This is a genomic window from Micromonospora sp. NPDC048170 (assembly GCF_040652795.1).
Classification (GTDB): Bacteria; Actinomycetota; Actinomycetes; order Mycobacteriales; family Micromonosporaceae; genus Micromonospora.
On the sequence record NZ_JBEZMR010000012.1, the window covers coordinates 1 to 57,671 of the forward strand.

General features: G+C 72.8%; 45 protein-coding genes and 1 pseudogene (1 of these 46 running past the window's edge). 19 read left to right on the forward strand and 27 right to left on the reverse strand.

Translation table 11 applies throughout. The annotated features are described in order from the left end of the window. Nucleotides 1-158 precede the first annotated feature (158 nt). From AB0D32_RS17360 to AB0D32_RS17370, 3 genes and pseudogenes are all read right to left on the reverse strand, one after another. Nucleotides 159-1,070, reverse strand: a pseudogene (locus AB0D32_RS17360) (hypothetical protein); the annotation flags it as partial. 6 nt (nt 1,071-1,076) lie between these two features. Then, nucleotides 1,077-1,409, reverse strand: coding sequence for a hypothetical protein (locus tag AB0D32_RS17365; protein ID WP_357090751.1), 333 nt, complete (start codon nt 1,407-1,409; stop codon nt 1,077-1,079). Between the two features lie 331 nt (nt 1,410-1,740). Next, the gene (locus AB0D32_RS17370; RefSeq protein ID WP_357090753.1) at nt 1,741-2,700 is read right to left on the reverse strand and encodes a heme o synthase; all 960 of its coding nucleotides are present in this window, start codon (nt 2,698-2,700) and stop codon (nt 1,741-1,743) included. A 264-nt stretch (nt 2,701-2,964) separates the two neighbouring features. Here AB0D32_RS17370 and tkt point away from each other — a divergent pair, with 264 nt between their 5' ends. From tkt to pgl, 6 genes are all read left to right on the forward strand, one after another. Beyond that, nucleotides 2,965-5,103, forward strand: coding sequence for a transketolase (tkt, locus tag AB0D32_RS17375; protein ID WP_357090756.1), 2,139 nt, complete (start codon nt 2,965-2,967; stop codon nt 5,101-5,103). 16 nt (nt 5,104-5,119) lie between these two features. After that, a complete protein-coding gene (gene tal / locus AB0D32_RS17380; protein ID WP_357090757.1) occupies nt 5,120-6,259 on the forward strand; it encodes a transaldolase in 1,140 nt (379 codons plus the stop codon). Continuing rightward, entirely contained in the window at nt 6,256-7,905 is a 1,650-nt protein-coding gene (locus tag AB0D32_RS17385) for a glucose-6-phosphate isomerase (protein WP_357090759.1), read from the forward strand. The genes tal and AB0D32_RS17385 overlap by 4 nt, the downstream gene beginning before the upstream one ends. A gap of 37 nt (nt 7,906-7,942) precedes the next feature. Further along, nucleotides 7,943-9,457, forward strand: a complete 1,515-nt coding sequence (zwf, locus tag AB0D32_RS17390) for a glucose-6-phosphate dehydrogenase (protein WP_357090761.1) — start codon at nt 7,943-7,945, stop codon at nt 9,455-9,457. A gap of 31 nt (nt 9,458-9,488) precedes the next feature. Further along, nucleotides 9,489-10,505, forward strand: coding sequence for a glucose-6-phosphate dehydrogenase assembly protein OpcA (locus AB0D32_RS17395; protein WP_357090763.1), 1,017 nt, complete (start codon nt 9,489-9,491; stop codon nt 10,503-10,505). A gap of 69 nt (nt 10,506-10,574) precedes the next feature. Next, the gene (gene pgl, locus AB0D32_RS17400) at nt 10,575-11,345 is read left to right on the forward strand and encodes a 6-phosphogluconolactonase (RefSeq protein WP_357090765.1); all 771 of its coding nucleotides are present in this window, start codon (nt 10,575-10,577) and stop codon (nt 11,343-11,345) included. 95 nt (nt 11,346-11,440) lie between these two features. On the opposite strand, the gene secG is transcribed toward pgl, so the two are convergent. From secG to AB0D32_RS17440, 8 genes are all read right to left on the reverse strand, one after another. Further along, nucleotides 11,441-11,704, reverse strand: coding sequence for a preprotein translocase subunit SecG (gene secG, locus AB0D32_RS17405; protein ID WP_357090767.1), 264 nt, complete (start codon nt 11,702-11,704; stop codon nt 11,441-11,443). Between the two features lie 95 nt (nt 11,705-11,799). Beyond that, nucleotides 11,800-12,591, reverse strand: a complete 792-nt coding sequence (tpiA, locus tag AB0D32_RS17410; RefSeq protein WP_357090769.1) for a triose-phosphate isomerase — start codon at nt 12,589-12,591, stop codon at nt 11,800-11,802. After that, nucleotides 12,591-13,790, reverse strand: coding sequence for a phosphoglycerate kinase (locus AB0D32_RS17415; RefSeq protein ID WP_357090771.1), 1,200 nt, complete (start codon nt 13,788-13,790; stop codon nt 12,591-12,593). Before AB0D32_RS17415 ends, tpiA begins: the two co-directional genes overlap by 1 nt. Further along, the gene (gap, locus tag AB0D32_RS17420; protein WP_357090773.1) at nt 13,787-14,791 is read right to left on the reverse strand and encodes a type I glyceraldehyde-3-phosphate dehydrogenase; all 1,005 of its coding nucleotides are present in this window, start codon (nt 14,789-14,791) and stop codon (nt 13,787-13,789) included. The genes AB0D32_RS17415 and gap overlap by 4 nt, the downstream gene beginning before the upstream one ends. 263 nt (nt 14,792-15,054) lie before the next feature. Then, on the reverse strand, nt 15,055-16,035 hold the full coding sequence (gene whiA, locus AB0D32_RS17425) for a DNA-binding protein WhiA (protein ID WP_357090775.1): 981 nt from the start codon (nt 16,033-16,035) through the stop codon (nt 15,055-15,057). A 54-nt stretch (nt 16,036-16,089) separates the two neighbouring features. Further along, nucleotides 16,090-17,211, reverse strand: a complete 1,122-nt coding sequence (locus AB0D32_RS17430) for a 2-phospho-L-lactate transferase CofD family protein (protein WP_357090777.1) — start codon at nt 17,209-17,211, stop codon at nt 16,090-16,092. Beyond that, entirely contained in the window at nt 17,208-18,125 is a 918-nt protein-coding gene (gene rapZ, locus AB0D32_RS17435) for an RNase adapter RapZ (RefSeq protein ID WP_357090779.1), read from the reverse strand. Before rapZ ends, AB0D32_RS17430 begins: the two co-directional genes overlap by 4 nt. Before the next feature lie 168 nt (nt 18,126-18,293). Further along, nucleotides 18,294-19,193, reverse strand: a complete 900-nt coding sequence (locus AB0D32_RS17440) for a hypothetical protein (RefSeq protein WP_357090782.1) — start codon at nt 19,191-19,193, stop codon at nt 18,294-18,296. Nucleotides 19,194-19,319: 126 nt separating this feature from the next. On the opposite strand from AB0D32_RS17440, the gene recQ reads away from it, so the two are divergent. Further along, entirely contained in the window at nt 19,320-21,173 is a 1,854-nt protein-coding gene (recQ, locus tag AB0D32_RS17445; RefSeq protein ID WP_357090784.1) for a DNA helicase RecQ, read from the forward strand. Between the two features lie 121 nt (nt 21,174-21,294). Here the strand turns inward: recQ and AB0D32_RS17450 are convergent, their stop codons facing one another. Both AB0D32_RS17450 and uvrC read right to left on the reverse strand, forming a co-directional pair. Next, entirely contained in the window at nt 21,295-23,532 is a 2,238-nt protein-coding gene (locus AB0D32_RS17450) for a hypothetical protein (RefSeq protein WP_357090786.1), read from the reverse strand. 520 nt (nt 23,533-24,052) lie between these two features. Then, complete coding sequence (gene uvrC, locus AB0D32_RS17455; RefSeq protein WP_357090788.1) at nt 24,053-26,110, reverse strand: excinuclease ABC subunit UvrC; 2,058 nt, start codon at nt 26,108-26,110, stop codon at nt 24,053-24,055. Nucleotides 26,111-26,260: 150 nt separating this feature from the next. On the opposite strand from uvrC, the gene AB0D32_RS17460 reads away from it, so the two are divergent. After that, nucleotides 26,261-27,538, forward strand: a complete 1,278-nt coding sequence (locus tag AB0D32_RS17460; RefSeq protein ID WP_357090791.1) for an MFS transporter — start codon at nt 26,261-26,263, stop codon at nt 27,536-27,538. 45 nt (nt 27,539-27,583) lie between these two features. Here AB0D32_RS17460 and AB0D32_RS17465 read toward each other — a convergent pair whose 3' ends face one another. From AB0D32_RS17465 to rsgA, 3 genes are all read right to left on the reverse strand, one after another. Beyond that, the gene (locus tag AB0D32_RS17465) at nt 27,584-28,066 is read right to left on the reverse strand and encodes a Rieske (2Fe-2S) protein (protein WP_357090793.1); all 483 of its coding nucleotides are present in this window, start codon (nt 28,064-28,066) and stop codon (nt 27,584-27,586) included. Between the two features lie 209 nt (nt 28,067-28,275). Continuing rightward, entirely contained in the window at nt 28,276-31,215 is a 2,940-nt protein-coding gene (gene uvrA / locus AB0D32_RS17470) for an excinuclease ABC subunit UvrA (RefSeq protein WP_357090795.1), read from the reverse strand. A gap of 247 nt (nt 31,216-31,462) precedes the next feature. Continuing rightward, on the reverse strand, nt 31,463-32,515 hold the full coding sequence (rsgA, locus tag AB0D32_RS17475; RefSeq protein WP_357090797.1) for a ribosome small subunit-dependent GTPase A: 1,053 nt from the start codon (nt 32,513-32,515) through the stop codon (nt 31,463-31,465). A 170-nt stretch (nt 32,516-32,685) separates the two neighbouring features. Here rsgA and AB0D32_RS17480 point away from each other — a divergent pair, with 170 nt between their 5' ends. Further along, nucleotides 32,686-33,402, forward strand: a complete 717-nt coding sequence (locus AB0D32_RS17480) for a maleylpyruvate isomerase family mycothiol-dependent enzyme (RefSeq protein WP_357090799.1) — start codon at nt 32,686-32,688, stop codon at nt 33,400-33,402. An 8-nt stretch (nt 33,403-33,410) separates the two neighbouring features. Next, nucleotides 33,411-34,064: an MBL fold metallo-hydrolase gene (locus AB0D32_RS17485; RefSeq protein ID WP_357090802.1), complete on the forward strand. Its 654-nt coding sequence runs from the start codon at nt 33,411-33,413 to the stop codon at nt 34,062-34,064. 108 nt (nt 34,065-34,172) lie between these two features. Here AB0D32_RS17485 and AB0D32_RS17490 read toward each other — a convergent pair whose 3' ends face one another. After that, a complete protein-coding gene (locus AB0D32_RS17490; protein ID WP_357090804.1) occupies nt 34,173-34,784 on the reverse strand; it encodes a VTT domain-containing protein in 612 nt (203 codons plus the stop codon). A gap of 98 nt (nt 34,785-34,882) precedes the next feature. Next, nucleotides 34,883-35,566 carry a 50S ribosomal protein L11 methyltransferase gene (locus AB0D32_RS17495; RefSeq protein ID WP_357090806.1) on the reverse strand — a complete coding sequence of 228 codons (684 nt, stop codon included), beginning with the start codon at nt 35,564-35,566 and terminating at the stop codon, nt 34,883-34,885. 184 nt (nt 35,567-35,750) lie between these two features. On the opposite strand from AB0D32_RS17495, the gene AB0D32_RS17500 reads away from it, so the two are divergent. Next, nucleotides 35,751-35,954: a cold-shock protein gene (locus tag AB0D32_RS17500; protein WP_088999344.1), complete on the forward strand. Its 204-nt coding sequence runs from the start codon at nt 35,751-35,753 to the stop codon at nt 35,952-35,954. Between the two features lie 118 nt (nt 35,955-36,072). On the opposite strand, the gene AB0D32_RS17505 is transcribed toward AB0D32_RS17500, so the two are convergent. From AB0D32_RS17505 to AB0D32_RS17515, 3 genes are all read right to left on the reverse strand, one after another. After that, on the reverse strand, nt 36,073-36,897 hold the full coding sequence (locus AB0D32_RS17505; protein WP_357090808.1) for a hypothetical protein: 825 nt from the start codon (nt 36,895-36,897) through the stop codon (nt 36,073-36,075). Nucleotides 36,898-37,045: 148 nt separating this feature from the next. Further along, entirely contained in the window at nt 37,046-38,740 is a 1,695-nt protein-coding gene (locus tag AB0D32_RS17510; protein WP_357090810.1) for a CocE/NonD family hydrolase, read from the reverse strand. 4 nt (nt 38,741-38,744) lie between these two features. Then, entirely contained in the window at nt 38,745-39,260 is a 516-nt protein-coding gene (locus tag AB0D32_RS17515) for a MarR family transcriptional regulator (RefSeq protein WP_357091066.1), read from the reverse strand. A gap of 171 nt (nt 39,261-39,431) precedes the next feature. On the opposite strand from AB0D32_RS17515, the gene AB0D32_RS17520 reads away from it, so the two are divergent. After that, nucleotides 39,432-41,567 (forward strand): efflux RND transporter permease subunit, encoded by a 2,136-nt coding sequence (locus tag AB0D32_RS17520; protein ID WP_357090812.1) that lies wholly within the window; start codon nt 39,432-39,434, stop codon nt 41,565-41,567. Between the two features lie 130 nt (nt 41,568-41,697). Here the strand turns inward: AB0D32_RS17520 and AB0D32_RS17525 are convergent, their stop codons facing one another. Then, the gene (locus AB0D32_RS17525; RefSeq protein ID WP_357090814.1) at nt 41,698-43,095 is read right to left on the reverse strand and encodes a DedA family protein; all 1,398 of its coding nucleotides are present in this window, start codon (nt 43,093-43,095) and stop codon (nt 41,698-41,700) included. A gap of 136 nt (nt 43,096-43,231) precedes the next feature. Between AB0D32_RS17525 and typA the strand changes: the two genes are divergently transcribed. Next, nucleotides 43,232-45,100 (forward strand): translational GTPase TypA, encoded by a 1,869-nt coding sequence (gene typA, locus AB0D32_RS17530; RefSeq protein WP_357090816.1) that lies wholly within the window; start codon nt 43,232-43,234, stop codon nt 45,098-45,100. Between the two features lie 110 nt (nt 45,101-45,210). Beyond that, nucleotides 45,211-46,068: a serine hydrolase gene (locus AB0D32_RS17535; protein WP_357090818.1), complete on the forward strand. Its 858-nt coding sequence runs from the start codon at nt 45,211-45,213 to the stop codon at nt 46,066-46,068. A 141-nt stretch (nt 46,069-46,209) separates the two neighbouring features. On the opposite strand, the gene AB0D32_RS17540 is transcribed toward AB0D32_RS17535, so the two are convergent. Continuing rightward, nucleotides 46,210-47,007, reverse strand: coding sequence for a tyrosine-protein phosphatase (locus AB0D32_RS17540; protein WP_357091068.1), 798 nt, complete (start codon nt 47,005-47,007; stop codon nt 46,210-46,212). A 262-nt stretch (nt 47,008-47,269) separates the two neighbouring features. On the opposite strand from AB0D32_RS17540, the gene AB0D32_RS17545 reads away from it, so the two are divergent. Together AB0D32_RS17545 and AB0D32_RS17550 are read left to right on the forward strand one after the other, a co-directional pair. Continuing rightward, complete coding sequence (locus AB0D32_RS17545) at nt 47,270-48,367, forward strand: dipeptide epimerase (RefSeq protein WP_357090820.1); 1,098 nt, start codon at nt 47,270-47,272, stop codon at nt 48,365-48,367. Beyond that, nucleotides 48,367-49,341 (forward strand): NlpC/P60 family protein, encoded by a 975-nt coding sequence (locus AB0D32_RS17550; protein WP_357090822.1) that lies wholly within the window; start codon nt 48,367-48,369, stop codon nt 49,339-49,341. Before AB0D32_RS17545 ends, AB0D32_RS17550 begins: the two co-directional genes overlap by 1 nt. 64 nt (nt 49,342-49,405) lie before the next feature. Here the strand turns inward: AB0D32_RS17550 and AB0D32_RS17555 are convergent, their stop codons facing one another. Beyond that, nucleotides 49,406-50,407, reverse strand: a complete 1,002-nt coding sequence (locus AB0D32_RS17555) for a TerC family protein (protein WP_357090824.1) — start codon at nt 50,405-50,407, stop codon at nt 49,406-49,408. A 387-nt stretch (nt 50,408-50,794) separates the two neighbouring features. Between AB0D32_RS17555 and AB0D32_RS17560 the strand changes: the two genes are divergently transcribed. Continuing rightward, nucleotides 50,795-51,088 (forward strand): antibiotic biosynthesis monooxygenase, encoded by a 294-nt coding sequence (locus AB0D32_RS17560; protein WP_357090826.1) that lies wholly within the window; start codon nt 50,795-50,797, stop codon nt 51,086-51,088. 184 nt (nt 51,089-51,272) lie between these two features. On the opposite strand, the gene AB0D32_RS17565 is transcribed toward AB0D32_RS17560, so the two are convergent. Both AB0D32_RS17565 and uvrB read right to left on the reverse strand, forming a co-directional pair. Then, nucleotides 51,273-52,136, reverse strand: coding sequence for a helix-turn-helix transcriptional regulator (locus AB0D32_RS17565; protein ID WP_357090828.1), 864 nt, complete (start codon nt 52,134-52,136; stop codon nt 51,273-51,275). Between the two features lie 208 nt (nt 52,137-52,344). Beyond that, the gene (gene uvrB, locus AB0D32_RS17570; protein ID WP_357090830.1) at nt 52,345-54,453 is read right to left on the reverse strand and encodes an excinuclease ABC subunit UvrB; all 2,109 of its coding nucleotides are present in this window, start codon (nt 54,451-54,453) and stop codon (nt 52,345-52,347) included. Nucleotides 54,454-54,752: 299 nt separating this feature from the next. Between uvrB and AB0D32_RS17575 the strand changes: the two genes are divergently transcribed. Then, the gene (locus tag AB0D32_RS17575) at nt 54,753-56,222 is read left to right on the forward strand and encodes a hypothetical protein (protein WP_357090832.1); all 1,470 of its coding nucleotides are present in this window, start codon (nt 54,753-54,755) and stop codon (nt 56,220-56,222) included. Between the two features lie 4 nt (nt 56,223-56,226). Here AB0D32_RS17575 and coaE read toward each other — a convergent pair whose 3' ends face one another. Next, entirely contained in the window at nt 56,227-57,408 is a 1,182-nt protein-coding gene (coaE, locus tag AB0D32_RS17580; protein WP_357090834.1) for a dephospho-CoA kinase, read from the reverse strand. A 129-nt stretch (nt 57,409-57,537) separates the two neighbouring features. Here coaE and AB0D32_RS17585 point away from each other — a divergent pair, with 129 nt between their 5' ends. Next, nucleotides 57,538-57,671 carry the 5' end (the start) of a PadR family transcriptional regulator gene (locus AB0D32_RS17585; protein ID WP_357090836.1) on the forward strand. Its footprint extends 400 nt past the window's final position, so the window shows 134 of its 534 coding nt (coding positions 1-134); its start codon is at nt 57,538-57,540; its stop codon lies beyond the right edge, outside the window.

Here is a 57,671-nt window from a genome sequence, read left to right on the forward strand (position 1 = left end):
TCCTGGGGTGGTGGTCTGGCCGGGGGGGCCGCCGTTGCCGTCGGGCCACGGGGGCGCCGCTCGCACCCGCGCGCCCACCGGGGGGGGGGGGCCGCGGCCCCGCCGCCGGCCCCCCCGGCCGCCGCGCGGGGCCCCCCCGCCGCCCGCCCCCGGGCGGCGCGGCCCAGGTGGGTGAGGATCGCGTCGGCCAGGCGGTCGGCCGCGCCGTCGGCGTGGCCGAGGAACAGCGACGGCTCGGTGAGCTCCAGCTCCACCAGGACCGGCGTGCCGTCCGGGCCCGGGATCAGGTCCACCCGGGCGTAGAGCAGCCGCCCGAGCCCGCCGGGCACCGCCGCGAGGGCCACGTCCGCCACGGCCAACTGCTCGCCGGTGGCGGTGCGGACGGTGATCTCCTCCGGCCGGTGCAGCCCCTCGACGCCGAGGTCCGGGCCGGTCAGCATCGGGCCCTTGCGGATGGCGTGGCTGAACGTCGGGCCGTCCGGCCCGGCCAGGAAGAGCAGCGCCGTCTCACCGGCCGTGTCGACCGCGTCGAGGTACGGCTGCACCATGGCCAGCCGGCCCGCGTCCGACAGCCGCCGCACGTGCGCCACGGCCAGTTCCCGGTGTTCCGGGTCGGCCAGGTCGTAGCGGCCGGTGTCCTGGCTGCCCGCGCTGACGGCCGGCTTGACGACGTACTCGCCGTGCGCGGCGGGCGGTCGCCAACTCTCCCCCGGCGCGACCCAGGACGTCGGCACGGTGGGCACCCCGGCGGCGGACAGCTCGCCCAGGTACCGCTTGTCGGTGTTCCAGCGCACCACGTCGGCCGGGTTGGCCAGGGCGGGAACCTTCGACGCCCAGGCGACGAACTCGTCGCGCCGCAGCGCGTAGTCCCACGGCGAGCGGAGCACTGCCAGGTCGTACGCCGGCCAGTCGGCGGTCGGGTCGGCCCAGTCCACCACCTCGACGGCGACGCCGCGGCGGGCCAGTGGGTCGAGCAGCAGCCGGTCGTCGGGGTCGAGGTCGGGCAGTTCGGCACAGGTGACGAGAGCGACCCGGGGTTCCCCCCGGGTCGACTGGTGGTGGTCGGTCAATTTATGTCAACGGGCCATCGTGCGCCGGGCCATCGACCGCCAGAGGTCGTTGCTCGGACGCATCTGGTCCATCAGTTCACGCTCCCAGGCGTTCTCGACGGTGACTCCCGCCTTCGCGCAGGCCTGCCGCGCCACACCGGTGTCGTCGGCGAACTGGTCGCCCCACACCCCGTCCTCGCCCACGAGGACGATGCGCGCGCCACGCTTGCCGACGTACTCGATGACCGCCTTCGCCCCGCCGTGCCCGGCGGCGAACGACTTGATGCCCGCGACCAGGCCCTGCGGGGCCTGCCCGCCGGTCTGCTCGGCCGTCAGCGTCGTATCGGAACCATCTGCCATGACGCGAAGCGTAAGCAGAGTTCCACCCGGGCGGGCGAGAACCATGAACCTTTTGTGATGCCAATTACCCGCAGGTTTAAGGAAGAGCACAGGCAATATGCCCGGTTTTATCCGGACTTTCACGTTCAAAGCCCCGTCCCGAACGGGTCCTGCTCGGTACATCCGAGCGGTTCCGGACCCATGCCGACGTGTCACCGATGTAACAAGAAACCCGGACAAGCCATACACGATGCTGATTTGCCGGCACGGCAGCCGGCCGGACGGGCACGCGGGGACGTGCCGAGCCGGGATCAGCTCGCCGGGCCGAGCCGACCATGGCGCCGAGCCGGGATCAGATCAGGGCGTCGAGGGCGACGGCGGCGAAGAGGATGGTCAGGTAGGTCGTCGACCAGTGGAACAGCCGCATCGGCTTGACGGCCTGCCCCCGCGCCACCCGCCGGGCGAGCTTGTGCGCCTCCAGCACGAAGATGGCGCCGACCACCACGGCGGGCACGCCGTAGATCAGGCTCATCCCCAGCGGCCACACGGCCAGCGAGGACGCCAGGGTCAGCCAGGCGAAGATGATGATCTCGGCGTTCACCCGCCGGGTGGAGGCCACCACCGGCAGCATCGGGATGCCGGCCCGGGCGTAGTCGTCCTTGTACTTCATCGCCAGCGGGTAGAAGTGCGGCATCTGCCAGAAGAAGACCACCGCGAACAGCGCCCACGCGGCCGGGGCGAGCGACCCGGTCACCGCCGCCCAGCCGATCAGCACCGGCGCCGCCCCGCAGGCCCCGCCCCAGAACGTGTTCGCCGTCGTGGTGCGCTTGAGCCAGAGGGTGTAGACCACGTCGTAGTAGACGATCGCGGCCAGCGTGAGCCCGGCGGCCAGCAGGTTGGTGAACACCGCCATCATCGCGACCGACACCGCCGCCAGCACCAGCCCGAAGATCAACGCGTTGCGCGGCGTCACGGTGTGCGTCGGCAGCGGGCGGCGCTTGGTGCGCCGCATCAGCTCGTCGATGTCCCGGTCGATGTAGCAGTTGATGACGCTGGCCGCGCCGGCGGCGAGCGAACCGCCGACCAGCACCACGGCCACCAGCCAGAGCGACGGCATGCCACCGTCGGCGAGCATCATCGCCGGCACCGTGGTGACGAGGAGCAGCTCCACGATCCGCGGCTTGGTCAGCGTCACGTACGCCGCGATCACCGCGCGGATGTCCCGGCGGGCCACCGCCGACGCCTCCGCCGCAGTCCGCACCGGCGGCTCTCCGGCAGAGTCGCTCACGGGGCGCTCGGTGATCATGCTCACGGATTGCCACCTTCCGGCGTCGGCAGGGGAGGTCTGATCGGTCGGGCCCGACTCGGGCCACACACCGCACCACAGACTACGCGTCGTCGTTTTGGCTGCCCGGCCGACCCGACAACGGTGCGGGCCGTCACACCGTCGGGTCGGACCGTCGACCAGCGCGGACTGGCACAGACCAGCATGCAGAGATCCCTGGGCGGACGTTTAGGACCGCTCGATAGGGTCACCAGTGAGGGTTCCGCCCATCTGCCGAGGAGCACAACCATCGTGGCTGCCAACCGACCCGAGCACCCTGCACTCAACTGGTCCGACCTCGACCGCCGGGCCGTCGACACCGTCCGCGTGCTGGCCATGGACGCCGTGGAGAAATCCGGCAACGGCCACCCGGGCACCGCGATGAGCCTCGCGCCCGCGGCCTACCTGCTCTTCAACCGGGTGGTGCGGCACAACCCGGCCGACCCGAACTGGCCCGGCCGCGACCGCTTCGTGCTCTCCGCGGGCCACTCCAGCCTCACGCTCTACATCCAGCTCTTCCTCTCCGGCTACCCGCTCGGTCTGGAGGACCTGAAGTCGCTGCGGCAGTGGGGCTCGCTGACCCCGGGGCACCCCGAGCACGGGCACACCCCCGGCGTCGAAACCACCACCGGCCCGCTCGGGCAGGGCCTCGGCAACGCGGTCGGCATGGCGATGGCCGCCCGCCGCGAGCGCGGCCTCTTCGACCCGGAGGCGGAGCCGGGCCGGTCGGTCTTCGACCACGACATCTGGTGCATCGCCTCGGACGGCGACATCGAGGAGGGCATCAGCCACGAGGTCAGCGCGCTCGCCGGGCACCAGCAGCTCGGCAACCTCACGGTGATCTACGACGACAACGAGATCTCCATCGAGGACGACACCCGGATCGCCATGAGCGAGGACGTGGCGGCCCGCTACGCGGCGTACGGCTGGCACGTGCAGACGGTCGACTGGCGCTCCGGCGACGCCGACCAGGGTGACTACCACGAGGACGTCGAGGCCCTCCACCGGGCGCTGCTGGCGGCGAAGGCCGAGACCGGCCGCCCCTCCTTCATCGCGCTGCGCACCATCATCGGCTGGCCCGCGCCCAACAAGAAGAACACCGGCAAGATCCACGGCTCGGCGCTGGGCGGCGACGAGGTGGCCGCCACCAAGCGGCTCCTCGGCTTCGACCCGGCCCGCTCCTTCGAGGTCGACGAGGAGGTGCTCGGGCACGCCCGCCAGGTGATGGGGCGCGGCGCCCATGCCCAGCAGGAGTGGACGAAGGCGTTCGAGGCCTGGGCGAAGGCCAACCCGGAGCGCGCGGCGCTGTACGACCGGATGGCCGGGCGGGTCCTGCCGGCCGGCTGGACGGAGTCGCTGCCGCAGTTCCCGGCCGACGCCAAGGGCGTCGCCACCCGCGCCGCCTCCGGCAAGGTCCTGGAGGCGCTCGCCCCGGTCCTGCCGGAGCTGTGGGGCGGCTCCGCCGACCTGGCGGAGAGCAACAACACCACCATGAAGGGCGAGCCGTCCTTCGTCCCGGCCGTCCACGCCACCAAGGACTTCCCGGGCCACGAGTACGGCCGCACGCTGCACTTCGGCATCCGCGAGCACGCCATGGGCGCGATCCTCAACGGCATCGCCCTGCACGGCGGCACCCGCCCGTACGGCGGCACCTTCCTGGTGTTCAGCGACTACATGCGCCCGTCGGTGCGGCTCGCCGCCCTGATGAAGCTGCCGGTGGTCTACGTCTGGACGCACGACTCGATCGGCCTCGGCGAGGACGGCCCGACGCACCAGCCGGTGGAGCACCTGACCGCCCTGCGCGCCATCCCCGGTCTGGACGTGGTCCGCCCGGCCGACGCCAACGAGACGGCCTGGGCCTGGCGGCAGGCCCTGGAGCACACCGACCGGCCGACCGCGCTGGCGCTGAGCCGGCAGCCGCTGCCGACGCTGGACCGTTCGACCCTGGCCGGCGCCGAGGGCACCGCGAAGGGCGGCTACGTGCTGGCCGAGGCCTCCACCAGCAAGCCGCAGGTGATCCTCGTCGGCACCGGCTCCGAGGTGCAGCTCTGCCTGACCGCGCGCGAGCGGCTGGAGGCCGACGGCACCCCGACCCGGGTCGTCTCGATGCCCTGCCAGGAGTGGTTCTTCGAGCAGGACGAGGCCTACCGGGAGTCGGTGCTGCCGCGTGGGGTAAAGGCACGGGTGAGCGTGGAAGCGGGCATCGCCATGTCCTGGCGCGGCATCGTCGGCGACTGCGGCGAGAGCGTCAGTCTGGAGCACTACGGCGCGAGCGCCCCGCACTCCGTGCTCTTCGAGCAGTTCGGATTCACCCCCGACCGGATCGTGGCCGCCGCACACGCGGCCCTGACCCGGATGGGCGACATCACCGGTTTCACGACCGGCAACTGAGGGGAGCGTGGACGGCATGACGGACAGGCTGAGTGAGCTCACCGCCGCAGGCGTGGCTATCTGGCTCGACGACCTTTCCCGGGTACGGCTGTCCTCCGGCGGGCTGGACCAGCTCCGCCGGGAGAAGCACGTGGCCGGGGTGACCACCAACCCGACGATCTTCGCCAAGGCCCTGAGCGCCGCCGACGAGTACGACTGGCAGCTTCGCGACCTCGCCACCCGTGGGGTGGAGGTCGAGGAGGCCGTACGCATGCTCACCACGTACGACGTGCGGTGGGCGTGCGACGTGATGCACCCGTCGTACGAGCGCAGTGCCGGGATCGACGGCCGGGTCTCCATCGAGGTGGACCCGCGACTGGCCCACGAGACCGACAAGACCGTCGCCGAGGCGAAGGCCCTGTGGTGGCTGGTCGACCGGCCGAACCTCTTCATCAAGATCCCCGCCACCGAGGCGGGCCTGCCGGCGATCACCGCCACCCTGGCGGAGGGGATCAGCGTCAACGTCACGCTGATCTTCGGACTGGACCGCTACTCCCAGGTGATGGAGGCGTTCCTGGCCGGCCTGGAGCAGGCGAAGGCGAACGGGCACGACCTGTCGAAGATCGGCTCGGTCGCCTCGTTCTTCGTCTCCCGCGTCGACAGCGAGGTCGACAAGCGGCTGGAGAAGATCGGCTCCGCCGAGGCGAAGGCACTGCGCGGCAAGGCCGCCGTCGCCAACGCCAAGCTGGCGTACGAGCGCTACGGCGAGGTGTTCTCCTCCGACCGCTGGCAGGCCCTCGCCGACGCCGGCGCCCACCCGCAGCGGCCCCTGTGGGCCTCCACCTCGACCAAGAACCCGGACTACCGGGACGTCATCTACGTCGAGGAGCTGGTCGCCCCCGGCACGGTCAACACCATGCCGGAGCCCGTCGTGCACGCGTACGCCGACCACGGCGAGACCCGTGGCGACACCATCACCGGCTCGTACGACGAGGCCCGCGAGGTCTTCGCGGGCCTGGAGTCGGTCGGGGTCGACATGGCCGACGTGATCGAGACCCTGGAGCGCGAGGGCGTGGAGAAGTTCGAGGCGAGCTGGCTGGAGCTGCTCGACGGCGTCCGCAAGTCGCTGACGGCCGCGGGCCGGGGCGCCGGCCACCCGGGCGAGGTGGCGGCGTGAGCGATCTGCTCGCCGGGGCGGTCGAGGCCGCCGCCGGGCTCAGCGTGCACGGGGCCGACACGGTCGACAGGTCGGCCCCCGCCTCCACCCGGGAGGCGCTGGTCAACGCCGGCGTGCCGGGCAAGCTGGCCGCCAAGGACCCCACCCTGTGGGGCCCCGACGCCGAGGCGGAGGCGAAGATCCGCCTCGGCTGGGTGGACACCCACCTGCGCGGTCGCGACCTGCTCCCCCAGCTCGCCGAGCTGAAGGCCGAGCTGGCCGACCTGGACCACGTGGTGCTCGCCGGGATGGGCGGCTCGTCGTTGGCCCCCGAGGTCATCGCCCGCACCCTCGGCAAGCAGCTGACCGTGCTCGACACCACCGACCCGGGGCAGGTCCGGGCGGCGCTGGCCGACCGGCTGGAGCGCACCGTGGTCGTGGTGGCCAGCAAGTCCGGCTCGACGGTCGAGACCGACAGCCACCGCAGGGCCTACTGGCAGGCGTTCCTCGACGCGGGCATGACCGAGGCGGAGGCCGGCCGGCACTTCGTCGTCGTCACCGACCCGGGCTCGCCGTTGGAGGCCACCGCCGCCGAGATGGGCGCCTTCACCGTGCTCGCCGACCCGAACGTGGGCGGTCGCTACTCCGCGCTGACCGCGTTCGGGCTGGTCCCGTCGGCGCTGGCCGGAGTCGAGGTGGCCGAACTGCTCGACGAGGCGGAGGCGCTGGCACGGTCGCTGGGCGGGAACCACGACAACCCGGGCCTGGCGCTCGGCGCGGCCCTCGGGGCGGCGGCCACCATGGGCCGGGACAAGATCGCCCTGATCTCCGACGGCACCGGCATCGAGGGCCTCGGCGACTGGGCCGAGCAGCTCATCGCCGAATCCACCGGCAAGGCCGGGGTCGGCATCCTGCCGGTCGTCGTGGAGTCGCCGCAGAGCCCCGGCGCCACCGGCGACGACGTGCTCACCGTCACCTACGGCGGCGCACTGCCCGCCGGCGCCGTCCCCGGTGGCGGCGTCGACGCCGACGTGGCGGTCAACGGCCCGCTCGGCGCGCAGTTCCTGGCCTGGGAGTACGCCACCGCCATCGCCGGCGTGGTGCTCGGCATCGACCCGTTCAACCAGCCCAACGTCACCGAGTCGAAGGAGAACACCAACCGGATCCTCGCCTCGGGTCCGCCGGCGGAGACGCCGTCGTTCACCGAGGGCGCGATCGAGGTGTACGCCCCGCAGGGCGCCCCCGGTGACCTGGCCGGCGTGCTCCGCCAGTTGGTCGACGGGACGGGCGACGACGGCTACCTCGCGGTGATGGCGTACCTCGACCGGTTCGCCGACGCCGACGCGGCCCGGCTGCGGCCGCTGCTGGCCGGTGCCGCCGGGCGGCCGGTCACCTTCGGTTGGGGGCCGCGGTTCCTGCACTCCACCGGCCAGTACCACAAGGGCGGCCCGCAGGTCGGCGGCTATCTCCAGCTCACCGGCGCGGTCGTCGACGACCTGCCGGTGCCGGGGCGGCCGTACACCTTCGGGGAGTTGCAGGCGGCGCAGGCCGCCGGCGACCGGCAGGCCCTGGCCGAACGGGAGCGTCCACTGGTGCGGCTGCACCTGACCGACCGGTCGGCGGGCGTGACCCAGCTGCTCGATGTGGTCGGGGCGTTGCGGGCGTGACGATGAGGACCATGACGAGGCGGAGCGAGGAGGCGGCGTGAACCCGCTGCGCGACCCGCAGGACCGCCGGCTGCCGAGGATCCCGGAGTCGTGCGCTCTGGTGATCTTCGGCGTCACCGGCGACCTGGCCCGCAAGAAGCTCCTGCCGGCCGTGTACGACCTGGCGAACCGGGGGCTGCTGCCCCCGGGCTTCGTCGTCCTCGGCTTCGCCCGCCGGGACTGGGGCGACGGGGACTTCGAGTCACTGGCCCACGACGCCGCCAAGAAGCACGCCCGCACCCCCTGGCGGGAGGAGGTGTGGGCGCGGCTGGCCGGCAACATCAAGTTCGTCGGCGGCTCGTTCGACGACGACGCCGCGTTCGACCACCTCTCCGACATGCTGGACGAGCTGCGCCAGACGCACGGCATCCCGGGTAACGCCGCCTTCTACTTCTCCATCCCCCCGGCGGCGTTCCCCGTGGTCCTCAAGCAGCTGGCCCGCACTCAGATGGCCGACAACGCCAGGTCCGGCGGCTGGCGCCGGGTGGTGGTGGAGAAGCCCTTCGGGCACGACCTGCCCTCGGCGAAGGCGCTCAACGACCTGGTCGACGACGTCTTCACCCGCAAGGACGTCTTCCGCATCGACCACTACCTGGGCAAGGAGACCGTCCAGAACATCCTCGCCCTGCGGTTCGCCAACAACCTGTTCGAGCCGCTGTGGAACTCCAAGTACGTCGACTCGGTGCAGATCACCATGGCCGAGGACGTCGGCATCGGCACCCGCGCCGGCTTCTACGACTCGGCCGGCGCGGCCCGTGACGTGTTCCAGAACCACCTGCTCCAACTGCTGGCGCTGGTGGCGATGGAGGAGCCGACGAGCTTCGACGCCGACGAGATCCGCACCGAGAAGCTCAAGGTGCTCCGGGCGATCACCCTGCCGAAGGACGTCGCCGAGGGCACCGTACGCGGCCAGTACCTGCCCGGCTGGGTGGGCGGCGAGCGGGCCGTCGGGTACCTGGAGGAGGAGGGCGTCCCGGAGGACTCGACCACCGAGACCTACGTGGCCGTCCGGCTCGGCATCCAGAACCGCCGCTGGGCGGAGGTGCCGTTCTACATCCGGGCCGGCAAGCGGCTGCCGCGCCGGGTCACCGAGGTCGCCATCATGTTCAAGAGGGCGCCGCACCTGCCGTTCAACGAAGCCGACATGGAGTCGCTGGGCAACAACCAGCTCGTGATCCGGGTACAGCCGGACGAGGGCGTCGTGCTCAAGTTCGGCTCCAAGGTGCCCGGCACCACGATGGAGGTCCGCGACATCGCGATGGACTTCCAGTACGGCGAGGCGTTCACCGAGTCCAGCCCCGAGGCGTACGAGCGGCTCGTGCTGGACGTGCTCATCGGTGACCGCACCCTCTTCCCGGACGCCGCCGAGGTCGAGCAGAGCTGGCAGGTGGTGGACCCGCTGGAGCACGCGTGGGCGGGCACCAGGCCGGAGCCGTACCGGGCCGGCGAATGGGGCCCCCGGGCCGCCGACGAGATGCTGGCCCGCGAGGGCCGGGCCTGGCGGAGAGCGTGAGCCGCCGCAGCGAGCAAACCAGGAGGCTCCAGTGATCGGCCTGTGGGACACCACCGGCAACGAGGTGGTCAAGGCGCTGGCCGCCGAGCGGCGCAGCGCCGGTGGCGTGGCCAGCGGCATGGCGCTCACCCTGATCGTGGTGGTGGACGAGAAGCGGGTCCGCGAGGCGGAGGCGGCGGCGACGATAGCCGCCGCCGCCCACCCCTGCCGGCTGGTGGTGGTGGTCCGCTCCGACGTCGAGCGCGAGCGCAACCGGCTGGACGCGGAGATCGTCGTCGGCGGCCGGCTCGGCCCGTGCGAGGCGGTGGTCACCCGGATGTACGGGCGGCTGGCCCTGCACGCCGAGTCGGTGGTGATGCCGCTGCTGGTGCCGGACGTGCCGGTGGTGACGTGGTGGCACGGCGACCCGCCGGCCGAGATCGCCACGGACTTCCTCGGCGTGGTGGCCGACCGGCGGATCACCGACTGCGCGCAGGCCCCCGACCCGATCGAGGCGCTGCACCAGCGGGCCCGGGACTACGCGCCCGGCGACACCGACCTGGCGTGGACCCGGATCACCCCGTGGCGCACCCTGGTGGCGGGGGCGTTCGACACCACCCAGGCCAGGGTGACCGAGGCTACCGTGGTGGCCCCACGCACCGACCCCACCGCCGCGCTGATGCAGGGCTGGCTGGCCGCCCGGCTCGGCATCGAACCGGCCTGGGAGCACAGCGACGAGTCCCCCCGGATGCGGGAGGTCCAGCTGCACTGCGCCAACGACGACACGCTGACCCTGACCCGGGACGACAGCGTGGCGACGTTCCGGCGTACCGGCCAGGACGAGCGGCAGCTGCCGCTCGTCCGCCGGCCCCTCGGTGACGAACTGGCCGAGGAGCTGCGCCGCCTCGACGCCGACCAGGTGTACGCGGAGGCGCTGGGCACGGCGGCCGGGCTGACCGACCTGGAGCAGCGCCCGCCGCAGCGGGTGCACGTCTGGAAGGACCCGACCACGGCCCAGCGGGCCGAGGCGGGGGTCACCGCGCACGCGGGAACGACCGCCGAGCAGTGAGCGCCCCGACTGCCGGGGGCACGACGGAGCACCGGCCGCGCGGCGGCCGGAGAAACGAAGGCGCATCAGATGAGTGAGGCGAGTGTCGCCGTCCATGCCGACGCGGACCTGCTGGCCCAGGCGGTGGCCGCCCGGCTGGTGGTCAAGCTGCTCGACGCGCAGGCCGAGCGGGGCCAGGCGTCGGTGGTGCTGACCGGCGGGCGGATAGCCGCGGCGGTGCACCGGGCGGTGGCGGCGCTGCCGGCCCGGGACGCCGTGGACTGGTCCCGGGTGGACGTGTGGTGGGGCGACGAGCGGTTCCTGCCCGCCGGCGATCCCCAGCGCAACGAGACCCAGGCCCGCGAGACGCTGCTGGACGCGGTGCCGCTGGATCCGGCCCGGGTCCACGCGATGCCCGCCTCCGACGGCCCGGCCGGGTCGGACCCGGAGGAGGCGGCGGCCCGGTACGCCGAGGAACTGGCCCGCGCGGCGCGTCCGGGGCACGCCGCCCTCCCTCACTTCGACGTGCTGATGCTGGGCGTCGGCGAGGACGGGCACGTCGCCTCGGTCTTCCCCGAGCACCCGGTGCACCACGACACCCGGCCGGTCAGCGCGGTACGGGGCAGCCCGAAGCCCCCGCCGGTGCGGACCACGCTGACCCTCCCGGCGATCAACACGGCCGAGGAGGTCTGGCTGGTGGCCAGCGGGGCCGACAAGGCACGGGCGGTCGGCATGGCGCTGGCCGGTGCGGGCCCGGTGCAACTGCCGGCGGCCGGCGTACGGGGCACGGGCCGGACGCTCTGGCTGTTGGACCGGGCGGCGGCGGCCGACGTGCCGACCCGCCTACGCAGCCTCCGCTGATCTGTAAGGGTTCTGCGCGTCCTGGCCGGCGGTGAAACGAACTGCGCGCGGCCCGTCATCGACGGGCCGCGCGCAGTTTGTACGACTCGGTGGGCTCAGACTGTGCCGCTGGCCATCTGGAGCCGGAGCCAGAGCCCCAGCCCGACGATGCAGGCGAACCAGACGATGCCCACCAGGACGGTGTAGCGGTCGAGGTTCTTCTCCGCCACCGAGGACCCGGCGAGGCTGGAGCTGACGCCACCGCCGAACATGCTCGACAATCCGCCGCCCTTACCACGGTGCAGCAGGATCAGCAGTGTCAGCAGGATGCTCGTGATGACCAGCAACACGATCAACGTGTATGCGAACCAGATCGGCATGGCTGGGGTCAGTCCTCTCGTTACGATCCTCGCCCGGGCAGATCGGGCACGGTGGCACCGACCGACGGACGGGCGGAGTCAAGGATAGCGAGCGATCAGCGGGTGATGTGCTCCGGGAACCGGCAGATCTTCGCGAACTCCTCGGCGTCCAGGCTCGCGCCGCCCACGAGCGCCCCGTCGACGTCCGGCTTGGCCATGATCGCCGCGACGTTCGAGGACTTCACGGACCCGCCGTAGAGGACCCGGACCTGGTCGGCGGTGTCCTGGCCGAAGGACTCGGCCAGGCGCTGACGGACCGCGCCACACACCTCCTGGGCGTCCTCCGGGGTGGCCGTCTTGCCCGTGCCGATCGCCCAGACCGGCTCGTACGCCACCACGACCTTCGCCACCTGCTCGGCGGTCAGCCCCTTCAGGGCGCCGTCGAGCTGTTCGCTGCAGTGCGCCACGTGGGCGCCCTTGTCCCGGACGTCGAGCCCCTCGCCCACGCAGAGGATCGGGGTGAGCCCGTGGGTCAGCGCCGCCTGCACCTTGGCGTTGACGATCGCGTCGTCCTCGTGGTGGTAGGCCCGCCGCTCCGAGTGCCCGATCACCACGTAGGTGCAGCCCAGCTTCGCCAGCATGGAGCCGGAGATGTCCCCGGTGTAGGCCCCCGACGCGTGCGGCGAGAGGTCCTGCCCGCCGTAGCCGATGAGCAGCTTGTCGCCGTCGACGGCGGTCTGCACCGTACGCAGGTCGGTGAACGGCGGCAGGACCACCGTCTCGACGTCGGTGAGCTGCTTCTCGGTGAGGCTGGCCGCCAGCTTCTGCACCAGCAGGTTGGCCTCGAGGTGGTTGCAGTTCATCTTCCAGTTGCCGGCCATCAGGGGCCGGCGGGTGACGCTCGCCATCAGTTCTCCAGGGCCGCGATGCCGGGGAGGGTCTTGCCCTCCAGGTATTCCAGGGAGGCGCCACCGCCGGTGGAGATGTGCCCGAAGGACGACTCGTCCAGCCCGAGTGCGCGGACCGCCGCCGCCGAGTCACCGCCGCCGACGACGGTGAACGCGTCGGTCTTCGCGATCGTCTCGGCGATCCCGCGGGTGCCGTGGGCGAACGCCGGCATCTCGAACACGCCCATCGGGCCGTTCCAGAAGATCGTCCGCGCGCCCTTGAGGGCGGCGGCGAACCCGGCGACCGTCTCCGGCCCGATGTCGAGCCCGACCCGCTTGCTGGGGATGCCGTCGGCCGGCACGGTGTCGTGCGCGGCGTCCGGGGCGAACGCGTCCGCGGCCACCACGTCGACCGGGAGCATGATCTTGCCCTCGGAGCGCTCCAGCAGGTTGCGGCAGGTCTCGACCATCTCCTCCTCCAGCAGCGAGGAGCCCACCTCGTGGCCCTGTGCCTTGAGGAAGGTGAAGCACATCCCGCCGCCGATGAGCAGCCGGTCGACCGTCGGCAGCAGCGCCTCGATGACCGCGAGCTTGTCGGAGACCTTCGAGCCGCCGAGCACCACGACGTACGGGCGCTCCGGCTCGCCGGCGAGCTTCGAGAGGACCTCCACCTCGCGCAGCACCAGCCGGCCGGCGACGTGCGGCAGCCGGGCCGGCACGTCGTGGACGCTGGCGTGCCTGCGGTGCACCGCGCCGAACGCGTCGTCGACGTAGGCGTCGCCGAACGCGGCGAGCTGGTCGGCGAAGGCGCCCCGCTCGGCGTCGTCCTTGCTGGTCTCGCCCTTGTTGAACCGCAGGTTCTCCAGCAGCGCGACCTCGCCGTCGGCGAGCGCGTCCACGGTGGAGCGGGCGGACTCGCCGACCGTGTCGGTGGCGAAGTGCACCGGCGCGCCGAGCAGCTCGCCGAGGCGCCCGGCGACCGGACGCAGGCTGAACTGCGGATCCGGCGCGCCCTTCGGGCGACCCAGGTGCGAGCAGACGACCACCTTCGCGCCGGCTCCGGTGAGGGCGCTCAGGGTGGGCAGCACGGCCCGGATGCGTCCGTCGTCGGTGATGTCGCCGGACTGCTTGTCGAGTGGGACGTTCAGGTCGGCGCGCACCAGCACGCGCCGACCCGACACCCCCTCGGCGAGCAGGTCGTCGAGGGTACGGATGCTCACAGCGAGCTACCGACCAGCTTGACCAGGTCGACCAGGCGGTTGGAGTAGCCCCACTCGTTGTCGTACCAGCCGACGACCTTGACCTGGTTGCCGACGACCTTGGTCAGCGGCGCGTCGAAGATGCACGACGCCGGGTCGGTGACGATGTCGGCGGAGACGATCGGGTCCTCGTTGTAGACCAGGATGCCCTTGAGCGGGCCCTCGGCGGCGGCCTTCAGCGCGGCGTTGACCTCGTCCACCGTGGTCTCCCGGTTGACGTTGACCGTGAGGTCGGTGGTCGAGCCGGTCGGGATCGGCACCCGCAGCGCGTAGCCGTCCAGCTTGCCCTTCAGCTCCGGCAGCACCAGGCCGATCGCCTTCGCCGCGCCGGTCGAGGTCGGCACGATGTTCAGCGCGGCGGCGCGGGCCCGGCGCAGGTCGGAGTGCGGCGCGTCCTGGAGGTTCTGGTCCTGGGTGTACGCGTGGATCGTCGTCATCAGGCCGTGCTGGATGCCGAACGTGTCGTGCAGCACCTTCGCCATCGGGGCGAGGCAGTTGGTGGTGCAGGACGCGTTCGAGATGATGGTGTGCTTGGCCGGGTCGTACTGGTCCTGGTTGACGCCCATGACGACCGTGACGTCCTCGTTCTTCGCCGGGGCGGAGATGATGACCTTCTTGGCCCCGCCGTCGACGTGCGCCTTCGCCTTGGTGGCGTCGGTGAAGAAGCCGGTGGACTCGATGACCACGTCGACGCCGAGGTCCCCCCAGGGCAGGTTGGCGGGGTCCTTCTCGGCGAACACCTTGAGGGTCTTGCCACCCACGGTGATCTCGTCGGCGGTCGCCTTCACCTCGTACGGGAGCCGGCCGAGGATGCTGTCGTACTTGAGCAAATGCGCGGTGGTCAGGGTGTCGCCAAGGTCGTTCGCGGCCACCACCTCGATGTCGGCGCCCGAGGCGAGCACCGCCCGGAAGAAGTTGCGGCCGATCCGGCCGAAGCCGTTGATGCCAACCCGGATGGTCACAGGTCCCATCTCCTCGCGTTCTGGTCCGCCGGCGTAAGACCCGGGCCGGCGGAGGTGTGTGCGCCGACCGTTGGAGCCGGCCGTTGACAATTCATCTCGGCCACCCCGCCGCGGTCTCAAGGACCTGACCGCCCGAGGCGGTGTGCACGGCGAGGAGTGCCTGTGCCGGCCCCCTTGCCGTACGCAGCGACCCTATCCGAGCGTGCGGCGCGGTGCAGCGCCGGGTGGTGATCCGACCGGCACCGTAGACCCGCTCCGTCCTATCAGACCACGAGCATGTCGGGCGTGACGGCTGCTTCCGTATCCGGGATGCCCAGGTCCCGGGCCCGCTTGTCGGCCAGCGCCAGCAGCCGGCGGATCCGGCCGGCGATAGCGTCCTTGGTCAACGGCGGATCGGCCAACGCGCCCAACTCCTCCAGCGAGGCCTGCCGGTGCTCCAGGCGCAGCCGGCCGGCCGAGGTGAGGTGGTTCGGCGCGTCCTCGGCGAGGATCTCCAGCGCCCGGGTCACCCGGGCGGCGGCGGCGACCGCGGCCCGCGCCGAGCGGCGCAGGTTGGCGTCGTCGAAGTTGGCCAGCCGGTTCGCCGTGGCCCGCACCTCGCGGCGCACCCGGCGCTCCTCCCAGGCCAGCACGCTGGAGTGGGCGCCTATCCGGGTGAGCAGCGCGGCGATCGCGTCACCGTCCTTGACCACCACCCGGTCCACGCCCCGCACCTCGCGGTTCTTCGCGGTGATGCCGATGCGGCGGGCCGCGCCCACCAGGGCCAGCGCGGACTCCGGCCCGGGGCAGGTGATCTCCATCGCGCTGGAGCGGCCGGGCTCGGTCAGGGAGCCGTGCGCCATGAACGCGCCCCGCCAGGCCGACACCGCGCAGCAGACGTTCGCGGCGACGACGTGCGGCGGCAGGCCCCGCACCGGGCGACCCCGGACGTCGAGCAGCCCGGTCTGCCGCGCGAGGGCCTCACCGTCCTTGACCACCCGGACGATGAAGTGGCTGCCCTTGCGCAGGCCACCGGAAGCGAGCACGTGGATCTCGCTCGGATATCCGTAGACCTCGGCGATCTCCCGCCGCAGCCGCCGGGCCACCGCCCCGGTGTCGAGCTCGGCCTCCACCACGACCCGGCCCGAGACGATGTGCAGCCCGCCGGCGAAGCGCAGGAGCGCCGCCATCTCCGCCCGCCGGCAGCAGGGCTTGGGCACGTCGACCCGACTCAGCTCGTCCTTGACCGCAGCCGTCATCGCCATTGTGCGTCCCCTCACCGACCTGTTCCGGCGTGTCGCCGGAGATTACGTACGTGTCTAACGATCGGCGCCCAGGACAGGCACCAGTGCGGCGCCCAGGGCGGCCGGATCATGACGGGGAGTGCCGTCGGTGACCGCGACGGGAGCGAGGAGCAGGCGGGCACCCAGCGATTCTGCCGCACGCCCGACCGGTTCGGGGTCACCCGCCGCTTTGGAATCGGCGACCACATGGTCGACCTTCAGCTCCGGCAGGTACCAGCGCAGCGCGGCCAGGTGGTCGGCCTGGGAGAGCCCGGAGGTCTCCTTCTCGGCGGCGAGGTTCAACGTGACGAGCCGCCGCGCCGGGCTGGCGACGATCGCGGCGGCCAACTCCGGCACCAGCAGGTGCGGCAGCACGCTCGTGTACCAGCTGCCCGGCCCGAAGATCAGCCAGTCGGCCGCACCTATCGCGGCGACAGCCTGCGGGCAGGCCTCCGGCGCGGCCGGGGTGAGCCGCAGCGACTCCACCCGGCCGGTGGTCACCGCGACCTGGTGCTGGCCGGCGATGGTGCGCACCTCGTCCGGCCGGCTCGGGTCGGCGCCGCGTACCCGCGCCTCGATCCCCACCGGCTCGCACGACATCGGCAGCACCCGGCCCACCGCGCCGAGCATCGCGCCGGCGTGTTCCAGGGCGGCCACCGGGTCGCCGAGCAGCTCCATCAGCCCGCAGAGCACCAGGTTGCCCACCGCGTGCCCGGCCAGCCCGTCGCCTCGCCCGGCCGCATCACCAGCCCTGCCCCGTCCGCCGTCCGCGCCGGGGTCGACCCCGGCCGGATACGGATCGGCAGGGGCGCCTCCCGTACCGGAAACGTCAGCAAGACGTCCTTTCGGTCCGCTCCCGGCGCGGGCCGGGTCGTCGACGCCGGGTGCGGGCACCTTGGCGAAGCGGTGCTGGAACAGCCCGGCACTGCGCCGGGTGGCCGGGTGGTCCCCCGCCAGCGCGACCAGGGCCTGCCGCAGGTCGCCCGGGGGCAGGCCGCCCCGTTCGGCCCGCAGCCGGCCGCTGGAGCCGCCGTCGTCGCCGACGGTGACCACCGCCGTGATGTCCAGGTCCAGCTCCGGTGCGCAGCGGCGCAGGGCGCGCAGCGAGGTGGACAGTCCGTGCCCGCCGCCGAAGGCGACCACTCTCGTCGCCGTCACTCGCGCCCCAGGTCACGGTGCTGGGCGTTGGCGGCCAGGCCGGAGTGGCGCAGCCGGGCGGCCAACTCCTCGGCGATGGCCACGCTGCGGTGCTTGCCGCCGGTGCAGCCGACCGCCACGGTCAGGTACCGCTTGCCCTCCCGCTCGAAGCCGACGGTGGTGGCGTTGACCAGGTCGGCGTACGACGTGACGAAGGCGTCCGCGCCCTCCTGCCCCAGCACGTACGAGCTGACCGCCTCCTCCCGGCCGGTGTGCTCCCGCAGCTCGGGCACCCAGTACGGGTTGGGCAGGAACCGGGCGTCGAGCACGAAGTCGGCGTCCGGCGGCAGGCCGTACTTGAAACCGAAGGAGAGCACGGTGACGCGCAGCCGGCGGGCGTCCTCGCCGCCGAAGAGCTCCTCGACGCGGCGGCGCAGCTGGTTGACGTTCAGGTGGCTGGTGTCGATGATCACGTCGGCCTGGTCGCGGGCCTCCTCCAGCAGGCCGCGCTCGACCGCGATGCCGTCGGCGAGCCGCCCGTCCCCCTGCAACGGGTGCGAGCGCCGGACGCTCTCGAACCGCCGGATCAGCACCTCGTCGTCGGCGTCGACGAAGACCACCCGGGGCGAGAAGCCGCGCTCCTTCAGCTCCCGGATCGCCCCGGCCAGGTCGGTGGAGAAGGCGCGCGAACGCACGTCGAGCACCATCGCCGTACGCCGGGCCGCCCCGCCCGCCTTGAACGCCAGCTCGGCCATGTCGAGCATGAGCGCCTGGGGCAGGTTGTCCACCACGTAGAAACCGACGTTCTCCAGCGCCCGGGCCACCGTGCTGCGGCCACCGCCGGAAAGCCCGGTGACCACCACCAGTGTGGTGTCCGACTCCGTCGGTGTCGGGTCCTCGACGACCCGAGCCTCGGGCGTCCGCGCCTCGTTCACTGCCTGCTCCCCACGCATGGCGCGGTCGGGTGACCGCGACTGGTCGATCTGCGACTCTATCCCTCCTGGTGCGGATCGACCGCCGAGGCCACGGCCGGGGCCGGTACGTCACCCGCGTCCGATTCGCCGGCGGAGCCGGTTCCGCCGTGGCCCACGTCGTGCCGGCCGTCAGCGGCGGTGCCGCAACGCCTTGACCCGGTCGCGGCCGAGCACGGCGAGGTAGTCCCACGGCTCGTCGAGGCAGGAGTCCACCTCGGCCGCCCTGATGATCTCCGCCAGCCGGGCGGCCAGCTCGTCAGGGTCCGGCCGCACCTGCTCGCAGAGCTGGACGTGGGCCGCCCGCAGCGCGCCGCCGATCTCGCCCGGCTCCTCCTCGTAGGTCTCCCAGGCGTCGTAGAGGTGACCGGCGAGGCCGTCCCACGCACGGGCGGCCCGCTCGATGAGCAGCAGCGCCTCCGGGGTGGCCGGGCGCTGGGTCAGCACCCGCACCTCCTCGACGAGCGCCCGGCCGGCCTTCTCCACATCGTGCAGGTCCCAACGGTCGCCGCTGGTCGCCCCACGGGCGAGGTCGTCGATGGTCTTGCGTAGATCCGCCAGTTCGGCGTCGGTGGGTGGCGCGAGCATGCCGGCGTACGCCAACAGTTGGTTCTCCAGCACCCGGTCCGTGGCCGCCCACTCGGCGACCAGCGATGCCAGCCGCCGGGCGGACAGGGTGCCCGCGACACCGGCCAGGTCGGCGACTCGGGGATCGGTCCGGGTGGCTGACGGCGGGGTCGCCGCGGCGGACCACACGAACCCGCTCTCCAGGACGGCAACGGTGAGGACGACCGCGTGGGCGCACAACTCCTCCCGGGCCGGGCAGTCGCACTCGGCGGTGAAGCCGTCAGCGGTGATCCCCACCCAGACCTCGTACGGCGGCTGCCCGGCCTCACGGACCACGCCGGAGGCTCCCCCACCTGTCGGAATGACCACCGCCGGCTGCCCGGCCACCCGGAGTCTGTCCGCCGCGTCACAGGTCTCGGCTCCGGCCGCGTCCCGCAGGGCGCCGATGTCGATGCGTACCGCCATCCGGCCATCCAACCGGGTGAGAATGATGCCGCCGACACCAGGGCGGCGGTCAACCACCGGGAGGCCCCGGCGCGTCCCGCCCGCTCGGGTCGCCCGGGTGTCGGGGAGGGTTCGTAGAATCCTCGGATGGCTTCCCCCACCGACCTGCGCTCCTCCGACGCCGTGGAGGTGCTGCGCCGGGTGTTCGGCTACGACGCCTTCCGCGGCTTCCAGCAGGAGGTGATCGACCACGTCGTGGCCGGCGGCGACGCGCTGGTCCTGATGCCCACCGGTGGCGGCAAGTCGTTGTGCTACCAGATCCCGGCGCTGGTCCGTGACGGCGTCGCGGTGGTGATCTCCCCGCTGATCGCGCTGATGCAGGACCAGGTCGACGCGCTGACGGCGGTCGGCGTCCGCGCCGGCTTCCTCAACTCGACCCAGGATCTCGACGCCCGCCGCGCGGTGGAGCGGGCGTTCGTCGGCGGTGAGCTGGACCTGCTCTACCTCGCCCCGGAGGCGCTGGGCACCCGCGGTGCGCAGCAGTTGCTCGACCGGGGCAGGATCGCCCTGTTCGCCATCGACGAGGCGCACTGCGTGTCGCAGTGGGGGCACGACTTCCGCCCCGACTACCTCGCCCTGTCGATGCTGCACGAGCGCTGGCCCGACGTGCCCCGGATCGCACTCACCGCCACGGCGACCAGCGCGACCCGCGACGAGATCGCCACCCGGCTCAAGCTCACCGACGCCCGGCACTTCGTGGCCAGCTTCGACCGGCCCAACATCCAGTACCGGATCGTGCCCAAGCGCGAGCCACGAAAGCAGTTGCTGAGCCTGCTGCGCGACGAGCACCCCGGCGACGCCGGCATCGTCTACTGCCTGTCCCGCGCCTCGGTGGACAAGACGGCCGAGTTCCTCACCGCCAACGGCGTCGCCGCGCTGCCCTACCACGCCGGCCTCGACGCGGCGACCCGCGCCCGCAACCAGCAGCGGTTCCTGCGCGAGGACGGCCTGGTGATGGTGGCGACCATCGCCTTCGGCATGGGCATCGACAAGCCCGACGTCCGCTTCGTCGCCCACCTCGACCTGCCCAAGTCGGTCGAGGGCTACTACCAGGAGACCGGTCGGGCCGGGCGGGACGGCCTGCCGTCGACCGCCTGGCTGGCGTACGGGCTCCAGGACGTGGTGCAGCAGCGCAAGATGATCGAGACCTCCGACGGGGACCTCGCCCACCGGCGCAACCTCGCCGCCCACCTCGACGCGATGCTCGCCCTCTGCGAGACGGTCCGCTGCCGGCGTGGCCAACTGCTCGACTACTTCGGCGAGAAGGCCACCGCCGCCTGCGGCAACTGCGACACCTGCCTCAGCCCGCCGGAATCCTGGGACGGCACCGTCGCGGCGCAGAAGCTGCTCTCCACGATCTTCCGGCTCGATCGGGAACGCAACCAGCGCTTCGGTGCCGGGCACTGCGTCGACATCCTGCTCGGCCGGGCGACCGACAAGGTCACCCAGTACGGCCACGATTCGCTGACCGTCTTCGGCATCGGCGGCGAGCTACGCGAGGCCGAGTGGCGCGGCGTGGTACGGCAACTGCTGGCCGAGGGGCTGCTGGCCGTCGAGGGCGACTACGGCACGCTGGCACTCACCGAGGCCAGCGCGGAGGTGCTGGGCCGCCGGCGCACGGTGATGATGCGCCGCGAGCCGGAGAAGGTCGCCTCGTCCCGGGCGGCCAAGCCGCGCGGGGCGGCCACCGTCGTCGCCGAGTTGTCCCCGACCGCCGCCGGGGTCTTCGAGCGGCTGCGGGCGTGGCGGGCGGCCACCGCCAAGGAGCAGGGCGTCCCGGCGTACGTGATCTTCCACGACGCCACGCTGCGGCAGATCGCCACCGACGCGCCCACCTCGTTGGCAGGGCTGTCCCAGGTCAGCGGCGTCGGCGAGAACAAACTCGCCAAGTACGGCGAGCAGATCCTGACCGTCCTGACCGTGGAGCCGGCGGCCGGTTGAGCCACCGGCTACCTGACCGCAGCCGCCGGCGACGGGGTTCGCCGGGCGCGACGACCGGGTCGGGAAGCAGAACCTCCCGACCCGATCGCGGTTGATCGCCGGAGCGGCCCGGCGGTCCGGATCAGCCGGCGGAGTCCGCCTCAGGGCTGAGGCGGAACACCTCGTCGGAACGGGTGTAGTACAACGTGTGCCCGTCACGGGCGAAGGTGTAGTTGGTGATCCCGTCGGCCAGCCTCCGCCGCTCCAGGGTCGTCGGATCGACCTGGAAGAGGTTGCCCCGGCTCAACGCGTACAGGGTGCCGTCCTCGGCGAACTCGAGGTCCGCGCTGACCCAGACGGCGGCCCCTTGCCACAGGTACGGGGTGAGCTGGGTCTTGCGCAGCACCTGGCCGGTGGCCGGGTCCAGCTCGTACAACCGACCCATGTCGATCGCCCAGAGGTTGCCGTTCGGGGCGACGGTCAGGGCGGTCACGGCCTCGACCTCCGGGCTGAGCGTGATCTCCCACAGCTTGGCGTTACGGGTGGTGTCCCAGGCGAAGATCTTCGCGGTCCGGTCCGTCGGCGTGGAGCCCAGCCCACCGTGGACGGAGGTGCCCCCGAAGAGCACCTGGCCCGCCGCGGCCAGCGACACGATACTGTGGCCCGGAACGACGTCCCGGTGCGTGACAAGTTCCCTGGTCTGCGGGTCGTACAGGCCGAGGACCCCGCCGAGCTTGCCGTAGGAGGGGACAGTGCCGAAGGCCACCCGGTCGCCCACGGACGCCCAGGCGAACGGCCGGTCCTGCTCGAGGTGCTCCAGGGCTCCGACGTGCTCGGGGTTCGTGGTGCCGTCCCACTGCCGGGTCGGATCGTACCGGTACAGGTTGGCCCGGGTGTACGTCCCGAGGTAGAGGTCGCCGTCGTGGGCCAGCATCCCCTCGACCTGCCCGACGTGCCCGCGGGGCAGCTGCTCGGTGGTCCCCGTTGCCGGGTCGTACGCGGAGACACCCTCGTACATGTAACCGCCGGTGTAGATCCGACCGTCGGGTCCCCGGGCGATCGACTGGATCTTGATCGGTGCCGTCTCCACATCGGTCTGGCGGATGGCGTGCTTTCCGGTCACCGGGTTGTAGAGAGCCAGCTCGCCGGTCTGGTACATGAACGCGAGCGTGTTGCCCGGGAAGTCTGCGCCGCCCAGGTGCACCCAGCCGAAGTCCCGCGCCGGTTTGAGGTTCTTCATGCCCGTCCCCCGCACCCGGCCGGATGTGAGGTTGTACGCACGCAGTTCACCGGCCGCGTCGATGTAGTAGACGTCCCGTCGCGGCCCGGGCTCCGACACACTGCCGAACGAGGTCGGCCCGAGATCGGTGGCCCACCTACCTCGCTTCAGGTCGTAGGCGAGCATGTGGTTACCCGGGGTGACCCGGGCGAACATCGTGTCGCCCCGGATGTCGAGGAAGTAGACGAACTCGTTGTCGCGGTGCTCGGCGGGGAGTTCGATGGTGCGCCGGGTTCCGGTGCCGGGATCGAGCACGACGATGCGCGGCTTCGAGCTGCCGAGGCCGGCGTAGACCAGTCCGTCGGCGACGGCGACGCTGCGTACGTACGCCTCGTCCGAGACGCTGCCGTAGCTGGTGAAGTCACCGGTGGCGGGGTTGAAGCTGAACACCTCACCCTTCGGGTAGGTGCCACCCCAGACGATGCCGTTCTCGTCGACCTCCAGGTCCCACAGGTATCGGGCGTTCGGGGTGGGCCGGCCCAGCGACTCCAGCTTGGCGGTCGACGGCGACCAGCGGTAGAGCACCCCGTCGTTGTAGGAACCGATGTAGACCGAACCGTCACCACCAGTGACGAGCGTCCATGATCCCTGTGCGCCGGCGGGCATGGAGACCGCGTGCTTGAGGTCGCCGGACGCTACGTCGATCACCTCGAACCGGGCGGGCGTACCGGTGGTGACGGTGTATATCTCCTCGCGACCGTCGGGCCCCACACCGTACGCGGTGTCGAGGATGTTGGCGGCCACCACAGGATGCCCGATGGAGGTCTCGGTCCGCGGCACTGCGCGCCGGAACGTGACGTCGTCCCAGGTGACGCTGGTGACATCGGCGGTGGACGAGTAGAGCAGGATCCGGGCGGTGGCCGTCCCCGCGGGGGTTGTCGCGGTCACCCCTTCCCAGGCCCAGGCGGTCGGGTCGCTGTAGTAGATGCGGTGCGAGCTGCTGGACAGCTGCCGCCCCGCCGCGTCGTAGTAGTAGACGACGATCGACGGAATGCCGTGCTTGACGAGCGCCCAGGCCCCGAAGTCGTACCTCTGGTCAGCGATCACCGGCACCGGGTCGCTGAGCAGACCAAACTGGCCGGTGTTGCTGGCATCCTCCATGGAAAGCGCCTGCGACCCGCCGTGCGTCGGCGATGCGACAACACTGAAGCCGCCCGCCCCGTACCTTTGGGTCCAGCCCGGAATTGCAGTGGCCGAGGCAGGATCCTCGAATCCACCGTTCCGCACGACCGAGTCCACGGTCAGCGGCTGAACCGGCGCAGCGGCGAGAGCCCCGCTACCCGTTGATGCTATGAGGACACCGGCCGCTATGGCCAGGGACAGTTTTCGCACCGGTGTGAGCAAGTCGACCTCCGTGGAGCGGTGGCGTGAAGGAAGAATTCGCGGCCGTCGACGGCGTCCTGCCGACCATCAATGGGCCACATTACGGCCTTGACCGTATATCGAACGTGTCGGATGTCAAGACCCTGACGCAGTCGGGCACGGCGGCCGGCCGCGGGCCGCGGCGGTGGCTCGGTGGGCGTGGGCCGGTAGCCGTACCGCCGGCAGCTCGGGAGTCCGGAAGACGGCGAGGGCCCGGAAGGGCCGGTACGGCACCTGGCAGAGGCGTCTGGACTGGCAGTCAGGACCGCGCGGGCGGCTTACCGCCGCCCAGGGCGGCGAGGATCGCCTCGGCGGTGCGCCGACCGACGCCGGGCACCTCGATGATCTCCTCCACCGTGGCGGCGGAGAGCCGCTTGAGCGAGCCGAAGTGGCGCAGCAGCGCCTTGCGCCGCACCTCACCCAGGCCGGGCACCTGGTCCAGTGCGGACTCGGTCATCCGCTTGGAGCGCCGCTGGCGGTGGAAGGTGATGGCGAAGCGGTGCGCCTCGTCGCGCACCCGTTGCAGCAGGTAGAGCCCCTCCGAGGTGCGCGGCAGGATGACCGGGAACTCGTCGTCGGGCAGCCAGACCTCCTCCAGCCGCTTGGCCAGGCCACACAGCGCCACGTCGTCGACGCCCAGCTCCGCGAGGGCCTGGGCCGCCGCCGCGACCTGCGGCGCGCCGCCGTCGACCACCACCAGCTGCGGCGGGTACGCGAACCGGCGCGGTCGCCCGGTGGTCGGGTCGATGAGGGCACCGACCCGGGGCTCGTCGGGCCCGGCCGGGACGGCAGACTCGTCGGGCCCGGCCGGAGCGGCGAGGCCGTCGGGCCCGGCCGGGACGGCAGCGCCGTCGGGCCCGGCCTGCCCTGCCGGGGCGACGGGGTCGTCGGCCGGCTCGACGCCCGCCTCGCCGGTCTCGGCGCGGGCGTCGAGGTAGCGGGCGAAGCGACGACGCAGCACCTCCGACATGGCGGAGAGGTCGTCGGTGGCGCCACGGATGATGAAGCGCCGGTATTCGCTCTTGCGGGGCAGCCCGTCCTCGAAGACGACCATGCTCGCCACCACGTCGGTGCCCTGTATCTGGGAGATGTCGAAACACTCGATGCGCAGCGGGGAGGTGCGCATGTCGAGCGCCTCGCTGATCTCGTCGAGCGCCTTGCTCCGGGTGGTCAGGTCGCCGGCCCGGCGCAGCTTGTGCCGGGCGAGGGCGTCCTTCGCGTTGCGCTCGACCATCTCCAGCAGCGACCGCTTGTCGCCGCGCTGCGGCACCCGCAGGGTCACCCGGCTGCCCCGGTGGCCGGAGAGCCACTCGGCCAGCGCGTCGACATCGCCGGGCAGCTCCGGCACGAGCAGCTCGCGGGGCACGTCGGCCTCGCCCTGCTCGCCGCCGTAGACCTGGGTGCAGAAGTGGTGCACCAGGTCGCCCGTGCTCAGTTCCTCCGTCTTCTCCACCACCCAGCCCCGCTGGCCACGGACCCGGCCGTCGCGCACGTGGAAGACCTGGACGGCCGCTTCGAGGGGGTCGTCGGCGAACGCGACCACGTCGGCGTCGGTGCCGTCGCCGAGCACGACGGTCTGCTTCTCCATCGCCCGGCGCAGCGCGGCCACGTCGTCGCGCAGCCGGGCCGCCCGCTCGAACTCCAACTGCTCGCTGGCCTCGGTCATCTCCCGTTCCAGCCTGCGCACCATCGTGTCGGTGCGGCCGGCCATGAAGTCGCAGAAGCCGTCGACGATCTCCCGGTGCCGCTCGGGCGTGACGCTGCCGACGCACGGGGCGGAACACTTGTCGATGTAGCCCAGCAGGCAGGGGCGGCCGACCTGGCCGGCGCGTTTGAAGACGCCGGCCGAGCAGGTGCGCGCCGGGAAGACCCGCAGCAGCAGGTCGAGCGTCTCGCGGATCGCCCAGGCGTGCGAGTAGGGACCGAAGTAGCGCACCCCCTTGCGCTTGGCGCCCCGCATCACCTGCAACCGGGGAAACTCCTCGTCGAGGGTGACCGCGAGGTAGGGGTAGGACTTGTCGTCGCGGTAGCGGACGTTGAAGCGCGGGTCGTACTGCTTGATCCAGGTGTATTCGAGCTGGAGCGCCTCGACCTCGGTGCCGACGGTGACCCAGTCGACCGACTCGGCGGTGGTGACCATCTGCTGGGTGCGCTGGTGCAGGCCCCACAGGTCGGCGAAGTAGGAGTTGAGCCGGCTGCGCAGGCTCTTCGCCTTGCCGACGTAGATCACCCGGCCGGTGCCGTCGCGGAAGCGGTAGACCCCCGGTGACTCCGGGATCGTGCCGGGCGCGGGGCGGTAGGTCGAGGGGTCAGCCACGGCAGCAAGCCTAGTCCGCACCCCCGACAGCCCCGGGAACGCCGGATCCGGGACGAGGGCCCGGCGGCCCGGTCAAATCCGGTGCCCGTGGGGAACGCCCCCGGCTAGCATCCGCCCCGACCCCGGAGGCGACGCGAGGAGGCACCGCGGATGGGTACGAACCGCGCGGGACGCAGCCGAGGGGGTGCCGTCCTCGTGGCGGCCCTCACCGTCGACTCGGTCGGCAACGGGCTGTTCCTGCCCCTGTCGCTGGTGTACTTCCTGCGGCTGACCGACGTGCCGCTGGCGCTGCTCGGGGTGCTGCTCAGCGCGGCGACCGTGCTCACCCTCCCGGTGCCGTTGTGGGCGGGGGCGCTGGCGGACCGGGTGGGCGCGCTGCCGGTGGTCGTCGCCTCCCAACTGCTCCAGGCGGCCGGCTTCCTGGCGTACGCCTGGGTGCGGGGGCCGGTGGGCGTCTTCGTGGCGGCGGCGCTGGTCGCCGTCGGCGTGCGGTTCTTCTGGTCGGCCGTCTTCACGGCGGTCGCCGACTACGCCGACGGCAGTCCCGGCGGCTGGCCCCGCGACACCTGGTACGCGATCAGCAACGGCGCCCGTACCGCCGGGCTGGCGGTGGGGGGACTGACCACCGGGGTGGTGGTGGCCGACGGGCGGGCGGCCACCTACCGTGCGGTGGCCTACGGGGCGGCGGCCTGTTTCGCCCTCGCCGCGGTGCTCATCGCCGCGTGCGTACGGATCCCGGCGGCTGACGTCCGCCCGGCGGACAAGGGGCGGGGCGGGTACGCCGCGCTGGTCCGGGACCGGCCGTTTCTCGCCCTCGTCGGCCTGAACACCATCTTCGCGCTGAGCAGCATGATGCTCGGCCTGGCCCTGCCCACGGTGCTGCTCACGGACCTGCGGGGCCCCGCATGGCTGACCTCCGGCATCCTGGCCGGCAACGCGCTGCTCGTCGCCCTGCTGTCCGCGCTCGTCGGCACCCGCCTGCCGCGCCACCGCCGCACCCGCGCGATCGCGCTGGCAGCGGCCCTGTGGACGGCCTGGGGTCTCGCCATGGCTGCCCTCGGGCCGGGGCCCCTCGGCGTGGTGGCCGCGCTGCTCATCGCGGCGACGCTGCTGTTCACCGTCGCGGAGCTGGTGCACGCGCCGGCCTCCGCCGCGCTGGCCGCGGCTGCCGCACCGGCCGCCGCCCGGGGCCGCTACCTGGCGGCGTTCCAGTATTCGTTCGCCATCGCCTCGATGGTCGCGCCGGCCTTCTTCGGCACCCTGTACGAGGTCGACACCGCCGCGCCCTGGCTGGCGCTGGCGCTGCTCAACGCCGTCGGCGTCGCCGGCATCCTGCGGCTGGAACGAAGCCTGCCGCCGGACTCCGTACGGGAACCGGCGCCGGCGGGCAGCCGGCAGACGGTCGGGGCGGGCGCCGCGGCGGACTGAGCGGGGCCGGCGGCCCGGGTCGGATCGCCGGCCGCACCCGCCCGGTCAGGCCAGCGAGATCTGGTCGCCGGTAACCTTGACGTTCTTCGGCGGGAGGGGCTTGGTGGCCGGGCCGCCCTTGACCGAGCCGTCCTCGATCGAGAACTTGCTGAAGTGGCAGGTGCAGTTGATGGTGCCGCCGTCGACGTTCGTCACCGGGCAGCCCTGGTGGGTGCAGATCGAGTCGAACCCCTTGAACTCGCCCGCGCGGGGCTGGGTGATCACCACGCCCTGGGCGGGGTAGACGGCGCCACCACCCACCGGGATGTCGGCCGTACGGGCCAGCGACTGCGCGCCCTGGCGGTCGCCGCCGCCGGCGTCTCCGGTGTTGGGCACCGCCGGGCCGCCACTGGTCGGGGCCGCCGGGTCGCCGGAGTCGTCGCTGCCGCAGGCGGCCAGGACCACCGCCGCGCCGACGGCGCCCGCGCCCGTGAGGAGGGCGCGTCGCGTCCGCGCCGCCGGCCCGGTCAGCTCCTGATCGTCACTCATGCCTCGCCCTTCTCTCGGCTGCCGCCGCCTGGTCGTGATCCGCGGCCACACTCGGATACACGGAGAACTCTGCCCGACGGTTCACCCGATCAGCGACCCGGGGCCGTCCGGGCGGGCCGTACGACCCGCCCGGGCGGCGCCGGTCAGCGAAGCGCCCCGCGCCCGGTCGTCGGGCGGCGTGCCCGGCCGGCACTGTGCAGGCCGCGCCGTCAGCGTGCTCCGGCCGGCACCTTCCGGGTGCGGGACTTCGTGCCGTTGGCCTTGGCCGCCCGGGAGGTGGCCGCCGCCGCGCCCTTCGCCTCGCCGTCGAGCCTGAGCACCTGCCGCAGGAACTGCCCGGTGTGGCTCTCGGCGACCTCGGCGACCTCCTCGGGGGTGCCGGTGGCGAGCACCGTGCCGCCCCGGTGACCGCCCTCGGGACCCATGTCGACCAGCCAGTCGGCCGACTTGATCACGTCGAGGTTGTGCTCGATGGTGATCACCGTGTTGCCCTTGTCGACCAGCCCCTCCAGCACCATCAGCAGCTTGCGGATGTCCTCGAAGTGCAGGCCGGTGGTCGGCTCGTCGAGGACGTAGACGGTGCGACCGGTGGAGCGCTTCTGCAACTCGGAGGCGAGTTTGACCCGCTGTGCCTCGCCGCCGGACAGCGTCGGCGCGGGCTGGCCGAGCCGTACGTAGCCGAGGCCGACGTCGACCAGCGTCTTGAGGTGCCGGTGGATGGCCGGGATGGCGGAGAAGAACTCGGCCGCCTCCTCGATCGGCATCTCCAGCACGTCGGAGACGGTCTTGCCCTTGTAGTGCACCTCCAGGGTCTCCCGGTTGTAGCGGGCGCCCTTGCAGACCTCGCACGGGACGTACACGTCGGGCAGGAAGTTCATCTCGATCTTGATGGTGCCGTCGCCGGAGCACGCCTCGCAGCGGCCACCCTTGACGTTGAACGAGAACCGGCCGGGGCCGTACCCCCGGACCTTGGCCTCGGTGGTCTCGGCGAAGAGCTTGCGGACGTGGTCCCAGACCCCCGTGTAGGTGGCCGGGTTGGACCGCGGCGTGCGGCCGATCGGCGACTGGTCGACGCCGACAACCTTGTCCACGTGCTCCAGCCCGGAGACCCGGGTGTGCCGGCCGGGCACCAGCCGGGCCCCGTTGATCTGGTTGGCCAGCACCGCGTAGAGGATGTCGTTGACCAGCGTGGACTTGCCGGAGCCGCTGACCCCGGTGACGGCGATGAGCTGGCCGAGCGGGAACGGGACGGTCAGGTTGCGCAGGTTGTGCTCGCGCGCGCCGTGCACCACCAGCTCCCGGTCCGGGGTCTGCGGACGGCGCACCTGGGGAGTCGGGATCGACCGGCGACCCGCCAGGTAGGCCCCGGTCACCGACTCCGGGTTCTCCAACAGCGCCGGCACGGAACCGCTGTGCACGATCTTGCCACCGTGCTCGCCCGCGCCCGGGCCGATGTCGACGATCCAGTCGGCGGTGCGGATGGTGTCCTCGTCGTGCTCCACCACGATCAGCGTGTTGCCCAGCCCGCGCAGCCGCACCAGGGTCTCGATCAGCCGGTGGTTGTCCCGCTGGTGCAGCCCGATCGACGGCTCGTCGAGCACGTAGAGCACGCCGACCAGGCCGGAGCCGATCTGTGTGGCCAGCCGGATGCGCTGCGCCTCGCCGCCGGAGAGGGTGCCGGCCGGACGGTCCAGGGAGAGGTAGTCGAGACCGACGTCGAGCAGGAACCTCAGCCGGGCGTTGATCTCCTTCAGAACCCGCTCGGCGATCATCTTCTGCCGGTCGGTCAGCTCGATGCCGGCGAGCAGGTCGGCGGCCTCGCCCACCGACAGGTTGCAGACCTCGGCGATGCTCTTGCCGGCCAGGGTGACCGCGAGCACCTCGGGCTTGAGCCGGGCACCGCCGCAGGCCGCGCAGGGCACGTCTCGCATGTAGCCCTCGTACTTCTCCCGCGACCACTCCGACTCGGTGTCGGTGTGCCGGCGCTCGATCCACTGCACCACGCCCTCGAAGCCGGTGTAGTAGGAGCGCTCGCGGCCGAACTTGTTGCGGTAGCGCACGTGCACCTGGTCGTCGGAGCCGTGCAGGATCGTCTTCTGCGCCCGTGACGGCAGGGCCCGCCACGGCGTGTCGACGTCGAAGTGCTCGGCCTCCCCGAGGGCCTCCAACAGGCGCAGGAAGTATTCCAGGTTGTGCCCGGTCGACCAGGGCTGGATCGCGCCCTCGCGCAGGGTGCGCTCCGGGTCGGGGACGAGCAGCTCGGGGTCGACCTCCTTCTTGGTGCCGAGGCCGGTGCACTCGGGGCACGCGCCGTAGGGGGCGTTGAAGGAGAAGACCCGGGGCTCCAGATCCTCGATCGCGAGCGGGTGGTCGTTGGGGCAGGCCAGGTGCTCGGAGTAGCGCCGCTCGCGCTCCGGATCGCCCTCGGGCAGGTCGACGAAGTCGAGCAGGACCAGGCCGCTGGACAGGCCGAGGGCGGCCTCGACCGAGTCGGTCAACCGCTGTTTGGCGCTCGGCTTGACGGTGAGCCGGTCGATCACCACCTCGATGGTGTGCTTCTCCTGCTTCTTCAGCTTCGGCGGCTCGGTCAGCGGGTGCACCACGCCGTCGACCCGGGCCCGGGCGTAGCCCTTGGCCTGGAGCTCGGCGAAGAGGTCGACGTACTCCCCCTTGCGGCCACGCACCACCGGCGCGAGCACCATGAACCGGGTGCCCTCGGTCATCGCGAGGACCCGGTCGACGATCTGCTGCGGGGTCTGCCGGGAGATCCGCTCGCCGCAGACCGGGCAGTGCGGCTCGCCGATGCGGGCGAAGAGCAGCCGGAGGTAGTCGTAGACCTCGGTGATGGTGCCCACCGTCGAACGCGGGTTGCGCGAGGTGGACTTCTGGTCGATGGAGACCGCCGGGCTCAGGCCCTCGATGAAGTCGACGTCCGGCTTGTCCATCTGGCCGAGGAACTGCCGCGCGTACGACGACAGCGACTCGACGTAGCGGCGCTGCCCCTCGGCGAAGATCGTGTCGAAGGCCAGGCTCGACTTGCCCGACCCGGAGAGCCCCGTGAACACGATCAGGGCGTCCCGGGGCAGGTCGAGACTGACGTCACGCAGGTTGTGCTCGCGCGCGCCACGGATGATCAGTCGGTCGGCCACTGTCCGTGTACTCCCGGGTGAAGGCGATGAGGAGGAATTGTCCGCTCCAAGGCTGTTCTGAGCGGTTGTCTGAGCAGGTTCGAGCGGTTGTCGAAGAGGTCGTGGGCGCGCAGAAAGGCGCCTCGGCAACTCTAGCCCCGAGGTACGACACTTTTCCTCGCCAGCACGTTCCCCCAGCTCAGCACGGTCCGCCGCGCACGGGAGGCGGGCGGAGCCGGCCGTGACCGACTCCGCCCGCGCGTACCCGTCAGGGGCGGGCGGCCCGCCGCCGGCCGGAGCGCCAGCCACCGCGCCGCTCCGCGGCCAGCCGCGTCTCCCGCCGCCGGCTCTCGTACGCCACCTCCCGCTGCAACCGGCGCCAACTCTCCCAGCGCCGCGCCGGCAGTTCGCCGTTCTCCAACGCCTCGCGCACCGCGCAGGCGGGCTCACCGTCGTGCCCGCAGTCGGCGTACCGGCAGCCGGTGGCCAGCTCGGCGATGTCGGCGAACGCCCGGTCCAGTCCCGCCGAGCCGTCCAGCAGGCCGACCGCCCGTACCCCCGGGGTGTCCAGCACGGCGCCGCCACCGGGCACCGGGAGCAGCGCCCGCCAGGTGGTGGTGTGCCGGCCCTTGCCGTCGACCCGCCGGATCGCCTGGGTGGGCATCAGCGCCGCCCCGGCCAGCGCGTTGACCAGGCTCGACTTGCCGGCACCCGACGGGCCGAGCAGGCCGAGCGTGCGGCCGGGCGCCACCTCGGCGCGCAGCGGGTCGAGCCCGGTGCCGTGCTCGGCGCTGACGGCCAGCACCGGCACCCCCGGGGCCACGCCGGCGAGCTGGCGCGCGACGGCGTCCGGGTCGGCCGCCAGGTCGGCTTTGGTGAGCACGACCAGCGGCCGGGCGCCGGACTCGTGCGCCAGGGAGAGCAGCCGTTCGATCCGGCCGACGTCCGGTTCGGGGTGCACCGGCTCCACCACGGCGGCGGCGTCCAGGTTGGCGGCCAGCACCTGACCGCTGGCGTCCTTGCCGGCGGTCCGCCGCACGAGGGCGGTGCGCCGCGGCAGCACCGCCTCCACGGTGACGTTGCGGTCGGGCCAGGTGCCCAGCAGCACCCAGTCCCCCGCGCAGGGCAGCCGGGTCAAGTCGCGGGCGGCGGCGGCCAGGACCGCCCCGCCCAGGGTGGCGCGGACCGGGCCGTCCGCGCAGAGCACGGTGCAGACCCCGCGGTCCACCCGGGCCACCCGGCCCGGTCGGTGTCCGGCGCGTCGTCGTACGTGTGCCGCCCGGTCGGCGTCCCAGCCGAGGGCGGTCAGGTCGATGGTCATGGCATCCTCATCGGTGTCGGAGCGGTTGACGCACGCGTGCTGTTACCGGCATGGTCACCACCTCCCCGCCGTTCCGGTGACGCGTTCGACGCCGACGGTAGGACGCGCCGCGACGCGCCGAAAGCGATTTCCCCGGCGACGCGGGGCCGACCGGCGGATAGGGTCGGTGGGTGACCATGGATCCGCTTCTGCTGACCGGCGAGGTGGACGCCGCCACAGGCCGCCTGCTGCGGGCCGCGGCCACCTTCGACGACAGCGACCTCGCCGCCGTGTCGCTGCTGCCGGGCTGGAGCCGGGGGCACGTCCTGACTCATCTGGCCCGCAACGCCGACGGCTTCGTCAACCTGCTCACCGCGGCCCGCACCGGCGAGCCGATCCCGATGTACGCCTCCGCGACGGCCCGGGACGCCGACATCGAGGCCGGCGCCACCCGCCCACCCGACGCCCACCTGGACGACCTGCGCCGCTCAGCCGACCGGTTCGCCGAGGCGGTCGCCGCGATGCCGGTCGAGGCGTGGGCGGCCACGGTCCAGACCCGGCGCGGCCCCTGGCCGGCGGCCATGCTGGTCTGGGGACGGCTGCGTGAGATCGAGGTGCACCACGTGGACCTCGCCGCCGGCTACCGGCCGTCCCACTGGCCCGAGGCGTTCGGCCACCGGCTGCTGCACGAGGTGGCCGGTGACCTCGCCGACCGCGATGACGTGCCACCGTTGGTGCTGCGCTTCGACGGCAGCCGGCACGAACTGGTCGTCGGCGACCGGAGCAGCGCGCCCACGGTCACCGGCGCCGCCCCCGAGCTCGCCGCCTGGCTGATCGGCCGCAGCCCTGGCACCGTGCTGACCGTCACGCCCGACGGTCCCCTACCGCAACCACCGGAATGGATATAGACGACCTCATGACCTACAGCGGAGACGTCACGCCCGGCGGTGCGCCGGCCGTACGCGAGCTCGACCAGCTCACCATCACCAAGGTGTCGGTGGGCCCGATGGACAACAACGCCTACCTGCTGCGCTGCCGGGCCACCGGTGAGCAGGTGCTGATCGACGCCGCCAACGAGGCGCCCCGGCTGATCGAGCTGGTGGGCGACGCGGGGCTGGCCACCGTGGTCACCACCCACCAGCACATGGACCACTGGGTGGCGCTGGAGGAGGTGGTCGCCAAGACGGGCGCCCGCCCGCTGGTGCACACCGACGACGCGGCAGGGCTGCCGATCGAGGCCGAGACGCTCGCCGACGGCGACAGCGTGCCGGTGGGCGAATGCGCGCTGGAGGTCATCCACATCAAGGGACACACCCCCGGCTCGATCGCGCTGCTCTACCGTGACCCGGCAGGAACGCCGCACCTGTTCACCGGCGACAGCCTCTTCCCGGGTGGCGTCGGCAACACCGACAAGGATCCGGAGCGGTTCGCGGCGCTCATCGACGACGTCGAGCACAAGCTCTTCGACCGGTTGCCCGACGAGACCTGGTTCTACCCGGGCCACGGCAAGGACAGCACGCTCGGCGCGGAACGCTCCGCGTTGCCCCAGTGGCGCGCCCGCGGCTGGTGACGTCAGCGGGGCCGGGCGCGATCCGCGCCCGGCCCCGCTCCCCCGTCGACCCCCGTTCCCCCGTTCACCCCCGCTTTCTCGTCGGGCCCGTTCCCCGTCTGGCGCGGGTCAGGCCCCGGTGACCGCCCGCAGTCGGCGCCGCGTGCCCATCAGCACCACACCCGCCAGCAGCAGGCCGACCGCCATGGTGACCAGCATCGGGCTGGACTCCCCCGGCAACAGCCCCGCCAGCGACCGCGAGGCGCTGCCCAGCACCAGGTAGAGACCGGCCCAGGCGGCCGCGCCGAGCGTCGCGCAGCCGAGGAAGCGCGGGTACGACATCCGCAGCCCGCCCGCCGCCAGCGGCAGCAGCGCGTTGAACACCGGCAGGAAGGGCGCGACCAGCACCATCCGGCCGCCCCCGCGCCGGAGGATCCCCTCCGCCGCCACCCAGCGCTCCTCGCCGATCCAGTCGCCGAAGCGGCTGCGGCGCAGGAGATCGCCGTAGCGGCGGCCGGCGAAGAAGCTCAGCGACCAGCCGGCGAGGCAGCCGGCCACCACGACCGCGAAGGTGATGGCCCCGGTGGTCGGACCGCCGACCCCCATCGCGGCCAGGATCGCCACGTCGCCGGGGACCAGCACCCCGAGCAGCGGTACGGCGTCGAAGAGCATCACCACCCCGAGCACCCCCATGAGCAGGGTGGTGGGGAGCTCTCCGAGCTGGGTCAGCCAATCCGACATGCCCCGTACGCTATGGCCGCCCGGCCACCCCGGTCATCGGGTCCGATCCCCCACCGCCCCCTGGTATCGGTCTCGGGGTCGACCCTGAGAGCCTGCGGTCACCAGGGGCGCAGCACCTGCACCCGGCGCACGGGCGAGTCGACGGAGGGCTCGGTGGTCGGCACGGGATAGCTCGCCACCGCCGTCAGCGCGCCCGGCGGCAGGTGGCCCCGCCCGGGGTCGCCGACCAGCACGTCGGCGCCGGTGTTGGCGGCCCGCCGCAGGAAGGGCAGCACCCGCGCGGCCATCGCCGGGTCGTAGAGCACGTCCCCGGCCACCAGCAGGTCCACCCCGCCGGGGTCGGAGTCGAGCAGGTCGCCGCCGGTGGCCGCGACGGTGACGCGGTTGGCCTGGGCGTTGACGGTGACCGCCGCGACCGCGTACGGGTCGATGTCGTTGGCGAACACCCGCTCGGCGCCGGCGAGCGCGGCGGCGATCGCCACCAGGCCGGACCCGGCGGCGAGGTCGAGCACCCGGCGCCCGGCCGCGAGTTCGGGGTGATCCAGCAGATGGCGGGCGAGGGCCTGGCCTCCTGCCCAGACCGAGGCCCAGTACGGCGGGGGCAGGGCGTGCCCGGCGTGCGCCTCCATCCGGGCCCACCAGACGATGGCGTCCTCGGCCAGGTGCAGCCGGACCTCGGGGACGAACGGGATCGGCACCAGCCGGAGCCGGTCCAACCCGCCGCCCGGAGCGTCGATCTCCCGCTCCAGCTCGGTCAGCGCGTCGGCTGTGGCACCGCTCATCGGGGCTAGCATGCCCCAGGTGACCGGGCACCGCCCGGCTTTCGCCCCGCCCCGGCAAGAGTTCACCGCGCGCCTGCGGCACTTCGGCCAGCAAATCGGGGTTTGGCCAGTTACTCTCGGGGGAGCACCGGGCGATCATCGGTCGACGACCGCGGGTCACCCGCTTTGGAACAGGGAGAGATGCATGGCAACCGGCACGGTTAAGTGGTTCAACTCGGAAAAGGGCTTCGGCTTCATCGAGCAGGACGGCGGAGGGCCGGACGTATTCGTCCACTACTCGGCCATCGCGTCGAGCGGTTACCGGGAGCTGAACGAGGGCCAGAAGGTCGAGTTCGAGGTGACCCAGGGGCAGAAGGGTCCGCAGGCGGACAACGTCCGTTCTCTGTAGCTCCGTGCCGGTGGCGGCGGTCGGTTGACGACCGCCGCCGCAGCGCGTTCAGAGCAGCTTCGGCGTGGCGGGCAGGTCCCGTCGCCGCCGTGCGGTCGGACCGTTTGCCTCGAGCCGGTCAAGCGGCCAGGCGGCGGGCCAACTCGTCGGTTATCTGTTGGGCCATGGTGGGCGGGATGGCGGCGGCGATGGCGGCCGGGTCGAGGCCGGCGAGGACCCCGGCGATGACCGCGGATTCGTCGACCAGGTCCCGGTCGCCCAGTTCGGCGAGCCCGGCGGAGATCTTGGGTATCTGCTGGTGGATCGACTGCACCGCCGCCCCCAGCGTGGGGCCGGACCGGCCGAGCAGCATGTTCAGGGTGGCCGCGGCAACCTTCCGGGCGTCGTCGTCGGTGATGGCCATGTCGTCCTCCAGGAGTCCGATGGTGGTCAGGTAGCGGCGGAACAGCGGGGTCTGGTCCCGGTTCGCCTTGGTCGAGTCGCGGAAGAAGCTGAAGTGCGTGTGCCACAGGTGGGAGTTGTCGCCGCTCGTTCGCCTGCGCAGGCGGTCCCACCGCCGGACGACCCTGCCGTCCGGGGAGTAGATGATCTCCCTGATGTCCCGGCTGTCCGGGGTCCCGGCGACGCACTGCGCGACGCACCAGGTGGAGAAGCTGCGCAGGTCATGCGTTCGACCCGCGACGCGGACCTTGAAGTGGCCGACATCGAGGGCGGACGCGTCCAGGGTCAGGCCTGCCTTGTCGCGGGGCGATTCGACGACGGAGTAGTCCCTGGCCACCACCCGGTCGGAGCCGCAGTGGTAGCCGCCCCGGTGGGCGGGGTCACCGACGATGCCGACCTCGGCGGGTTCGAGGTCCTGATCGCGGGAGGTGTCGGGGTCGACGTTTAGGTGGTCGAGCAGCAGGCGGCGGACGGCCAGCAGGTTTTCCGGTGCCCGCGTCATGGGTTCCCCCTTGCGAATGGGTCGGGGGCCGGGCACGACAGTGCACACCGCGTAGGCGGCGTGAGAGCCTCAGCGCAGGCCCGACCGAGTGGTGCACAGCATCGGGCGTTGGCCCAACGATAACCCCATCGACGAATGAATGCCCAGCTCAGGAGGGGTTTTTTCGGCTGGTGGAAAGCTGGGTGGCCGGCGGCACGACCGGCAGGACCACTGCGGACGGACACTGCGGATCGTGCAGGATCTCCCGCCAACCGGCACGCAGAGTGACGGCCGTGCCGAGGGGCTCGCCGGTGCCGGGATTGCGCGCGTAGCGGGGATGGGCGCCGCCGGAGACCTGCACCCGCAGCCGGTGCCCCGCCGCGAACCGGTGCGCCGTGGGCCAGAGTTCCACCGGTACGCGCACCACGCCCGCCGCGTCGGCGGGGAACCGGTCCGGCGCGACCCGGACCAGTCCGTCGCAGACGTTCCAGGAACGGCCACGTCGGTCCACGTCGCACAGTCGCACGAAGACGTCCAAGTGGGACAGCTCGCTGCGTAGGTGGATCTCGGCGCGTACCGGGCCGATCACCTCGACGGGCGCGTCGAGCGGGGCGCTGGTGAAGGTGAGCACGTCGGGCCGGGCCTCGACCGGGCGGTTGTCCACCGGCCCGGCCCGCTGGGCGACGAGCAGCGGGCCGCCGAGCGAGGGCGTCGGGTCGGCCGGGTCGTAGTGGAAGCCGTCCGGCGCCGACGGGACGGGCGCGGCGGTGCTCAGCCCGCCGGCCGGGTGCAGGTGCCACGGGGTCGGCGCCGATGGGGGCGGCCAGTCGGGCAGGTCCCGCCAGCCGGCTCCCGCGCCGCCGACGTGCACCCTCACCGGGGCGGTCGGACCGGCAGCGCTCCGCCCCCGTGGGCGCCGCCCGGCGAGGTGCTCGTCGAGGTGGTCCAGCCCGTCGCGCAGCCCGGCGAGGAGGAGGCCGGGGCTGCCGTGGGTCCACGGCCCGACGGTCAGCCGGGGTTGGGCACCGGCCGCACGCAGCGCCGCGAAGTCGCGCAGCTGCGCCGGAAGGAAGATGTCGTGCCAGCCGCTCACCATCGCCACCGGCGCCTGGACCTCGGCGATCCGGCCGCCGAAGACGCGCGGGTGCCAGTAGTCGGCGTCCGGGGTGTGGTGGCGCAGCCACTCCTGGAAGAACGGCACGGTGACGCCGGTGGCCACCCGGTCCGCCTCGGCCAGCGGCAGGTGGGCCAACGCCGCGACCAGCCGCGGCTGCCCGCGCTTGAGCTCCCACTGCCGGGCCAGCCACGGCACCGTCTGCGCCTGGAGCAGCTCGGCCCAGGTGAGCACGGTGTCCAGGGCGAAGGACTCCCCGGCGTACGTCGAGTCGCGGGTGCCCGAGGCGGTCACCACCGCGACCATCGCACGCAGTTCCTCCCCGGCGTCGGCGGCGAGGGCCCACTGCACGAAGCCCTGGTAGCTGGCGCCGAACATGCCGAACGCCCCGGACCACCAGGGCTGGCGGCGCAGCCAGTCGAGGGTGTCGAGGCCGTCCTCGCGCTCGTGCACCAGCGGGGCGAACGCACCGCCCGAGCCGAACGTGCCCCGGCAGGACTGGATCACCACGTGGAAGCCGCGTTCGGCGGCGACCCGGCCGAGCAGCCGCATCGGCCCGCCCCGCCCGTACGGGGTGCGGATCAGCACGGTGGGCGCGGCGGGCAGGTCCGGGGCGTAGTGGTCGGTGCGCAGCGGCACGCCGTCACGGACCCGCACCGGGATGTCCCGGGTGAGGGTGACCCGACGGGTGCGCGCGGGCGGCAACCGAAGCGCGGCGGTGGCAAGGCGGGTCGCCAGCCGGTCGAGCACGACGTCAGCCCTTCGCGCGCCGCGCCGGCTCGTCGCGGGCGGCGCGCACCACGTCCCGGTGCTCCCCCATCGAGGCGGTCATCGCGGCCATGAACCGGTGTACCACCTCCAGTTCCTCGTCGCTGAAGCCGGCCATCACCTCGTCGGTGCGCCGGCCGAGGGGACGGAAGAAGTCCATGGCCAGCGCCGCGCCCCGCTCGGCGTAGTGCAGGAAGACCTTGCGCCGGTCGGCGGTGTCGCGGTCACGGCGGATGTGCCCGGTGCGCTCCAGCCGGTCGATCAGGGCGGTGACCGAGCCGGAGGAGAGGTTGAGCTGTTCACCGAGGCGGCCGGGGGTGATCGGCTGGCCGTACAGCTCGGCGTCCATCACCGCGATCAGCGCCTGCAGGTCGGTGGCGTTGAGCCCGTGCAGGCCGGCGAAGGCGTGCCCGATGTGCTGCGCGTCGACCGAGTAGCGCCGCAGCTCGGCCGCGATCTCGGCGACCAGCCGCTCGCGGTGCGTGTCGCGCCGCCGGTACATGCCGTGCCCTGCCACGTCGGTCGTTTCCTCCTGCCGTCCGTTCCGGTTGCAGCATAACTCAGCAGTCGATAATCTCGTTTATCAAGATACTCGACGTTCGGCTCTTTGCGCCGTTCGTGAGGTCTTCAGCGTCGAAGGAATCCCCGCCGAGAGAGACCGTGAGGGCAACCGATGTCAGTGTTCACCCGCGTGGCGCGCGGACGGCTCGCCGCGTGGCTCACCGTGGTCGCCGCGATCGTCGTCGGCGCGGCCGTGTTCGGGATGCCCAAGCCCGACAACCCGGAGCCCGTCTCGTCCACCGGCCTGTCCGTGCGGTGGCAGTCGACCCAGGTGGAACGGCTCCAGGACCAACTGCCCTCCCGCGACGTCCAGGCCGCGATCGTCGTCGTCAGCCGCGTCGACGGCGGCCCGCTCGGCGAAGCCGACCGCCAGGCCGTCACCGACCAGTCCAATGACCTCGCCCGGTTCGCCGTCGGCGGCCGCGTCAGCCCACCGCAGGTCTCCCCCGACGGTGCCGTCGCGCTCGTCGCCGTACCGCTGTCCACCGCCGGCGGGCAGGATGACCTCACGGGCCGGATCGACCAGCTCCGCACGTCACTGGACGACGTGCCCGACGCGCTCACCGTGCAGGTGACCGGCGGGCCCGCGTTCGCCACCGATTTGACGAAGGTCTTCGACGGCGCCGACACCACGCTGCTCGCCGTCACCGCCGCCGTCGTGGCGCTGCTGCTGCTCGTCACCTACCGCAGCCCGTTCCTCTGGATCGTGCCGCTCGTCGTCGTGGCGGCGACCGAGCAACTCACCCTGCGGGCCCTGGAAACGGTCGTCCCGGCGTTCGGCATCAACCTGCCCGGCGGCGCCGTCACCGGCATCGCCAGCGTCCTCGTCTTCGGCGCCGCCACCAACTACGCCCTGCTGCTCATCGCTCGGTACCGCGAGGAGCTGCGCCACGAGGAGGACCGCTTCGTGGCGATGCGCGCCGCGCTGCGTCGTACCGCCGAGCCCATCCTCGCCAGCGGCTCCACCGTCGTCCTCGGCGTGCTCACCCTGCTGCTGTCCGAGCAGGAGCTCAACCGCGCCCTCGCCATCGCCTGCGCGACGGGCGTGATCCTCGCCATGCTCTCGGCGCTGTTCGTCCTCCCTGCGGTACTGGTGATCTTCGGTCGCGGCCTGTTCTGGCCGTTCGTGCCCCGGGTCGGTGGCGAGGCCCGCGAGGGCCGGCTGTGGGGCCGGCTCGGCGCCGCCGTCGAGCGCCGACCCGCACCGGTCGCCCTGCTCGCGACGCTGCTGCTCGCCGGGCTCGCCCTCGGTGGGCTCGGCATCCGCACCGGCCTGTCCGAGACCGAGCAGTTCCGGGTCAAGCCGGAAGCGGTCGCCGGCGCGGAGACCCTCGCCCGGTCCTTCCCCGCCGGCACGACCCAACCGGTCGCCGTGCTCACCACGCCCACGGCGGTACGGGCCGTCACGGACGCCGTCACGGCCGTCCCCGGCGTGGCCTCCGCGCGCCCCGGTGAGGCGGGCGCCCAGGTCGCCCAGGTCGACGTCGTGCTGGAGGCCGAGCCCGGTACCGACGCCGCGAACCGGGCCGTCGAGGCGCTGCGGGACGCCGTCGCGGCGATCCCCGGTTCCGCCCCGCCCGCCGTCGACGGCGCACCCGCGTTCGACGGCGCGGTGGTGGGTGGCGCCGTCGCGGCCACGTACGACGAGAACGAGGCCAACAGCAAGGACCTGCGGCTGATCCTGCCGCTCATCCTGCTGCTCGTCGGCGCGGTCCTGGTGCTGCTGCTGCGCGGCCTGCTCGCCCCGCTGCTGCTGGTGCTCACCGTGATCGCGTCGTTCTTCGCCAGCATCGGCGCGTCGTGGCTGCTCTTCGACCACGTGCTCGACATGCCGGCGCTCGACAGCGGCGTCCTGCTGCTCGCCTTCGTGTTCCTGGTGGCGCTCGGCGTGGACTACAACATCTTCCTCGTCACCCGGGCCCGCGAGGACGCCCGCCGCACCGGCACCCGCGACGGCATGCTCTCGGCCCTACGGGTCACCGGCGGCGTCATCACGAGTGCCGGCGTACTGCTCGCTGCGGTCTTCGCCGTCCTCGGCGTCCTGCCGCTGATCCTGCTGACCCAGATCGGGATCATCGTCTGCATCGGCGTGCTGCTGGACACCCTGCTCGTCCGGACGGTCCTGGTGCCGGCACTGGCGTTCACGCTCGGCGACCGCTTCTGGTGGCCCGGACGGATCAGGCGCGAGCCCGCCGAGGTCGACGACGACCCGTCGGCGGGACACGAGGCGCTGACCACCCGGGAATGACCGGCCCGCCGCAACGGGGCCGTGCGCGACACCGCCACGGCCCCGTTGCGGCCGTCCACGACCGTCGCCGGTCACGCTCGGCCTCCTCGACAGCACCGCCGGAGCACGCCGGGCAGGACCGCGCCACGGCTCACGCGTCGGCGCGGACCGCCACCGGTTCGGGCTCCGCCGTGTCGTCACCCACCGCCTTGTCCCGGGTCGCCCAGGCGACCATGAACAACGCCGTCCAGGCCGCCCCGAGCAGCACCGCCGTGACACTTCCGCTGGCCGTGCTCAGCCCCAGGTAGAGGCGGGCGCCGGCGATGCCGACCACCCCGGCCGCCGCGGCGGTCCAGGCGGCCACCGCCGCCGGCCAGCGCGCCCCCCGGGAGAACAGCCAGGCGAGGGTGCAGAGGCTGGCCGCCACCACGGCGTTCTGCGTCGGAAACAGGGCGGCGGCCCGGCCGTCCGGCCCGGCCGCCGCCGGCCCCGCCAGATCGACCACCACGGCCAGCACCACCAGCGGCACGAAAGCACCGACCGTGCCGACCACGCTGAGCAGATCCGCCCGCCAGGGCCGGTTGCGCCACGCCAGCACCGCCGCGACGACCGCCACCAGCACGATCAGGGAGGATCCGCGCAGTGCCGAGACCACCGCGAGCGTGACGTCGACCGCCCCGGGCGTACGCCGGTCGGCGAACCAGTTGGCGATCGCGCCGTCGAGCACCGCCAGGCCGCTGTGCCGGACCACCGCCCCGAGCACCCAGGCGATGGCGAACCCGGCCACGAAGAGCAGCAGCAGGCCGGCGACGAGGTTGATCAGCAGCGTCCAGGCCGGCCCGACGTACATGGCGAGCAGGAAGAACAGCACCCCGTACCGGCCACTGAGCCAGCGCACCGGACGCAGCCCCGCGGCCCGGGCCGCCAGCGCCCGGGCCGGATCCGGGTTACGGCCCAGCCACCGCCCCGCCAGCACCACGGCGACCAGCGCGGCCACCAGCACCAGCACCGCGCCGGTGGCCCGCCCGAGCAGCCGGGAGACCGTCTCGTACGATTCGCCGGCCAGGTTGCCGACGAGCACCGAGCCACCCACCCACGTCACCACCCCGGCCAGGTTCCACGGCGCGAACCGCCGGTACGGCATCCCGGCCGCCCCGGCCAGCCGGGGCACCAGGGTGCGGGCGAAGGCCACCCAGCGGGCGGTGAGCACCCCGCGCCCGCCCAGCCGGCCGAGCATCGCGTCCGCCCTGCTCCACCGCCCGTGCCCGACCCGCGCGCCCAGTCGGCCGGCGCGCAGCCGGGGCCCGTGCCGCCGGCCGGCCCGGTACGCCAGTGTGTCGCCGATCACGGCTGCAACGATCATCACCAGCAGTGCCGGCGCGAGCCGCAGCGTCCCGGCGTACGCTAGGAAACCGACCAGAAGCAGGGTCGCCTCGCCCGGCACCAGCAGACCGAAGATCACGGCGGTCTCCCCCGCGACGATCATCGCGGCGATCACATAGATCAGCAGGGGCGGCAAACCCTGTAGCGAGGTCAGCAGGTCGTGCATCGGGCCCCCATTCCCACGGGGGTCAGCATGCCAGGCGCTGAAACGGTCGGAACATCAGTTTCGGCAGAGATCCGGGCCATCTTGGGGGAAGACCCCGACGCGTGCCCCGGCAACCGCAGACAGGAGTATGGAGGGTATGCAGCTTCGCACCGACCTCCGCAACGTCGCCATCATCGCCCACGTCGACCACGGCAAGACGACCCTGGTCGACGCCATGTTGCGGCAGGCCGGCGCCTACGGCGCCCGCGGCGAGGTAACCGAACGGGTCATGGACTCGATGGACCTCGAACGGGAAAAGGGCATCACCATCCTGGCCAAGAACACCGGTGTGCGGTACATGCCGGCCGACGGCTCCGACCCGGTGACCATCAACATCATCGACACCCCCGGCCACGCCGACTTCGGCGGCGAGGTCGAGCGCGGCCTGACCATGGTCGACGGTGTGGTGCTGCTGGTGGACGCCAGCGAGGGCCCCCTGCCGCAGACCCGGTTCGTGCTCCGCAAGGCGCTCAAGGCGCGGATGCCGATCATCCTGGTGATCAACAAAGTGGACCGCCCCGACGCCCGGATCAAGGAGGTCGTGGACGAGGCCTACGAGCTCTTCCTCGACCTGGACGCCGACGAGGCGCAGATCGACTTTCCGATCGTCTACGCCTGCGCCCGCGACGGCATCGCCTCGCTGACCCAGCCCGCCGACGGCGCGATCCCCGACGACAGCAGCAGCCTGGAGCCGCTGTTCCGCACCCTGCTCGACACCATCCCGCCGCCCGCGTACGAGGAGGAGGCGCCGCTGCAGGCGCACGTCACCAACCTCGACGCCTCCCCGTTCCTCGGCCGGCTGGCGCTGTGCCGGGTGCGGCAGGGCACCATCAGCAAGGGCCAGACGGTGGCCTGGTGCCGCACCGACGGCAGCACCCAACGGGTCCGCATCTCCGAGCTGCTGATGACCGAGGGCCTGGAGCGCAAGCCGGCCGACTCGGCGGGCCCGGGCGACATCATCGCGGTCGCCGGCATCCCCGAGATCATGATCGGTGAGACGCTGGCCGACGCGGAGAACCCGCGACCGCTGCCGCTGATCACCGTCGACGAGCCGGCCATCTCGATGACCATCGGCACCAACACCTCGCCGCTCGTCGGCCGGGTCAAGGGCGCCAAGGTCACCGCCCGGATGGTCAAGGACCGGCTCGACAAGGAACTGGTCGGCAACGTGTCGCTGCGGGTACTGCCCACCGAGCGCCCCGACGCGTGGGAGGTGCAGGGCCGTGGCGAGCTGGCGCTGGCCATCCTGGTCGAGCAGATGCGCCGCGAGTCCTTCGAGCTGACCGTCGGCAAGCCGCAGGTCGTCACCCGGGAGATCGACGGCAAGACCTGCGAGCCGGTCGAGCGGCTCACCATCGACGCCCCCGAGGAGTACCTCGGCGCGATCACCCAGCTGCTGGCCACCCGCAAGGGCCGGATGGAGCAGCTGGTCAACCACGGCACCGGCTGGATCCGGATGGAGTGGCTGGTCCCGGCCCGGGGCCTGATCGGCTTCCGCACCGAGTTCCTCACCGACACCCGGGGCACCGGCATCCTGCACCACGTCTTCGAGTCGTACGAGCCGTGGTTCGGCGAGCTGCGTACCCGCAACAACGGGTCCCTGGTCGCCGACCGGTCCGGCGCCGTCACGTCGTTCGCGATGATCAACCTTCAGGAGCGGGGCCAGCTCTTCGTCGAACCGACCACCGAGGTGTACGAGGGCATGATCGTCGGGGAGAACTCCCGCTCCGACGACATGGACGTCAACATCACCAAGGAGAAGAAGCTCACCAACATGCGCGCGTCGACCTCCGACGAGACCGAGAAGCTGATCCCGCCGCGCAAGCTGTCGCTGGAGCAGGCCCTCGAGTTCTGCCGCGAGGACGAGTGCGTCGAGGTGACCCCCGCCGCGATCCGGATCCGCAAGGTGGTGCTCGACCAGACCGCGCGCGGCCGGGCCGCCGCCCGCCGCAAGCACGCCGGCTGACGTACGACGGCAGCCGCCCCGGAGCCCGGACCGCCCCGCGCGGTCCGGGCTCCGTCCCGTCGCGGCCCCGGACGACGTCGGGCCGCCGGTCACCCGCTACGGTCAGCCGCATGATCTGGGACGAGCTCGACGGTCGCCTCGACGGGGTGCCCGGCACCGTGTCGGCGTACGTGGGGCGGCTCGGCGCCGCTCCCACCTGGAGTCGGCACGCCGACTCGACCCACTATGCGGCCAGCACCATGAAGGCGGCGGTGCTCGTCGCGCTGTACCGCGCCGCCGAGGCCGGCACCCTCGACCTGGACGCCCCGGTGCCGGTGCGCAACGAGTTCGACTCGGCACAGCCCGGCGCGCCCCGGTTCGCCTGCGCCCGGCACTACGACAACGACGAGGCCGTCTGGGAGCGTGCCGGCGGCAGCGCGCCGCTGCGCTGGCTCGCCGACCGGATGATCGTCCGCTCCAGCAACCTCGCCACCAACGTGGTCATCAGCCACGTCGGCCTGCCGGCGGTGGCGGAGGTGTGGGCGCTCGCCGGCGCCCGGCACAGCGTGACCGGCCGGGGCATCGAGGACTTCGCGGCCCGCGAGGCGGGCATCACCAACCTCGTCACCGCCGCCGACCTGGCCGCGCTGCTCGGCGCGCTGGCCACCGGCGCGGAGTCCCCGGGCCCGCTCGCCTCGCCGGCCGGCTGCGCCGACATGCTCGACGTGCTGTTCGCCCAGGAGCACCGCGAAGACCTCGCCGCCGGGCTGCCCGAGGGCACCCGCATCGCGCACAAGAACGGCTGGGTGCGCGGCGTGCGGCACGGCGCGGGAGTGGTCTTCCCCGACGACGCGCCGCCGTACGCGATCGTCGTCTGCACCACCACCGACCTCCCCGACTCCGACCCCGCCGACGAGGAGGACGACGACGCCTGCCGGCTGATCGCGCAGGTGTCCGCCGCCGCCTGGGACGCCCGACGCGACCTGTGAGACGGCCGGCCCGCCGCCGGGCCGGCGGCCGGCGCCCCCGGTCAGGGTGTCGTGGGTGAGTACGGTCCACCGCCATCGGCAGCCGGCCCTGCCGACGGTGGCCGGCCACGGCGGCACCGACGGCCGGGCCGGCCTGAGCCGTCACTCCAGCAGGACCGCCCGCAGCGCCGCCAGGACGTCGTCGGTCACCCCGAGCCCGTCGCGCAGGTACGCCTCGAACGACCCGTGCACCCGCCGCATCTCCGCGTACGCGGCGTCCAGGTATTCCGGACGCACCTCCAGCACCGGGCGCACCGCCTCGACGTCCAGCCCCGGCATCTGGCGCCGCATCCCCTCCAGGAGGACCTCCCGCAGGCTCTCGGTCAGCCGGTTGTTCGCCAGGTAGTCCGCCCGGATCGCGTCCTCGTCCACGCCCAGCGCGCCGAGCAGCAACGCGGTCAACCAGCCGGTCCGGTCCTTCCCCGCCGAGCAGTGGTAGACCAGCGGCAAGTTCTCCGCCTCCGCCGCCAGCCGCACCGCCGCCCCGAAGCTCGCCCGCGCCGACTCCCCCGTGACGAACCACCGGTAGATCGCCGCCATCGCCGCCGGGGTGCCCTCCTCCGCCACCGCCGCGTACGCGCCCAGGTCGTGCCCGAGCAGCACCGCCGACACGTAGGTGAAGACGGGGTGCTCGGCGTCGTGCACCGGCAGGTGCACCACCCGCGGCTCACCGGACAGCCGGTCCGGCGGGGCGACCGCCGTCTCCGAGTGGTCCCGCAGGTCCACCACGCAGGCCGGGCCGAGCTTGGCCAGCACCGGCAGGTCCTCGTCAGTCAGCCGACCCAGCGCCGGGGTACGGATCAGCACCCCCGGCCGCACCCGCCGGCCGTCGACGCCGACCAACCCGCCGAGGTCCCGCGCGTTCGGCGCGCCCACCAGTTCCCAGCCCCGCTCACGCATGCCGGCCCCTCCGCTCCGCTCCGGTCCCGCCATGACACCCGTCGCCCCGACGATTCGCTCGCCACGCTCGCTCATGCCGGCCCTCCGCTCCGCTCCGGTCCCGCCATGACACCCGTCGCCCTGATGATTCGCTCGCTACACTCGCTCATGCCGGCCCTCCCCTCCGCTCGTTCCGTCCCGCCATGAAACACCCTGCGCCCGACGCTCCGCTCGCTCGTACCGGCCCCCCTCTGCCGGCCCGTGTCCGTATAAGGTGCCGCACATGACGATCGCCGCGGTACGCACGTACCGGCTCTCCGCACCCCTGCACACGCCGTTCGTCACCGCGCTGCGCCGTACCACCACTGTGGAGACCCTGGTGGTGGAGGTGGTCGATGCCGACGGCCGCTCCGGCTACGGCGAGGCGCCGCAGGTGTGGCAGGTGACCGGGGCGTCGGTCGCCGGTTCCGAGGCGTGCGTCCGCGAAGTGATCGGCCCGGTGCTCACCGGCCGCGACGCCGACGACCTGCTGGCCCGCTGCACCCAGGTGCAACGGGTGGTCGTCGGCAACGAGGCGGCCAAGGCGGCCGTCGACGTCGCGCTGCACGACCTGGCGGCACGGCGGCTCGGCGTACCGCTGGTGCGGCTGCTCGGGGGCACCACCCTGCGGGTGCCGACGGACGTCACGCTCGCCGCGGGCGACGCGGTGGACCTGGCGGCGGCGGCCCGGCAGCGGCGGGCGGAGGGCTTCGGGGTGCTCAAGCTGAAGGTGGGCACCGACGCCGCCGGCGACCTGGAACGGGTCCGCGCCGTACGCGCCGCCGTGGGCAACGGGGTGCGCATCCGGCTCGACGCCAACCAGGGCTGGACGCCGCGCGAGGCGGTCCGCGTGATCCGTGGCGTCGAGGACGCCGGGCTCGACGTGGAACTGGTCGAGCAGCCCGTCCCCCGCTGGGACCTGGACGGGCTGGCCTGGGTCAGCGACCGGGTGGACGTGCCGATCCTCGCCGACGAGGCGGTCTTCGGCGTCCGCGACCTGGTCGAGGTGATCCGCCGCCGGGCCGCCGACATGGTCAACGTCAAGCTCGCCAAGTGCGGCGGCCTGTACCCCGCCCGCACCCTGCTCGACCTGGCCGCCGCGCACGGCCTCGGCACCGTCGTCGGGTCGATGATGGAGAGCGAGGTGGGCATCGGCGCCGCCGCGAGCCTGGTGGGCGCCTACGGCACCACGGCCGTGGCCGACCTGGATGCCGCCTGGTGGCTGGCCTGGTCGCCGGTCCGTGGCGGCCTGCGGTACGACGGAGCGACCGTCGTGCTGCCGGACGCGCCGGGCCTCGGCATCAGCTCCGTGAATGAAGTAAAGATGCAGACTGGCAGTTGATGCATGTCGGAAACTTTCATAAGGTCGAAGGCATTCGGCGCGAGCTGGGGGTGGACGTGGAGCTGCAACCGGGCCAGGAGGCCGTGGTCCGGGTCGCCGTCGCGACCCTCTGGAGCTGCCCCGAGGAGGTACGCCCCGTCGACGGCCCCGCCCTGGCCCCGCGTACCGACATCGCGGCCTGGATCTCCGGTATGGACACCGACCAGCAGGTCGGCGACTGTGTGCTGAGCCAACTGCTGCTCGGTGAGCGGGTGCTCGTCACCGAGTTGCGCCCGGACGGCTGGGCGCAGGTGGTGGCGGTCGAGCAGCCGGCCCCACGGCTGCACCCGAACGGCTACCCCGGGTGGCTGCCCGTCGAGCAGCTCGCCCCGGCCGCCGGCACCGCCGACGCCGACCCGCTCGTGGTCGACGCCACCGTCACCGCCCTGCGCGCCGCCCCGGGTGGCGCCGAGGTGCTCCCCGGGGTCGTCCTGGGCACCCGGCTGGTCCCCGCCGGTCCGGCGGTCGACGGCTGGCGGCCCGTGCACGCGCCGGGCCACGCCGAGCCGCTCTGGCTGCCCAGCGAGGACGCGGTGCCGGTGCCCACCGCCCCGCCGTCGGCCGAGGAGATTCTGGCCGTGGCCCAGCGGCTGGTCGACGTCGTCTACATCTGGGGCGGCGTGTCGGCGTACGGCATCGACTGCTCGGGCCTCGTCTTCCTGGCCGGACGGCGGCTCGGCGTACTGCTGCCGCGCGACGCCAGCGACCAGGCGACGGCCACCACTCCGGTGCCGCTGGGCGCGGAACGCCCCGGTGACCTCTACTTCTTCGCCCGGCCCGGACGCCGGATCCACCACATCGGCATCGTCACCGCCGATCCCCGCCCCGGCGACGACCGCCGCATGCTGCACGCCTGCTACCTGCGGCGCCGGGTGCTGGAGGAGCAGTTGCCCGACGAACGCACCGCCACCCTGGTCGGCGCCCACCGGTTCTGACCCGCGTACGGCACGAGGGGGCGCTCCCGGTCCGGGAGCGCCCCCTCGTCGCGTCACGTACGCCTCAGCGGCCGACCCCGGAGAGCACCGCACGCCGGTCGCGGGAGGACTTGATCAGGCTGGCCACGGTCGCCACGGCGAGGGTGCCGAGGATGATCGCCAGCGAGAGCCAGATCGGGATGTGCGGAGCCCAGGAGACGTGTTCGCCGCCGTTGACGAACGGCAGGTTGTTGTCCGCCAGCGCCTCCAGCACCAGCTTGACGCCGATGAAGCCGAGCACCACGGCCAGGCCGTAGCTGAGGTAGATCAGGCGGTTCAGCAGGCCGCCGAGCAGGAAGTAGAGCTGCCGCAGCCCCATCAGCGCGAAGACGTTGGCGGTGAAGACCAGGTACGGCTCCTGGGTGATACCGAAGATCGCCGGAATCGAGTCGAGCGCGAAGATCAGATCGGTGGTGCCGATGGCGATCATGACGATCAGCATCGGGGTGAAGATCCGCTTGCCCTTCGCCGTGTGGGTGGTCAGCCTGGCGCCGTCGTAGTCCCGGGAGATCGGCAGCGCCTTGCGGCTCCACCGGATCAACATGTTCTCGGAGAACTCGCCCTCGTCCGGCTCGCCCTGCCGGGCGAGGTTGATCGCGGTGTAGATCAGGAAGGCGCCGAAGATGTAGAACACCCAGGAGAACTGGGAGATCAGCGCCGCGCCGGCGGCGATGAAACCACCCCGCATGACCAGCGCCAGCACGATGCCGATGAGCAGCACCTTCTGCTGGTACTGCCGGGGCACCCCGAAGCGGGCCATGATGATCACGAAGACGAACAGGTTGTCGACCGAGAGGCTGTACTCCGTCAGCCAGCCGGTGTAGAACTGCCCGGCCGCGCTGGCCCCGGAGGCCAGCCAGACACCGCCGCCGAAGAGCAGGGCCAGGGCCACGTAGAAGCCGACCCAGAGGCTCGACTCGCGCACGCTGGGCTCGTGCGGTCGCCGACCGATGATCAGCAGATCCACGAGCAGGATCCCCGTCAGGACGACGAGAGTCCCGGCCCAGAGCAGTCCGGACACGTCCAAGGCTCATTACCTCCGGCAGACACGCAACGACGGGCACACCGTACGCCCTCCCCGGGGCGCGGTGTGCCGCGACGCTGGCTGTGGTGACTGTCGGAGGTCTCTTCCGTCACTGCCGGGGGCGGTGACCGACGGGCCGGGTCGCGCATCCAGGATCGGCGCTCGACCGTGCTGACGACTCCGTCGCGAGGGAATACTCCCCTCCTCGACCGTCATTGTTGCCCATCACGGCGAGTGCCCGCAGCCCGGGCGACCGGTGTCCTTCCCCACTGGCAGATGTCGATCGACGCGTACGTGACGGGGCACACCACCCGTAGGCATCCTAGGAGGCTAGTGCTCTACGAACAGGCCCCGCGTCCAGCCCGTGCGGCGGCGTGAAAGGCTTCCGGCATGGTGCTTGAGGTCGCGCTCATCGACGTACTGCCGGGACACGAGGACGAGTTCGCCGCCGCGTACGCCAAGGGGCATCCGGTGCTCGCCGGGACGCCCGGCTGCCGGTCGGTGCGGATGACCCGGGGCGTCGAGTCCCCGAGCCGGTTCGTGCTGCTGGTCGAGTGGGACTCGGTCGAGGCGCACGACGACAACTTCCGCGCCACCGAGCGCTTCGCGCAGTGGCGGGCGTTGATCGGCCCGCACTTCGCCAACCCGCCGCTGGTCGAGCACTTCGTGGACGTGCCGGCCTGAGTCTGTCGTACGCCTGCTCTAGGGTGCGCCGTGCACGCGCGGCCGCCGGTCCCGACGGGCTCGGGGGCGCCGGGCCCGGTTGCCGCGCGGCCGCCTGCGCCTGCCCGCGGCCACCGGCCCCGGCCGACCGGCCCGCCGGATGATCGACGCGGAGGGCGGCTCCCACCGCCACGCCTGACCCGGCTCAGGCGGCGGCGAGCCGGTCCAGCGCCGCGACCGTCTCCTCCGGGCCGAGGGCCGCGTCCAGTAACCGGCCCGTGAGCTGCTCGTAGCGGTCGACGTCGGCCGCCGTCACCAGGCGCACGTCGGTGGTCAGCGCCTCCAGCATCACCGTGCGCGGATCAGCCGGGTCGGGAAACGAGTAGCAGGAGTAAGGCGTGAGCGGCTGCGCCCCGCCCCGCGCGGCGACGCCCCGGGGCAGCAGCCGGATCGTCACGTGCGGCAGGCCGGCCAGGTCGACCAGGTGCCGCAACTGCTCCCGCCACACCTGCGGCGGGGTGCCGTCGCCGGCCTCGCAGGCCGCCTCGGCGAGCAGCGCGGTGTAGCGGGGTGGGTCGACCCGCCGCAGCACCTCGTGCCGCAGCGCCCGGGCCCGCACGTCGGCCTCCACGTCCAGGGCCGGGTCCACGAGCTGGCCGGCGGCGATCCGCAGCCGGGCGTACGCCGGGGTCTGGAGCAGCCCCGGCACGACGGCGGGCTGCCAGTCCACGATGTTCGCCGCCCCCGCCTCCAGCTCGGCGTAGGTGCGTTGCCGCTCGCCCATCTCCCCCAGCGTCTTCCACCAGCCCCGGCCGGTGGCGGCGTCGCGGGCGATGACGATGAGCGCGTCGCGTTGCGGCGGCGGCACCTCGTAGACGTCGAGCAGGTCGAGCACGTCGGCCAGATCCGGCCGGCTCTGCCCCAGCTCGATGCGGGACAGCTTCGAGGTGGAGGCCCACCCCAGCCGGTCGCAGACCTGCTCCAGGGTCAGCGCCTCCCGCCGTCGCAGCTGACGCAGCTCGGCGCCCAGCCGGGCGCGACGAATGACCGGACTCGTTGGCAACGGCATCCCCAGCCTCCCCACCGAGGGAGAGTACGCAGGACGATCACCCAGCGCAATACCATGCTCGCATACAGCAATCGGAGCTCTGGTCGCCCGCCCGCCAACCGGGCCCGCCGGTCGCGCGTCGGAGCCGGTACGCGCCGAACGACCGGACGATTCCAGCCGGGTCACGGGCGGTGTGGCCACGGGAACCGCAGGCCGGCGGGACCCGCCGTCACTTCACGCCTGCCGCGTCCATGCCGCGCAGTTCCTTCTTGAGGTCGGCGACCTCGTCCCGGATCCGGGCGGCCAGCTCGAACTGGAGCTCCCGGGCCGCGGCCAGCATCTGGTCGTTGAGCTCCTGGATGAGCTGGGCCAGCTCGGCCCGGGCCATCCCCTCCCGCGCGGGCCCGGCGCCGCCGGCCCGACCACGGCTGCGGGTCTCCTTGACCGGCGCCTTTCCCCGGGAGAGCTGCCGCACCGCACCGCCGACCCGGGTGTTCTCGGTGTCCTCCGCCTCGCGGTAGATGTCGTCGAGGATGTCGTGGATCTTCTTGCGCAGCGGCTCCGGACTGATGCCGTGCGCCGTGTTGTGCGCGATCTGCTTGTCGCGCCGCCGGTTGGTCTCCTCGATCGCCTGGGCCATCGACGGGGTGATCTTGTCGGCGTACATGTGCACCTGACCGGAGACGTTCCGGGCCGCCCGGCCGATCGTCTGGATCAGCGACCGGCCGCTGCGCAGGAATCCCTCCTTGTCGGCGTCGAGAATGGCGACCAGCGACACCTCCGGCAGGTCGAGACCCTCCCGGAGCAGGTTGATGCCGACCAGCACGTCGAAGTCGCCCTTGCGCAGCTCCCGCAGCAGCTCCACCCGGCGCAGCGTGTCCACCTCGGAGTGCAGGTAACGCACCCGGATGCCGTTCTCCAGGAGGTAGTCGGACAGGTCCTCGGCCATCTTCTTGGTCAGCGTGGTGACCAGCACCCGCTCGTCGCGCTCGGTGCGCAGCTTGATCTCGTGCATCAGGTCGTCGATCTGGCCCTTGGTGGGCTTGATGACGACCTCCGGGTCGATCAGACCGGTGGGCCGGATCACCTGCTCGACGAACTCGCCCTGGGCCTGCTCCAGCTCCCACGGGCCGGGCGTGGCGGAGAGGAAGACCATCTGGCCGACCCGCTCCAGGAACTCGTCGAAGCGCAGCGGCCGGTTGTCGGCGGCGCTGGGCAGCCGGAAGCCGTGGTCGATCAGCATCCGCTTGCGGGACGCGTCGCCCTCGTACATGCCGCCGATCTGCGGGATGGTCACGTGCGACTCGTCGACGATCGTGAGGAAGTCGTCGGGGAAGTAGTCGAGCAGGCAGTGCGGCGGGCTGCCGGGCAGGCGCCCGTCCATGTGCATCGAGTAGTTCTCGATGCCGGAGCAGAACCCGACCTGGCGCATCATCTCGATGTCGTAGGTGGTGCGCATCCGCAGCCGCTGCGCCTCCAGCAGCTTGCCCTGCCGCTCCAGCTCGGCCAGCCGCTCGGCCAGCTCGGCCTCGATGTCGCGGATCGCCCGCTCCATCCGCTCAGGGCCGGCCGCGTAGTGGGTGGCCGGGAAGATCACCAGCCCGTCGACCTCCTTGACCACGTCGCCCGTGAGCGGGTTGAGGTAGTAGAGCTTCTCCACCTCGTCGCCGAAGAGCTCGATCCGGACGGCGAGCTCCTCGTAGGCCGGGATGATCTCCAGCGTGTCGCCGCGGACCCGGAAGGTGCCCCGGTTGAAGGCCATGTCGTTGCGCGTGTACTGGATGTCGACCAGCCGGCGCAGCAGCTGGTCGCGGTCGAGCTCCTGCCCGACCGCGACCCGCACGGCACGGTCGAGGTATTCCTCCGGGGTGCCCAGGCCGTAGATCGCCGAGACGGTGGCCACCACGATCACGTCGCGGCGGGTGAGCAGCGACATGGTGGCGGAGTGCCGCAGCCGCTCGACCTCCTCGTTGATCGAGGAGTCCTTCTCGATGTAGGTGTCGGTCTGCGGGATGTAGGCCTCGGGCTGGTAGTAGTCGTAGTAGGAGACGAAGTATTCGACCGCGTTGTGCGGCAGCAGCTCGCTGAACTCCTTGGCCAGCTGAGCGCAGAGCGTCTTGTTGGGCGCCAGCACCAGCGTCGGCCGTTGCACCCGCTCGATCAGCCAGGCGGCGGTGGCGCTCTTGCCGGTGCCGGTCGCGCCGAGCAGCACCGTGTTGCGGTCGCCGCGTCGGACCCGACGCTCCAGGTCGTCGATGGCCGCCGGCTGGTCGCCGGCCGGCTGGAAATCGCTGACGACCTGGAAACGGCCGTCGAGACGGGGAATGTCGAGCGCCATGACCCCAACCGTACGCCGGGGGTCCGACACCGCGGGACGACTACGCCCGGTCCGTGATCGGCTTCGATATTCGCATTGTGTGGCGCATCTCACCGGACTACCCTCTGCGTGTAGGCCGCTCGCGGCGGCCGACCGGGCAGGTGGCCAGGCCGTCACGGCCGGCCCGCCCCCGGCACAGGGGTCGCAGCACCCGGCACTACCGGCGTGCGCACCCGGTGTGGTCGCGCGTGAGTCGCTGACCGGCCGCCGCGAGCGCCACTGCTCGTCACCCCACGGGGGTGAATCCCGTTCAACCTCCCGTGGAGACCTCCGCCGCCCGGACCCACGGTCCCGGCCCGACACACCCGCCGCAGGACCGTCCGCCGCACGACGACGCCCACACCGGGGGCATCCCCCGGGTGGTGACCGGCCGTCGCCGCACCGTCCTGCTGGTGCTCGCGACCGTGGCCGTGCTCTCCGCCACCGCGCTGCTCGTGGGGCTGCTGAGCTGGGTGCCCGACCGGTCGGAACAGCCGAGGGCGCTCACCGGCGACGAACGCGAGCGACTGGCCGCGATGCGGGTCACCAACCACCGCGACCTGCGGGCCGGGGTGCGCGTGACGGCGGGCACCGGCGCGACGCGTACCGAACTGGTCGGCTGGGTCGATTGGTCCCGGCCGCTGGTCTACCTCGACGTCGGCGGGCCCGGCGCGGGCGCGGAGCGTGGGCTGCTCCAGGCCACCCCGACGGTCGTCCTGCTGCGTCCCGACCCGACCGCGGTGCCGACCCCCGCGCCGCCCCCGCTGGTGCCGCCGACGGACCGCTGGCGGCTGCACCGCCCGCCCGCCGGGCAGGGGCTGGCCGCCGTACTCGACCTGCTCTTCCGCCTCGCCGCGGACCGCCCGGAGCCGCCGCCCGACGCCGCCCGCCGGATCGGCGGCGCCACCGTCGGCGCGATACCGGTCGACGTCCTCCAGGCACCGCCGCCCGCCCCCGGCACGTCCGCGCCGCCCGCCCCGCCGGACGAGCACCCGCGCTACTGGCTCGACCACGACGCCCGGCTGCACCGGCTGGAGACCGGGCTGGCCGGCGTCGGACCGGTGACCGTACAGCTGAACCGGGCCGACCGGCCCACGCTGCGGCCGGTCGACACCCTCGGTGGCCGTCCCGGGCAGCCCCGCGCCCTGACCGCCGCCGAGCGGGACCGGCTGGACCGGCTGCCGGCCCGGCTGCGCGCCCGCGCCGGCGCCGCCGTCACCCTGACCGCACCCGTCGCCGCCACGAACCTGCGCGGGTCCGGCTGGGTGAGCTGGAGCGGGCGGACGGCGTACGTGGCCGTCGCGGACCTCGGCGTGCCGGAGCGCCGGACGCTGCTGCGCGTGGACGCCACCGGCGTGACCCGGGCGGACGTGCCTGCCTCGGCGGTCCCGGGCACCGTCGAGTCGCCCGGCCGACCGCCACTGCCGCCGCCCGCCCGGGGCTGGCTCGCCGACCCGCAACGCGCCGGCGAGGTGGGCGGGCTGCTCGACGCGGCGCTGCGGGCCGCCGGAGCGCCCGGCCGGCGGGGCGCAGCCATGCGGATACGCGGCGACACCGTCGCCGGGAAGGCCGTCGACGTCGTCGAGCTGCCCGCGTCCGGTGGACCGCTGCGCTACTGGATCGACCGGTCCGGCACGCTGCTGCGGCTGGAGGTGCGTACGCGCGCCGACGTCTGGGCCCAACTCGACCTGACACCCGCCACCGTGCCCCGGCTCGCCCCGGCGCCCGGTCGCCCGTCCAGGGGTCGCTGACCGGTCAGGGACGCCAGCCCGTCTGCGTCGCCCACTGCTCGGCGCGCAGGTGCTCCTCGTCGAACCACGGGTCCTTCGCGGTGGTCCAGGTGGCGCTGTCCGGGGCGGAGGCGGCCAGCTCCCGCTTCAGCAGCAGGTAGGCCGCCCGCTGGTCGGGGTCGGCGCGCAGGTGGTCGCGCATCAGCAGCGCGTACCGCCAGCCGGGCGAGTCCGCCGGGCGGACGTGCAGGTGCACGGGGCGACCCGGATCGGCGCTGCCGTGCACCCGCTTCTCCCACCGGCCGCTGCCGGGCGGGCGGGGGTTGTCCCACCACTCGCCGGGCAGGCGCGGGAACCCCGCCTCCGCGAGCCGTTCCGCCAGCGGGCCGTCCGCGTCGGCGAGGGTGGGGACGGTGAGCTGGATGTCGATCACGTCCGTGGCGGCGAGCCCCGGGACCGCGGTCGAGCCGATGTGGTCGATCCGCAGGTCGGCGGGGGCGACCGCGTGCCGGATCCGGGCGGCCAGCCGCGCGTACTGCTGCGGCCAGGTCGGGTCGGCCTCCGCCAGCACGACGCGGTCCGACCGGGCCGGCCGCCGCTCGCGCACGTTCGTCTCGTAGGGCCGCAGCCGCTCGCGCCACAGCGCGTCGACCGCCGCGTGCAGGTCGGCGAGGCTGCCGTCGTTGGTCAGGAGGACGTCCGCCACGGCCCGGCGCCGGGCGTCGTCGGCCTGCGCGGCGATCCGCCGCTCGGCCTCCGCCCGGTCCATCCCCCGGTCGCGGGCCAGCCGCGCCAACCGCGTGGCGACCTCCGTCTGCACCACGACCACCAGGTGGTACGTGGGCGGGAGCCCCACCTCCACCAGGAGCGGCACGTCGTTGACCACGATCGCGTCGGGCCCCGCCGCGGCGGCCAGCTCGGCGGAACGGGCCCGTACGCGCGGATGGGTGATCGCCTCCAGCCGGCGGCGCGCCGTTTCGTCGGCGAAGACCAGCGCGCCCAGCGCCGCCCGGTCGAGCGCGCCGTCGGCGTCGAGGACCCGGTCGGAGAAGGCCGCGACGATGTCGGCCAGCCCTTCCGTGCCCGGCGCGACCACCTCCCGGGCCAACCGGTCGGAGTCGATCACCACCGCGCCGCGCTCGGCCAGTCGCCTCGCCACGGCGCTCTTGCCGGACCCGATTCCTCCGGTCAGTCCCACCTTCAGCACGCGACCAGTCAACCGGATCACCGCCGCGCCGCCAGCACCGGGGCGACTCGTCCGGCCCGCACCGTGCCCTCGGCCAGTCCTCCGAGCGGGCATCCCAGATGAGCCGTATTCTAGTAATAGAATAGGGCCGTGGAGCTGACTACCGCCGAGCTGACCGTGCTGGGCTTGATCATCGAACGCGCCCGGCACGGCTACGACCTGGAACAGGTGATCGGGCAACGCGGCATCCGGCAGTGGTCCGACGTCGGGTTCTCCTCGATCTA

Excerpts from the sequence above, each read along its gene's own strand:
- AB0D32_RS17540 (WP_357091068.1), bottom strand. The coding sequence starts at position 47,007 with ATGCGTGAGCGGGGCTGGGAACTGGTGGGCGCGCCGAACGCGCGGGAC.
- rsgA (WP_357090797.1), bottom strand. The coding sequence starts at position 32,515 with ATGACCATCGACCTGACCGCCCTCGGCTGGGACGCCGACCGGGCGGCA.
- AB0D32_RS17525 (WP_357090814.1), bottom strand. The coding sequence starts at position 43,095 with ATGCACGACCTGCTGACCTCGCTACAGGGTTTGCCGCCCCTGCTGATC.
- AB0D32_RS17545 (WP_357090820.1), top strand. The coding sequence starts at position 47,270 with ATGACGATCGCCGCGGTACGCACGTACCGGCTCTCCGCACCCCTGCAC.
- AB0D32_RS17495 (WP_357090806.1), bottom strand. The coding sequence starts at position 35,566 with ATGAGCGGTGCCACAGCCGACGCGCTGACCGAGCTGGAGCGGGAGATC.
- AB0D32_RS17515 (WP_357091066.1), bottom strand. The coding sequence starts at position 39,260 with ATGTACCGGCGGCGCGACACGCACCGCGAGCGGCTGGTCGCCGAGATC.
- AB0D32_RS17460 (WP_357090791.1), top strand. The coding sequence starts at position 26,261 with ATGGGTACGAACCGCGCGGGACGCAGCCGAGGGGGTGCCGTCCTCGTG.
- AB0D32_RS17485 (WP_357090802.1), top strand. The coding sequence starts at position 33,411 with ATGACCTACAGCGGAGACGTCACGCCCGGCGGTGCGCCGGCCGTACGC.
- AB0D32_RS17520 (WP_357090812.1), top strand. The coding sequence starts at position 39,432 with ATGTCAGTGTTCACCCGCGTGGCGCGCGGACGGCTCGCCGCGTGGCTC.
- AB0D32_RS17490 (WP_357090804.1), bottom strand. The coding sequence starts at position 34,784 with ATGTCGGATTGGCTGACCCAGCTCGGAGAGCTCCCCACCACCCTGCTC.
- AB0D32_RS17565 (WP_357090828.1), bottom strand. The coding sequence starts at position 52,136 with ATGCCGTTGCCAACGAGTCCGGTCATTCGTCGCGCCCGGCTGGGCGCC.
- whiA (WP_357090775.1), bottom strand. The coding sequence starts at position 16,035 with ATGGCGATGACGGCTGCGGTCAAGGACGAGCTGAGTCGGGTCGACGTG.
- typA (WP_357090816.1), top strand. The coding sequence starts at position 43,232 with ATGCAGCTTCGCACCGACCTCCGCAACGTCGCCATCATCGCCCACGTC.
- AB0D32_RS17535 (WP_357090818.1), top strand. The coding sequence starts at position 45,211 with ATGATCTGGGACGAGCTCGACGGTCGCCTCGACGGGGTGCCCGGCACC.
- AB0D32_RS17365 (WP_357090751.1), bottom strand. The coding sequence starts at position 1,409 with ATGGCAGATGGTTCCGATACGACGCTGACGGCCGAGCAGACCGGCGGG.
- AB0D32_RS17465 (WP_357090793.1), bottom strand. The coding sequence starts at position 28,066 with ATGAGTGACGATCAGGAGCTGACCGGGCCGGCGGCGCGGACGCGACGC.
- AB0D32_RS17505 (WP_357090808.1), bottom strand. The coding sequence starts at position 36,897 with ATGACGCGGGCACCGGAAAACCTGCTGGCCGTCCGCCGCCTGCTGCTC.
- AB0D32_RS17450 (WP_357090786.1), bottom strand. The coding sequence starts at position 23,532 with ATGGAGGATGCCAGCAACACCGGCCAGTTTGGTCTGCTCAGCGACCCG.
- tal (WP_357090757.1), top strand. The coding sequence starts at position 5,120 with ATGACGGACAGGCTGAGTGAGCTCACCGCCGCAGGCGTGGCTATCTGG.
- pgl (WP_357090765.1), top strand. The coding sequence starts at position 10,575 with ATGAGTGAGGCGAGTGTCGCCGTCCATGCCGACGCGGACCTGCTGGCC.
- secG (WP_357090767.1), bottom strand. The coding sequence starts at position 11,704 with ATGCCGATCTGGTTCGCATACACGTTGATCGTGTTGCTGGTCATCACG.
- AB0D32_RS17550 (WP_357090822.1), top strand. The coding sequence starts at position 48,367 with ATGCATGTCGGAAACTTTCATAAGGTCGAAGGCATTCGGCGCGAGCTG.
- AB0D32_RS17440 (WP_357090782.1), bottom strand. The coding sequence starts at position 19,193 with ATGGCGGTACGCATCGACATCGGCGCCCTGCGGGACGCGGCCGGAGCC.
- uvrB (WP_357090830.1), bottom strand. The coding sequence starts at position 54,453 with ATGGCGCTCGACATTCCCCGTCTCGACGGCCGTTTCCAGGTCGTCAGC.
- tpiA (WP_357090769.1), bottom strand. The coding sequence starts at position 12,591 with ATGGCGAGCGTCACCCGCCGGCCCCTGATGGCCGGCAACTGGAAGATG.
- recQ (WP_357090784.1), top strand. The coding sequence starts at position 19,320 with ATGGCTTCCCCCACCGACCTGCGCTCCTCCGACGCCGTGGAGGTGCTG.
- AB0D32_RS17560 (WP_357090826.1), top strand. The coding sequence starts at position 50,795 with ATGGTGCTTGAGGTCGCGCTCATCGACGTACTGCCGGGACACGAGGAC.
- AB0D32_RS17500 (WP_088999344.1), top strand. The coding sequence starts at position 35,751 with ATGGCAACCGGCACGGTTAAGTGGTTCAACTCGGAAAAGGGCTTCGGC.